Source organism: Lysinibacillus boronitolerans JCM 21713 = 10a = NBRC 103108 (genome assembly GCF_000772935.1).
In the GTDB taxonomy this organism is placed as follows: domain Bacteria; phylum Bacillota; class Bacilli; order Bacillales_A; family Planococcaceae; genus Lysinibacillus; species Lysinibacillus boronitolerans.
This window is the reverse complement of the sequence record NZ_JPVR01000063.1, coordinates 1-57,671: the sequence shown is the minus strand read 5'-3', so window position 1 is coordinate 57,671 and position 57,671 is coordinate 1. Positions and strand designations below refer to the sequence as shown.

The following is a 57,671-nucleotide window of genomic DNA, read 5'->3' as shown; positions in this document are numbered from 1 at the left end:
TGGCTACTTCGACTGGAATAATAATGATTTTGCAAAAGAAATTGCAACTTTACAGCCTGATCTTGTATTTGTGGCATTAGGTGTACCAAGACAGGAAAAATGGATAACGGAAAACCTTGAGAAATTTTCAAAGGGTGTATTTATCGGTGTAGGTGGCTCCTTCGATGTCATCGCTGGCACTGTAAAACGTGCTCCAGTACTTTGGCAAAAGTTAAATCTTGAATGGCTCTATCGACTGTTACGCCAGCCAAGTCGATTTGGCAGAATGCTTGTACTCCCACGCTTTGCTTTAAAGGTATTTGCATTAAAGCTTAAAGGTCAGGGCAAAACAAAATGAGTCAGTCAACATTTGTTAAAAGCACACTTATCCTAACGATAGCAACCTTACTTTCTAAAGTAATCGGTAGTATCTTCCGTATACCACTTCAAAATATTGCTGGTGATGAAGTACTCGGTATTTTTAGTCTTGTCTATCCTGTTTATATGGTAGCCCTTTATTTATCCGTTGCAGGTATCCCTATCGCTATTTCTAAGCTGATTGCGGAAGCCAAGACAAGTCAGGATACTGCCAAAATTAAGAAAATTTATGTGACTGCAAGAATCCTTGCATTATCCTTTGGCGTCATTAGTTTTACAATCATTTACGGCTTTTCAGAGCAGATAGCAAATGCACTTGGTGGGCCATCAACAGAGATCGCCTTAATTATTGTTGCCCTTACATTACTGGTAGCTCCTTATATGGCTGTCTATAGAGGATTTTTCCAAGGCTTTGGGGATATGCGACCTACTGCCATCTCGCAAGTGATTGAGCAGTTAGTACGTGTTGCGTTAATTTTAATCGTTGCTTATTTCCTAGTAGCAATGGATTATTCAAATGACATCGTAGCTGGTGGAATTATGGCAGGCTCTGTATTAGGAGCTCTAGGGTCACTTTTCTATTTACTCTTTAAATATTTCCGTTCTTCTGTAAAAGTGACGAGTAAGGAGAAATATTCTGGTAAGGATTTCTCTAAATACAGTAAAACCATTTTAAAAATTTCTATTCCAATTGCGATTGGTTCTGTCACAATGGCACTCTTTAACTTTGTTGATTCCTTTACGGTTACATATGGCTTAAGAAGTGCTGGTGCAGATGCGAGTGAAATTAGCTATCTTTATGGTATTTATGGTCGAGGACTAACATTAGTTCAAATTACGACTGTTTTTGCTTCTTCGATTATCTTGCCGCTTGTACCTTTGATTACAACGAAGCTAGCTGAGCGTAAATTGGATGAAACACGCACTATTATTGAGCAAACTCATCGTATGACACACCTTATTTCATGGCCAGCTGCGATTGGGCTACTAGCCTTAACCTTGCCTTTAAATCTAGCTCTTTTTAAAGACTTAGAGGGAAGCTTAATGTTAGCCATCATCAACCTTAGCTCTGTCTTTACATCTCTGACTTTGCTTGGAACAGGTATTCTTCAGGGTATGAATGCTGCCAAAACAGGAGCCCTCATTATTTTGGGTGGTGTTGTCCTTAAGGTGTTTTCTAACATCTTCCTTATTCAGGCATTCGGTTTAGATGGTGCTGCCTATGCAACTTTGCTAGTGTATTTTGTGTTATTTATTGTGAATTCTGTCTTTATTTATCGTACGATTCGCTTTACTGCCCTTGGAAAAGATACGGTGAAAATGATTGTGTCTTCAATTGTAATGGGAGCAGCAGTTGGATTACCAACACTTTGGCTTGACTTTACACATTGGTCAAGAATGTTAGCTATGGGCTATCTAACTGTCGCAATCGTAGTTGGAGGGGCACTTTACTTCCTTCTACTATGGCTAATGAAAGCTATTCATAAACAAGATTTAAAGAAAATCCCTGTTATCGGAAAAAGATTTTCATAAATAAGAGAGGTAGGACACTTATGTCAAAACAGAAATGGCTTTGGGGGATCATTGTTCTTTTACTCGTCGTTTCCTCTACAGGTATCATGATGAGGTGGAATGCGGAGCAATCGAATGATGCTTATGAGATTGTTATTCCCTATGATGAAATACAAACTGCAGAAAAAAATAGCGATCTAACAATGGATGAAATCCTTTCCTCCTTAAAGGATGCTGGGCTGAATACTGTGAGTCTAGAGCCCTTAACATTAAAGGAAATGGACAAACAAAACTTAATTACCGTTTATAAGGAAAGTGAGTTAGCAGCACAATTATTGTTTACACCCTATAAAGATGCTGTTGATATCTCTAATAGCGGCTACTATATTCGAGTGCCTGAAAATGAAAGCTACCAAAAGCTGATCATGGAGAGCGTTACACCAGAGGAAGTACAAATAGGTGAAGAAGCTTTTTATTTCCTTCCTGCTTCTAACCACAATTTTGATTTAAAAACACCGATTGGCTACGATCAGCCTGCGATTGACATGATTAGTAAGCATGGACTGGCTCATATCTTTAAGGTGGAAAATGCAGATAATGAAGTAGCTAATGAAAAGTTGGTTAATCAATTAGTCGCTTTAAAAGAGGCTTCAGCAGGCCGCTTACTTGGCCAAGGTGATGAAGCCATTGGATTTGGACAAGAAAACGGCAATCAATTAGTTGAAAAATTAAATGATGCTGGCTATTACTTCTACACAATTGAAAGTAACCCACTTAAAGGCGAAAGTAAAATCGCTCAAATGACGGATTACAATATGATTCGTTTGCATAGCATCAATGTCAACAGAGAAACTAAATTAAAGCTAAATGCAAGTATTGATCGTACAACACGAGCTGTTAAAGAGCGTAATATTCGCTCCATCTTCTATCATATTAAAACAACAGGCAATGCCAAAGAAAATGTTGAAGAAACGATTGATTACTTAAATGGTGTGCATGACACAATGCCAGATCATTTCAAAGCAGGTGAACCAAAGCTATTTGATAAAGTAGTAGTGCCAGCTTGGGTCACAGCATCCGTATTAGTAGCAGGTATTTTATTTACCTTTATCATTTCAGAATTAGTAAAATGGATGCCTCTTCGTATCGCGGCAGCTGGCTTTATGGCTGTACTAGCGATTGCGTACTTTATCCTGAAAAGTACTCTATTCTTACAAGCATTTGCACTCATTATTGCTGTCCTTGCACCAACCTATGCAGTCATCAAATCAGCGCAAGGTTCTACAAAGCTCTCTAACATAATTGTCCAATATTTAAAAGCAGTAGCAATTAGCGTTATTGGGATCATTATTGTCATTGGCTTATTGAATGGTAATGCTTTTATAACAGGCTTTGCTGTATTTAAAGGGGTTAAGCTAGTTTATCTTATTCCAATTATGGGTGTCTTATTATTTACAGTAATTGAGATGAACCGACTAGCTGATCAAAACATTAAGAACTCTTTATCCAATACGGTAACATTGTTAAATAAAGAATTAAAATATTGGCATGTGCTACTACTCATTGTATTGGCTGGTGTCGGATTATTTTACATTAGCCGAACAGGAAACTCTGGTTCTGTAAGTGATATGGAATTAGCCTTTAGACAATGGCTAGAAAATACATTGTATGTTCGACCAAGAACGAAGGAATTTTTAATTGGCTTCCCATTCTTCATTTTAGCGTTATATGTAATGGGTATTAATCGTAAATGGGGTAGTATTCTCCTTGTACCAGGTGTTATCGGTTTCCTATCCATCATGAATACATTTACTCACCTACACATCCCAGTAGCTGTTTCTGTGTTACGTACACTATACAGCGTATCTCTAGGTCTTGTAGTAGGACTAGTGTTTATCCTAATCTTCAAAATCGGTTATCGTTGGGTTTCTAAGGCAATCGCGAGGTGGTCATAATGCACGTTGTTTTATCTGGCTATTATGGATTTGATAATGTCGGAGATGATGCCATTCTACTGTCCATTATCCAATCATTAAAAAAGTGGCAAAGTGATATAGAGATCACGGTATTATCGAATAATCCAGCAGCTACTGAGCAAACATATGGTGTCAAAGCCGTTAATCGTTGGAAAATGAAAGAAATTCGCCAATTACTTAAAACAGCGGATGGACTGATTAGTGGTGGCGGTAGTCTTATGCAGGATCAAACAGGCATGAAAACTATTCCTTACTATGCGGGCGTTATTCAAATTGCAAAATGGTTGAAGAAGCCAGTATTTGTTTACGCCCAAGGTATGGGTCCGATTAATCACCCACTTAGTAAATTCATTGTTCGTACAGTCTTTAATAAGGTAGAGCAAATAACGGTTAGAGATAGAGCCTCTCTAGCTCTTTTAACAGAGATCGGTGTACGAAAAGAAACAAAGATCGTACCCGATCCTGTGATGGGATTGAACGGTAATGACTTTCATTGTGATTGGCTAGAAAATGTATCTTTGTCAGCCGATAGCTATATCTCTGTAAGCGTTCGAGATTGGCCTTCCGCTGTTGCCTACAAAGAGAAAATTGCACATAGCCTAGATGAATTAGTACGTCAGGGTGAGCAAATCGTCTTCCTCCCTATGCATGGTGAGCATGATTTTATCACTTCACAGGAAGTAGCAGCACTTATGAAGGAAAAGAGCTTAATTGCTCCTGCTGATTTATCCATTGAAGAAAAAATCGCAGTGATTGGTCAATCGCAACTATTAATAGGTATGCGACTACACTCCTTAATTTTCTCGGCAATCTATGCAACACCATTTATTGCGATTTCCTATGATCCGAAAATTGATGCGTTTGCTGATATCGTTGATCAGCCCGTCATCGGTCATGTTGAGGTTGATGATTGGAATGGTGTGACATTGTTTGAACAAGCTGTGGCAATCCTCGAATCCTATACAACGGTTCAAGAAAAAATGCGCCAGGCTGTCATCCCATTACAAGATGAAGCAACAGCAACAGCTAAATTAGCAATTGAAGCTTTTTCAAAATAACCATTAAAAAATGATGAATTTCAATTAACATTGAAATTCATCATTTTTTTCCTACTTCTAATAATTTTAAAATGGATTGTGCCTGTTGCATATGCATAGCTAACACATATTGACCTGCCTGCATCAAAATTTGAGCCTTCACCATATTCATCATCTCTTTTGCAATATCTGCATCTCGAATACGAGACTCTGCTGCTTGTAAATTCTCTGCGGTGTTCACATTGGCATTATAGGCATGTTCCAAGCGGTTCTGATAGGCACCAAGTCGTGAGCGTTCGTTGGAAACACGTTTTAAGGCTTCGTCCATTGAAGACATGGCTTTTTCCGCTTCCTCACGAGTTGCAATGGAAGCATCCTTCAATCCAAGTGCCTCGGACCCCATTCCATTGATAAATAATTCTATACTTTGCCCTGCATTTGCGCCTGCTTGAATCTTTATGCCATTTGTTTCATAATCCCCATTGAGTAATGTCTTCGTATTAAATTCTGTATCGGTCGATGTGCGCTGAATTTCCTTTTTTAATTCCTGAAATTCCAAATCTAATTTTTTACGATCATCATCCGTTAATGTATCATTGGCTGCTTCCACTGCTAACTCACGCATACGCTGAATCATGGCATGTGTTTCATTCAGTGCCCCCTCTGCCGTCTGCACAAGAGAAATACCATCCTGTATATTTTTAGCTGCCATATTCAAGCCACGAATTTGTGCACGCATTTTTTCAGAAATCGCCAGTCCAGCTGGATCGTCAGCCGCACTATTAATGCGATAACCCGAAGAAATTCGCAGCATAGCTTTACTCATCGCCCCATAATGATGATTCATATTATTCAGGATTGCCATCCCCGTTGCTGACCACTTACCAAGCATGATTTCACCACCTTCTTAACCTATATATCGGTCCATCATCTCATCTATTGACCTTTTTTGGAAATGGTTTCTAATTTTTTATGAGTTATTAACATATTATAGTTGATCAACCACATCATAAAAGCACCTGCTTGTCATTTATGAAAAGTAGGTGCTTACTGGACATGCCTTCTATTCAATTTTGAAACCCCCATGTTGATGGTTCTTTTGCTGTAGCAATTCGAAAAAGAGTGCTTTATCATTCTCTAGTAATGCTTGATCAATTAAATGATCCCAATTTCTGTCCTCTAGCTCTGCGATAAGCTGATCGATTTCGCCAACTGTCACAGTAGAAACCATCGGAATTTGTTGCTTTGGTGTAGCGCTTTCAAGTATTGGTGCTAAATGCTCATGTACATTGGTAATAAGCAATAGTTGATAAAGTGGTAATCGAATAAAGCGATTTCCTTTTTGGAAAACAAATACCTCAGATAAATTTTCAATCTGCTGTGTCTTCATGTTGATGATCATCTCTTTACCTTCTATGGGAATGAAATGGAAAATCTCATTCTCTTTTAAAATAGAGAAATATTGATAAGCAAATACGAGACGTAATTTATCTCCAGTAACTTTTGTGTAAAACGGCTTCATGTATTGAACTTGCATCATCCTTCATCCCTCCCTAGTTATCTGATTATTCAGATTTTAACACAAATCAAAAGCCTTGTTAACTATCTTTAACTCATTTTTTTCTTTCTGATCATTCAGCTTATCATTACTGCATTTTAATCGTATAATGGAAGGACAGTCTTTTTTTCCTTTTTTACAATTAACTATGTTAACTATAGCCATACATGATGAAAGGAGTGAGGTTATGGCATTGTCAATATCGCAATTAGCTAAGGAACATCAAGCATTTGTGCTGACTAAACTAAAAGAAGCTGAACAAGGGTTACATCCTTCCTCCACAGAAGATGAGGAACTAGTGCGCCGTGCTGTCTTTTCAGTAAGGAATAAATCCATTGTTTTTGAACGATTTAATGGAGCAAGTTCTATATTATATGCAAGTGTTCAAGATGTCAGACCCGCTTCTGTTGAAATTGATTTTTCCAAGGAAGAGCTACACTGTAGCTGTCCTCAAGCAAAATGGTGCCGACATCAAGTAGGTGCTTTACTCGCTCTCTACCAATATTTTGATTCTGTTCAAAATTGGTCGAGTGCTTGGCGTGCTCAAAAATCAGTTCAGTTAAAATCTTTAGCAGATGAACGCAGCCCGCAAAGCTGGTCGATGATGGTGGATGAGGTGATGAAACGATTATTACCGTCTGGGCGTATACTAGAGGGCTATGGGCTTTCCGCTGTAAGAACCGATGCTTTAGAGCGTCTTCGTCGGCATATGCCCTTTGAGCGTGAATGGCAACCCCTTTATAAGCTCTATATGGAACTAGCCATTTTAAATTCGATATGGCGGCATTTAAATGAAACACCTGGTCATTCTTTAGATTCATCTTATATGAAATATTTTATCGATCAAAGCACTCAATCTTTTGAGAGCATTCTCACAGAGCTTTCTAATCGGTCACGTCTGTTTGCGACTGACCCATTTTATGACGCCATCCAAGAGCTAGTAAGAGAATTTTTATTAGAACGACAAGGGCTTTTCGCCAACCGACTTCGTCTATACATGCTGCTATGGGCAGTGCTTTTTTATGAGAAGCCTCGACGTGAAAAGGAATTGGCATATATAAATAATCTTGATCACCCTTCAGCAGAAATTTCTCTACAATCGCTAAAATTATTATTTTATGTGCTATTACAGAAAGAGAATTTGCTGCTTGAAAGTTTGGCACAAATTGATTTACCACAAATGCAGGACTTGTTTGAACTGGCTACTTTTGCTCAACGTGCAGGAGAGTCCTATTCATTAGCAGTCATTTTACGAGCAATTTTACCTTTGACTGAAGTATTTCTACAGGAGGTCGTTCCGGTCGTTCAACGTGCCCAATACGTAAGGCAATTCCAACTTCTATTTGATGAGATCCAGCTTACGGAGGAAGAGGAAGCAATGCTATACAGTGCCTTTGGTGTGTATGGACTACAGCCGTTCTCAAGTTTTTTAATTAAAAAAGGTCGCTATCGGGAATGGGCAGCCCTACATCAATTAAACCCATCCTCTCTATCCTATTTAGAAATGTGTGGATTAAAGGATGTATTGCAGATTGAACCTGCAACTGTTTTACCTTTATATCATGTCTATGCAATGGCTGAAATTGCTCAAAAATCACGCTTAAATTATAAACAGGCTGTGCGTATTTGGAAAAGTATGCGGAGTGCTGCAAAGCGAGCTGGCAAAGCAGCTTATTTTGAAACATATATGCAAACCATTCGTGCAGAATATAAACGACTACGTGCGTTACAAGAAGAAATTGAGAAAGGAAACTTAGTATGATGACAATAAATGCTCCTTCCCCTTTTTCCAAAACACAACAGCTCCGTATTGAAGTAGCTCGGGAAGGATATTTTACGTTGCAGGGTTTTACTGCAAATGGTGCAACAATTGATGTTGATACACTAATTTCTTCGCTATTCTTTACTTATGAGGCAAATGTTTATGGATTATTAACAAATCGGACTGATTATACAATTGAGGTTTCTACAGCTGAGTTACTAGATATTTTTTCAACAAGCTTCCAGCACCCTTTCATCAATTGGATTGGTGCAAATGAAGAAAGTATGGAATGGCTGAAAAAGGTATTCGCATTACAGGAATACTGGCAAGAGCCGTCCCTTTGGTCACATGCTGTGATTGCAGAGGATTTTTTATCATTAAGTTTCCCTATTGATCATATAGATTCAGCATTATTGGAAACAGCTGTACAGCAGAAGCTTTCTCAGGTTGGTCTAATACTAGCTGATTTACCAAAGTTACTACCTTTTTTCCTACGAGGTGGCTGGCCATTAGATCAAGCGCGTCAGGCTGGAGCCGTTTCCGTTTCTTTACGGTTAAGTGAGCCCGAAGAAGAGACAGATGTATGGTTATTAGAAACGGTCCTAAGCACCGCTACAACCAAAAACTATTGGACACCTGCTATTCGTAAACAATCTTTACCTATAGAAGAGGCACTACCTACAAAATGGCGAATGTTTGCAACTGAAATTGCGCAGCAACAACAACAAATTGTAGAACTTCTATCCACTGATACGATCAATAGTGATATCTTTATTCGTGTGACACTGGAAGATTTAGAAGTTCGCTCATTCCTACGTGAGGATCTCGCTAGATTACAGGCTCTTGGTTTCGATGTTGTACTCCCAGCATGGCTAAAGGATTTAAAACAATCTAAAATTCGAGTACGCGTCACAACTAGCAATGTCTCTACAAGGAAGGTAGCAGGTTTAGATGATATTTTAACGTTTAAATGGCAATTTTCTATGAACGGACAAACGATTTCGGCTGAGCAATTTAAAAAGCTCGTGGATGAGAAACGTGAATTTATTCGTATTGGTACTGAATGGTTCCGAGTAGATGCCAATTGGATGCAAGAAATGCGTGAATTAATGCAGCAGGCAGAAGATGAAAGTTGGACTGTTCGAGAATTATTATTTAGAGAATTACCAGAAGACTTGTCTGCCCCTCTTGAGGAAGAGGATGCAGATGATGCACTGAGAGATGATCCAGTCTTTGCACTAGAAATACAACAATCATTAAAAGCATACATGGAGCAGCTTCTAGAGAAGAAAGGCTTGCCTGCCGTTTCAATTCCATTGTCCTTACAAACCGAATTACGCCCCTATCAATTAGAGGGCTATGAATGGTTAGTCTTTATGCGCCAACAAGGTTTCGGTGCATGTCTAGCTGATGATATGGGCCTTGGAAAAACGGTTCAATTGATTACCTATTTACTTCATATTTATGAGTCATCAACTGATTATACAAAGCCATCCATCATTATTTGTCCTACTTCAGTGCTTGGGAACTGGCAAAAAGAACTTGCTCGATTTGCCCCGTCTCTAATTGTGCATACACATTATCAAACAAATCGAGCAAAGGATGAAGAGTTTAAACAGCTAGTGACAGCAGAAAGACCACATGTCATTTTATCAACCTATGGTACTGTGTCACAGGATACTGAATTTTTACAGAATATCGATTGGGCAGCAGTTGTACTTGATGAGGCTCAAAATATAAAAAATATGCAAACATTACAATCAAAAGCCATTCGTAAATTGCTAGGTGACCATCACATTGCTCTCACTGGGACACCTGTAGAAAATCGTTTATCTGAGTTATGGGCTATTTTTGATTTTATTCATAAGGGCTATCTAGGTAGCTTTGGCCGCTTCAATGAAGAATTTATTTTGCCTATTGAACGGGACGAATCAGAGTCGCATAAACAGAAGCTTCGAGCAAAAATTCAGCCGTTCTTGTTACGTCGTACAAAGCGTGACCCACATTTACAGCTTAACTTACCAGATAAGCTAGAATCGAATGAATATTGTCCATTAACAACAGAGCAGGCTTCACTCTATGAGGGCTATATTTTAGAGACGCTTGATCAGCTAGAGCAGTTAACAGGCTTTCAAAAAAAGGGGCGCGTCTTAAAGATGCTCAGTAAATTAAAGCAACTATGTAATCATCCTGCCTTATATTTAAAGGAACCTTTCGAGGATGCCAAAACAATGCTTGCACGTTCAGCTAAGCTAGAGCGCATTGTACAAATGGCAGCAGAGATTGTGGACAATGGAGAGCAATGTCTCATCTTTACACAATATATTGGAATGGGACAATTACTACAGCATTGCTTTAGTGAATTATATAATGTAGATGCACCGTTTTTAACTGGTGCTATGCCTAAGCAGCAGCGAGACCGCTTAGTAGAGGCTTTCCAGGCAGGAGATTTCCCTATATTTATCCTTTCTTTGAAAGCTGGTGGAACAGGACTTAATCTAACAGCAGCCAATCATGTTTTACATGCAGATCGCTGGTGGAATCCTGCTGTTGAAAATCAAGCAACAGATCGTGCTTATCGCATCGGACAGACACAATTTGTGCAGGTCCATAAATTTGTGACAATTGGCACGATCGAGGAAAAAATTGATAAGATGCTGGTGCAGAAATCTGCATTATCCGAAGAGCTTATTCAGTCAAGCCAATGGTTGACCGAGTTAGAAGATCAAGAACTCCGCGATTTAATAACATTAGATATATAATAATGAAGATGCGCCAAGAGCAAATTCTTGGCGCTCTTTTAGTGGAACTTGCTACTTCTTTTCCCTACTTACTTCATCATTCATATTTAGTTGTGTTGAAAATCCCATTGCTGTGCGGTCTTCAGCAATGTTTATTATTAGGGGTACACATCACATTCCTTTCTGTCGTTACGGTGCAAGAATTATAAGGAGAATGGCGGATCAGACAATGAATATTCTCTTGCCCCGTATGTAAACTTTCTTGCTAAGGTAATACAAAATCCTTTAAGTGCTCTTGTTCATTCGGTGGCTGTGACGGTACAGTAACTGCTTCGTCACTATCTCTTTGTTTAAGTTGATAAAATCTAACATCCTCAACCACTACCTCTGTCATAAAAATCTTTGTGCTTTCTTCATTTACAAATGACCTTGTTTGAATACGGCCATTGGCACCGATTAACGAACCTTTACCGCAATATTTAACGATATTCTCTGCAAGCCTTCCCCAAGCTGTACAGAAAACAAAATCTGTATCTACTTCCCCTTGATTGTTTTTAAAATTACGATTAATGGCTAGTGAGAAATGAGTCTGCACACGATTTCCAGATAAGTAACGTAACACTGGGTCTTTTGTAAACCTTCCAACCAATCCGACTTGATTCATTCGTTCACCTCCTTTGTTTTTGATTGCTCTCATCTTACAAAATGATTCCAGCATTCGCAAAAATCAATATTGTTAATTTCCTTCAGTTATTGAGCATAAATTGGGTAAATTAGCAATTTTAATTTTCTATTTTTTATTAATTTTTTAACTGAATGCTTTAGGCTGTAATGGCAAATGCTATTTCATGAAATCTGCAATTTCGCAGTTTTTGAAAAATCGTCACAGGTGCGCATCACAAACAACTGCTACCTCATGTGTTATACTAAAAGAATGACAGACTTAGGAGGAATATACATATTGAAAACCTTTAAAATGCTTTCCTTTGACCTTGTCACAGAAGATGGCGTGCAACCATTCCCTTTAATCGATGGCATCATTATTAATCAGGAAAATAGCCATCAATCTTGGGTACTTGAATTGTTTATGGAAAAACAATATCGCTCAACCTTTGATGAGCTCTTAGCGAATGCTACAGTCTTCAATGTACGTGCAGTTATTTCATTTCCAGATAATGAACCTGCTCCTTTTCAGGTGATCGTACATACTGTTGAAGAAATCGGTGATCATGTTTCAGTACTATTAAAAGGTACTCTTAAAATTAAACGCTCAAAATATGCAGAACAATTACTTTCAGAGCTACTTGCTGAGGGCGTCTCTCTAGAGAATTTATTGGATCGCTTTACGCAAGATATGAAAAAGCGACCAAAATTAAAAAATGACTGACGATGCGAATTTTTGCATCGTTTTTTTATTGGACAAGCAGTAATTTTTTTGTACAATACAATTTAAAAAAGGAGGGTACTATTTGGTGATTACTATGAGGGAGAAGCCTTTACAATTATTATGGCTTGAGGCTTTGATGAGGCGCCTTTTAAAGGATGATGTAGAATTTCATTATTATCAAGAGCAGTATCGTCGACTAGCTGCAGGGTTTGCTGGCGAACAAAAAGTTGATCGCATATGGCATGAATTTATATACCCAAATACCTTTTTTGTCTTACATAATTTATGTCTTAAGAACACTGCTCAACATCTGCATCAGATTGATACGCTTTTTATTTGTCCTCAATTTATGTTGGTTGTAGAAATCAAAAACATACATGGTCGTCTTGAATTTGATCAACACACACATCAATGCATACGCACAAGGGTTGATGGTACTGTTGAGGGATTTCCAAATGCTCTTATTCAAACAGAGCGTCATATACGATTTCTTAAAAATCTTATTGCAAGTTATTCCCTTCCTGTTGAAGGGGCTGTTGTTATAGCAAATCCTTCAACAATCATTGTCAATCCAACTGGTACTCTCCCCATTTTTCATGCGTCCGGCCTTCATAAGTATCTTCAGTCGCTTTTTAAAAAGCACCCTAAAAAATTAATGACGGATAATCATTTAACCAAATTAGTGCACGTGCTACTTTCTAAACAGATGCTTCCTCAAATTCATACATCGATTGCCCCATCACGATTTCGACACGGTGTTCTTTGTCCAAAATGCGCCTATCAAAATAATATGTATTTCCATCGCGGCATTTGGAAATGTTCGTTTTGTCATTATAGGAGTATAGAAATTTTCGCAGAGGCTATGCTTGATTATCGGTTATTGATTAGTCATTCTATTACCAATAAACAGTTACGAACGTTTTTTAGAATTAGTTCTAACGATGCAGCTACTCGATTGCTACGGAAGTTTCAGTTTCCATATACCGGTACCTATAAGAATCGTGTTTACCATTTACCAGAAAATTTATTGGAACATATGAAAAATTATTTTTGATGGAGGTTTTGCTTAGCTTCGCAGGTATTCGCACTCCTCCCGCGGGTATTCTCTCTCCTTCCGCGGGTATTCTCTCTCCTCCCGCGGGTATTCGCTCTCCTTCCGCGGGTATTCACTCTCCTTCCGCGGGTATTCACTCTCCTTCCGCGGGTATTCACTCTCTTTCCGCGGGTATTCTCTCTCCTCCCGCGGGTATTCTCTCTCCTCCCGCGGGTATTCTCTCTCCTCCCGCGGGTATTCTCTCTGTTTCCGCGGGTATTCTCTCTCCTTCCGCGGGTATTCTCTCTCCTTCCGCAGGTATTCACTCTCCTTCCGCGGGTATTCGCTCTCCTTCCGCGGATATTCGCTTCGCTTCCCTCTAAATTGAAAAAGAGTGTTTTCCATAAAGGAAACACTCTTTTTTATGTTATCGGTTGTTCATACCATCACGGTACTTTTCAGTGTTGTTAACTTTATCGTCGACAACATTATTATTGTTATTGCTGTTTATGTTGTCATTACGTTCAACACCGTTTACACCGTTTGCATTTGGTGTGTTGTCATAGCCGTTTGTGCTGTTGATATCAGCATTAGAACCAGGTGTTGTTGCTTCAGGTAATGTTGTATTATCGTTTACAGTACCTCGATCAACACCATTCCCATTTACATTATTGCGATCGTATGCATTATCTCGTCTATTCGGATCTAATGCATCCTCGACGTTGTCAACACCACGACGTACGTCATTCTCGGCTTCTCGAACAGGGTGATCTTCTACTGCATTATTTCCCCAGTTACAACCTCCAAGGAATGCAGTGGCAAGAATAATGGTTAAAAATGACATTTTCCACATAGTAAAAAACCTCCTTTCTTGGGTACTATGTCATCAAATACATTTGCTGTATTTGTGATCCTACATAGATTGCCCGAGAAAGGAGGGAACTATCCGATTTTTGTACAAACTATTTTTGTTTTTCTTTTAATAACTGTTCAATATATGCTGCCTCTGCTTTACAGTCGTAGCTATAGTTTGTGCCTAGCTCTTTTTGCAATGCTTCGATTGTTTCGATTTGCTGCGCTGTTGGTTCTTCATTTAAAATTTTGGCAATAACCTCATCGATTTTTTGTGCCATTTCTTCATGAAACTGTGCGCTCATCAATGTATCGGCAGGGATTTTTTCGATCCATGCGGCATTCTCCTGAAAATAAGTCTGCCAGCTTGCAATGAAGTCTTCCATGGAAAAGCGCTCTTCATCCCAACCAATACTTGCTAAGTATGCTTCAAAAGATGTTGAAATCGAACGAGTAATGCTAATTTTAATACCTGAAGACAATTCCTTATACATCTTAATAATCCTCCTACGTTTGTAAAACCTAAAAATTACATCTATTTCAATTCACAATCGCTTATTTACCATCGCAATTTAAGAACCTACTAATCTATTTTTGACTTGACTTTATCTATTTTATATCTTTTGGTCTACAAATGCAAATTAAGCTTGTTTAGGCTGTTCAGGCCCAATTGCAAATAGAATATCGGCCTCACATACAAGTTCTCCATCTACAGTTGCTACACCATGACCTTTACCCATTGCGCCACGAAGTTTTACAAACTCCACTTCCAATTTAAGTTGGTCGCCTGGTACGACTTGACGCTTGAAACGACAATTATCAACACCCGTTAAAAATGCTAAACGGCCCTTAAATTCTTCTGCATTTAATAAAGCCACTCCACCTACTTGAGCTAAAGCTTCCACAATTAACACACCTGGCATAACTGGATAACCTGGGAAGTGCCCATTAAAAAAATCTTCGTTGATTGAAACGTTTTTTAATCCTACTGCACGTTTCCCTTCTTCTAATTCAATGATGCGATCTACGAATAGAAAAGGATAGCGGTGTGGTAAAATTGCTTGAATTTGTTCTGCTGTTAACATGTCATTTCCCCCTCAAAAATTAAGTATGTATACACAAAGTAAGGTAAAGAATAATGTTATTCTTTACCATTCATAATATCAAATATATGCTGCCATGTTTCTCTTTTAAAAATATCCATAGCATTGCCTTCTCCAATAACACTAAAGCCAAACATTGCGCCTAATGTTGCGGCAACAACGACTAAGATGAGAACAATTACAATGCGTAACCAAATCGGAATCAGTCGGATTTGCACCCATCGAACCTCGCGTTGCTCTCCAGTTGAGCGGCGTTCTTTCTTTTCTGGTTGCGGTTGCGTATCGGTTTCTTGTGTCGGCACAGAACGTCGACGTGAATCGTTTGTCATAGATTGTACTCCTCTTCATTCCTTACTATGCGTTTTTGGATGACTTCCTATCGAATGCCATTAATGAGTCCAAGCATTTGATCTGCTAATGTTACCGCTCTTGCGTTGAATTGATAAGAACGTTGTGTTTGAATAAGTTCTGTCATTTCCTTCGAGAGGTTAACATTTGACATTTCTAGTGTACCATTTTGCATGCCAATTTGCTGACGGTTCGCTCCAACAAGCTCTGTTAGAACTTCCGCCTGCGTATAGCCAAGTTCAGCTAAATTATTAGGTAATCCCATATAAGAACCAGCAACATGCTCCATTAATTGCGGCTTTTGGAATTCCGTTACAGCTAAATCCGTACGAATGACATTTCCATTTGGATAGGATGCTTCTAATACACCACCATCTCGAACGGCAAACTTTTGAACCGTGTCTGGTAATGTAATGGCTTGTCCTGCAGCGTTTGCTACAGGGTAGCCCTCTGCTGTTACAAGCATAACTGTTCCATTATTCAATGGAGATAAATAAAAGTCACCTTGTCGAGTATACACTGTTTCCGTCCCATTTTCACCATTTGGCATCAAAATATTGAAATATTGTTTCGCTTTTGTAAAAGCTAAGTCTAAATCACGATTAGTTGTTTGTAATGAACCTTGCTTTTCATTGGATTTAATTTGCCCAATCATTGCACCAGTTCCATAACGAATACCAACAGGTGTTTGACGTTCCACACGATCCTGCTTATCATTATTAAATTGCTGATACAGTAATTCATTAAAGGATGCTTCCTTTGTTTTATAGCCCGTAGTATTACTGTTAGCAATGTTGTTACTAATTGTATCAAGTTTATTTTGTAATTGACCCATTGTGTTTGTAGCTGTAATCATTGTACGTAGCATTGATAAAAGCCTCCTGTTCGCCCATTAAATTTTTCCGATTTCATTCACAGCCTTTTCCATGCTACGATCATAGGCTTGCAATACTTTTTGATTTGCTTCAAATGCACGGTAGGCTGTCATTAAATCTGTCATTGTACGACTAGAATCAACGTTTGAACCTTCTAAATAATTTTGACGTAGTGTAAAGGAAACACCATTCACGCCATAGGCTGTTGGTAAGTTCTCACCATTTTCTGTACGAATGAGGCCATTATCTTGTTTTTGTAGCATGTTCGGGTTTGCAGCAAATGATACCCCAACACGTGCTACTTGTTGATTATTTACAAAGATAGCGCCACTTTCATCTAAACGAAAATCATCATTTGGTAGCTGGATACGTTGTCCTGCATCATTTAGTACATATAATCCTTGACCGTTAACTAAATAGCCTTGACCATCTAACGTGAAATTACCATTACGTGTGTAAGCCTCACCACCAGCAGGATGCTCAAGTCGGAAGAAAATTGAACCTGTAACACCATCTTCATTTTGTGGTAAGTTTCCATCAATCAATGCCATATCTGTTGTAAAATCAGTGTTATAGATTTGGCCCTGTATGTAATTTGGTAATGTTTCTTGTAAATATGTCCCTGTATTTAAAGCTCCTACTTGACTCATATATTCAGCCCCGGCTTGTTGGTGAGCAGGAGCATTTGTTTTTCCAATGCTAGACATTAGCATGTCTGGGAATGAGCGAATAGTAGATTGGTCTGCCTTAAATCCTGGTGTATTCGCATTTGATAAATTATTGGTAAGTAATTCTGTTCTTCTTTGTTGCGTGATCATACCTGTTGCAACTGTATAAAATCCTTTAAACACAGAAATCACCTCATTTTAATTTTATAAGGATGCTGGCACACGATCAATATTCTCAAGCATGATACCTGTACCAATGGCTACACAATCCATCGGTCTCTCTGCAATAAAAACAGGTACCTTTAACTCTTCTATTAATAGCTGGTCCATTCCATGTAACAACGCACCGCCACCAGTTATAATTACTCCACGATCAATGATATCAGCTGATAATTCAGGTGGTGTTTTTTCTAAAACATTTTTAGCTGATTGAACAATCATCGCTACTGATTCATGTAGTGCACGTTCAATCTCCTCAGACTCAATTGTAATTGTACGTGGTAAACCTGTTACCATATCACGGCCACGAATATCCATTGTATCATTACGACTACCTTTGAAAACTGTACCAATTGTTATTTTGATTGCCTCTGCAGTACGTTCACCAATTAGCAATTTATATTCTTTTTTAATATATTGCAAAATATCGTTATCAAACACATCGCCTGCTACTTTAATGGATTCACTTGTTACGATATCACCCATCGATAGAACTGCGATATCTGTTGTTCCGCCCCCGATATCGACTACCATATTTCCACTTGGTTGGAAGATATCCATTCCAGCACCGATTGCTGCTACTTTTGGCTCTTCCTCTAAATATACTTTTTTACCACCCGATTTTTCAGCCGCTTCACGGATTGCCTTTTGTTCAACACTCGTAATATTCGTCGGACAGCAAATTAAAATGCGTGGCTTCGCCAAAAATCCTTTTACATTTAATTTATTGATGAAATGTCTTAACATTGCCTCTGTCACATCAAAATCTGCAATGACTCCGTCTCTTAATGGGCGAATAGCTGTGATATTACCTGGCGTTCTCCCTACCATTTGGCGGGCTTCTTCCCCTACCGCTAATACTTTATTTGTCTTTTTATCGATCGCCACAACAGATGGTTCATTGAGGACGATCCCCTTCCCTTTAACGTGGATTAATACGTTCGCAGTTCCTAAGTCAATGCCAATATCTTTCGAAAACATTCTATAATTTCTCCTTCCCGCCAGTTCCAACTACATAACGTTCATTTTATCTCTTTATCTAGAATATTTTATCATATACTATTGGTAATTTCACCTAAATTTAGTGAATAAGACTGTTTTCTTTTTAGGTAGTGAACGGCTATAATATAGAATTACTATTCCTTAGAAAATCACCACTTATACTTGTCCAACACAACAAAAAAGAACGAATCATTCTTGACTCGCTCTTTCTTTCCACTTGTTTTTCGTTGCTTCTCCTCCGCGAATATGACGTACGGCCTTATGGTAGGCGAGTATTTCTTTCACTTGGTCAGCTAATCCTTCATGAATTGTTGGTAATCGCTCTGTTAAATCCTTGTGCACCGTACTTTTTGAATAACCAGTCATTTTCGCGAGGACACGCACAGTCTCACGCGTCTCAATCAGTAATTCACCGAGGCGTATGCAGCGCTTCCGAATGTGCTCATGCACGTTCTTCGTCCTTTCCACACAATTTCACAAAATGCTTTGGCAATCAGATGCACATTTGCGCATTTCTTCACCTTATGTGAGGACAAAGCTATTCAGAACACGTTTTGCATTTTCTTGATAAATTGCTGACTTTTTATGCGTTACTAGCTTTTCTCATTAAAAAGCTAGTAATTTTTTCGGATTGATATATTTTCCGTTTTCAAGAATTTCGAAATGCATGTGGACGCCAGCCGCTTGATTCCACTCGTTGTCAGTCGCTTTTCCTAATGCTTGACCTTGTGTAACCTCATCGCCTTCTTTAACAGCGATATCCTTCACAGAGCTATAATGTGTCTGCATACCATTTGGATGCTCGATCACGATCTTATTGCCTGTAAATGCGTCTAGTTTTACCTCTAGTACTTTACCACTCATAGCAGCTAGTACTTCAAATTCTTCACCATTCATAGCAATAGAGATTCCAGAAGATGTAGTAAATGTTTGATTAAATACCATTAGTGCATTTTCACGAGACTCTTCATTTGCCTCTAACTCGTAAAATTCTTGTAAGACTTGTACTTTACTAAAATTCTCTTCTTTGAATGGATACTTCATGCTTTCAGTTCGTGCATTTGTTTCCACTACAGGACCTGGATCTACTTCAGCTAAATCTGGTAAAGGAGCCTCTTCTACTTTTGATACGAGACTATTGTAACCAAATAACAATCCTGCTAGAACAAGTGCACCACCTGTGTAAACTACTGGCCAAAACCACGGTTTCTTTTGTAATTGGCCATTTTCCTTTTGATTTGGATCTTGGTTTTGAGAAGCTTTGTTATTTTTATCCTCTCTCATTTTCATCACCTCTAGTTGCAGTGTGAACAACTAGAAGTTATTTTAAACATGCATCTATTTTTTTTATTTCAATATCTTGATAATAATAGTGTAAAATTTCGGCAGCTGTTTTCCCTTCATTTGCCATTGCCTCAGCTCCATACTGACTCATGCCCACTCCATGACCATAACCCTGAGTTTTCACTTGAACCTTTCTTTTATTGGCATTAAAGATGATAGTGAAATCAGTTGATGGAATACCAAGAAGCGTTCTTACCTCTCTCCCTGTCCAGACATTATTTCCTAATTGTAAACGCTCTACTCGCCCTGAGTCATTATAAAATAACTGGATACGATTAAAATCACTAGGTTGCCATTGGATAGGCCAGAGCTTATTCCATTGAGCTAAAGTCCACTCTTGCACAGCCTCAAACTTTGGTGATGCTTGATCTGATATACTTGCAACACTTTGCAAATATGGAATATCATTTCCACCATATCCATAAGCGCTTTCTGTTTTACCGTTACTTGTTGAATGAAACATGGCTGTAATCAATTCATTATTATAAAGAATAACTTGTCCTTGCGTTTCATTGATAGCTTCGACAATTTTCTTTTCATTTCCCAGGAAATTGCTAGCCCAATTCGCCTTTCTTTGCTCTTCATCATAGAAGACTTGCTTTGCCACAGTTGGAGCAATCGCAATTTTTCCGTAATTTGTCGTTTTCAACGCATATGTGCGTGCTGCAATGGCTTGTGCCTTCAGTGCCTCTTTTTTAAAAGAAACAGGCATTTCTGCAGCAACTACCCCTGTAATATACGTTTCCAAAGGGATTTTTTCTTCTTGCCCCTCCACTTCTATAAATATTTCACAAGCATTCTTATCACTAGCTTGAGGTTTGATAGCCTCTTGTCTTTCACTAAACCCTACTATAGGAAGCATATATAATGCCCCAATTAAGCAAATGACACCAATACTAATCATCCATTTTTTCATAAGGAATAATATGCTAGATTTCTTTTAGTTATGAGAAAACAAAAACCCTCTGCATAAAAGCAAAGGGTTTTGAAATCTATTTAATTTGTAGGCAATTCAACTGTTACATCTTCAATTGTCACTACTTCTTCTGTAATACGTTCAATATTCGCACCAAGTGATGCTAATTTGCCATGGAAATCAACATAACCACGATCTAAATGGTGAAGCTTTGTAACACGTGTCATGCCTTCAGACACAAGACCTGCTAAAATTAATGCAGCCGCAGCTCGTAAATCCGTTGCCATAACCTCAGCTCCCTGAAGATCCACAGGCCCCTCGATAAACACAGAACGTCCCTCTATTTTAGCGCCAGCATTCATGCGACGAAACTCCTCAACATGCATAAAGCGGTTTTCGAATACCGTTTCTGTAATAATACTCGTACCTTCTGCAGTAAGCATTAACGCCATCATTTGTGATTGCATATCTGTTGGGAAACCAGGATGTGGCATTGTTTTGATATCAACTGCTTTTAGGGTTTGAGGAACTCGTACACGGATTCCTTCATCCAACTCTGTAATTTCTACGCCCATCTCACGCATTTTAGCTATTAAAGCAGTCATATGCTCAGGAACTGCGTTTTCAATCACCACATCTCCTCTAGTAATGGCTGCTGCTACCATAAATGTACCAGCTTCAATACGGTCTGGAATAATATGATGCTCTACTCCATATAATGTATCGACTCCTTCGATACGAATCGTATTTGTCCCCGCACCGATTACACGGCCACCCATACTATTAATAAAGTTTGCAAGATCCACGATTTCAGGTTCCTTCGCAGCATTTTCAATTACAGTTGTCCCTTCAGCTAAAGATGCAGCTGTCATAATATTTTCAGTTGCCCCAACACTCGGGAAGTCCAAATACACATTAGCCCCTTTTAAGCGACCCTCTGTCTTCGCCTCTACATAGCCATGGCCAAATGAGATTTTTGCACCCATTGCTTCAAAGCCTTTTAAATGTAATTCAATCGGACGTGATCCAATTGCACAGCCTCCAGGAAGTGCCACACGAGCATAGCCATTACGGGCAAGTAGAGATCCCATTACTAAAATAGATGCACGCATTTTACTAACAAATTCAAATTGAGCTTCACTTGAAAGTTCTTTTGTTGCATCTATATATACGGCATTATCTTCAGGTATATATGTAACTGCTGCGTTTAAACTTTTAAGTACTTCATTTATTGTAAAGACGTCTGCTAAATTAGGGACTTCTTTAATTACATTTTCTCCTTTTGAAGCAAGTAAAGCTGCTGCAAGGATTGGTAACACTGCATTTTTTGCGCCCTCTACACGTACTTTTCCCTGTAGTTTTTGGCCGCCAGTCACTATTATTTTATCCACCCTATGTCCCTCCGAATTCAATCTATTAACCTATCGAATTTTTATTTTAATAAAGAAGTATAATGTCATAATCAGTAAACAAACAACTCTATAGTACAACTTTTCTAACGCTCGTTCAAGCGTCCAAATCACTATTTTAAGCCATTATTAGATATTTTGCTATTTATTTATTGTACGCTGCCAATTTTTTTTTGTGAATGACCAATAACCCGTTCGCTTCTAATACATACCCAAAGATATATGAATAAAAAACAACTTTTCACTTAATTTCTATAAAAAAAGTGGTGGGCACCTATTATCGTACATTTATCAATGGCTATCTTGGTAGCTAATAGCGTAAAGCTTATAATAATCTAATGTGTTGGCGTCATTAGATTGCGTATCCAGTGTTGATCAGTCTTTTTACATAGTTCAAAGGGCCACACAAAGGGTATTATAAAGTCCTTTGAAGCATGTAGACATATGAATTTATTTAAAAGAGAAACGAATTCTTTAAAATAAATAAGGAAGTTTGCCTGACCAGCTAGAGATTTGAAGAAAGAAATTAGATACTGCTGAGCCTATCGCAATACTAAGTAATATATAAATGAGCTGAATTTGAAAAACTCGATTCTTTTTAAATAGTTTTTCGATCATAAAAGCTTGTAATGCGTAAAAAGTAATAGCAATAAAAAATAGATGAGATAAAATTCCCAATAAAGCTTCTTGCCCTATCGCTTCATATATTTCCATGCGGCATCCTCCGTTTCTCCTACAATCACAATCTGTTTATTCACCTTAAAAAACGGGCAGATGCGATATCTGCCCGTTAAAAATGAATTAGATATTACCCTCATGAACGTTGATACGATTCAACGCACGTTTTAATGCTAGGTCAGCACGTTTGAAATCAATGTTGTCTTGTTTACTTTGAAGACGTCCTTCAGCACGTTTAACGGCTTCTTTAGCACGTTGAACATCGATGTTTTCAGCAATTTCAGCAGACGGCGCTAAAATTGAGATTTTTTCTGGACGAACTTCAATGAAACCACCGCTTACAGCAACAATATCAGTCGAACCGTTTTCTTTTTTAAGCTTCACTGCACCAATTGCAAGTGGAGCAACCATTGGAATATGGCCTGCAAGAACACCGATTTCTCCTGAAGTTGTTTTAGCGATTACCATTGATACTTCAGAATCGTATACTGGGCCGTCGGGAGTGACAATATTGACTAGAACTGTCTTCATATTTTTTCCTCCTCGTCCCTAGTATTAAACCTCTACGCCCATGCTTTTCGCTTTTTCAACTACTTCATCAATTGAACCAACTAGACGGAAAGCATCTTCTGGTAGGTGATCCCATTTGCCATCAAGGATTTCCTTGAATGAACGAACAGTTTCTTTTACAGGTACATAAGAACCTTTTTGACCAGTGAATTGTTCCGCAACGTGGAAGTTTTGTGATAAGAAGAATTGAATACGACGAGCACGTTCTACTGTTTGTTTATCTTCATCAGATAATTCATCCATACCTAAGATTGCAATGATATCTTGTAATTCACGGTAACGTTGGATTGTACGTTGCACACCAGTAGCAATTGCGTAGTGCTCAGCGCCTACGATTTCAGGTGATAATGCACGAGAAGTCGAAGCTAATGGGTCAACCGCTGGATAGATACCCATTTCAGATAATTTACGCTCAAGGTTAGTTGTTGCATCTAAGTGGGCGAAAGTTGTAGCTGGAGCCGGGTCAGTATAGTCATCGGCTGGTACATAAATCGCTTGAATAGAAGTTACAGATCCTTTGTTCGTAGATGTGATACGCTCTTGTAGTTTACCCATTTCAGTAGCAAGTGTTGGTTGGTAACCTACCGCAGAAGGCATACGACCTAATAGGGCAGAAACCTCAGAACCTGCTTGTGTGAAACGGAAGATATTGTCGATGAATAAAAGTACGTCTTGGCCTTGCTCATCACGGAAGTATTCCGCCATTGTAAGACCAGTTAAAGCTACACGCATACGTGCACCAGGTGGCTCGTTCATTTGACCGAATACCATCGCTGTTTGCTTGATAACGCCTGAATCGCTCATTTCGAAGAATAAGTCGTTCCCTTCACGAGTACGCTCACCTACACCAGCGAATACAGAGATACCAGAGTGCTCTTGTGCGATATTGTTGATTAATTCTTGGATTAATACAGTTTTACCTACACCGGCACCACCGAATAGACCGATTTTACCACCTTTGATATATGGTGCAAGTAAGTCTACTACTTTGATACCTGTTTCAAGAATTTCAACTGTAGTTGAAAGATTCTCGAAAGTTGGTGCTTCACGGTGAATTGAATCACGACGTGCGTCTGCTGGAATCTCTTCACCTAAGTCAATTACTTCTCCAAGTACGTTGAATACACGACCTAGTGTAACTTCACCAACTGGTACTGAGATAGCTTTTCCTAAGTCTGTTACTTCTGCTCCACGTTGTAAGCCATCAGTAGATGACATCGCAATTGTACGAACAGAATCATCACCTAAATGAAGCGCAACTTCTAATGCAAGAATTGTTGGTTCTTCATTAGGACGTTCAATCTTAACAGTTAAAGCGTTATAGATTGCTGGTAATTGGCCATTGTCGAATTTAACGTCAACAACTGGACCCATTACTTGAATAACATGTCCTTTATTCATTACTGTGTACCCTCCTATCGTATTCTTATACGACATTGGGAAGCTGCTTGCCTATTCTAAGGCTGCAGCTCCACCAACGATTTCTGTAATTTCTTGTGTAATCGCCGCTTGACGTGCACGGTTATATTGCAAAGAAAGGTCTGAAATAAGATCAGTTGCATTATCTGTTGCATTTTTCATAGCCGTCATACGAGAAGCATGTTCACTTGCTTTTCCATCTAATAATGCGCCATAAACTAAGCTTTCCGCATATTGTGGAAGTAAAACTTCTAGAATTGCTTCACCAGATGGCTCGAATTCATAAGAAGCAGTACCGCTTGCAGGGGCAATATCTGTTAATGGAAGAAGTTTTTTCTCTGTCACTTCGCTAGCAATAGCGCTGACAAAGTGATTATAGTACATATAAAGTTCGTCATACGTACCATCAATGAACATACCAACAGCATTACGAGCGATTTCTTTTATATCAGCAAATGTCGGTTGGTCAGGTAGACCGACAACATTACTGATGACATTATGATCACGTTTCACAAAGTAGTCACGAACAACACGACCTACTGCTAAAATAACGTATTCGTCTTTTGATTTATGACGCTCGTTAATTGTACGTTGTACTTGACGTAGGATACTTGAGTTGTAAGCACCTGCAAGACCACGGTCAGAACCAATGACTAAGTAAGCCGTTTTCTTAACAGGACGAGCAGTTAACATTGGATGTCCGCTGTCTTTTGTGCCTGAAGCGATCGCGCCTACTACGTCCTGAATTTTTTCCATGTAAGGAACGTAAGCTTTAGCATTTTGCTCTGCACGACGTAACTTAGAAGAAGAAACCATCTGCATTGCTTTTGTAATTTGCTTCGTACTCTTTGTTGAAGTAATACGACCTTTAATTTCGCGTAAGTTTACCACTGGTATTTCACCACCTTCTGTTTTTTAATCAAGTGACTAGCTAGAACTTATTCTGATTTAGCGAAAGTTTTTTTGAATGCATTGATTGCTGCTTCATAATCCGCATCAGGAGCAAGCTCTTTAGTAGTACGAACATGATCTAAAACGTTTGTGTGGTTTGAATCTAACCAGCTTAAGAATTCTGATTCGAAGCGAACGATATCTTGTACTGGAATATCATCTAAATGACCTTTAGTTAATGCGTAAAGGATCGCAACTTGCTTTTCAACTTTTAGTGGTTTGTTAAGGTCTTGTTTAAGAACTTCAACCGTACGTTTACCACGCTCAAGTTTAGCAAGTGTTACTTTATCTAAATCTGAACCAAATTGAGCAAATGATTCAAGCTCACGGAATGCAGCTAAGTCAAGACGTAGTGTACCCGCAACTTTTTTCATCGCTTTAATTTGAGCAGATCCACCTACACGTGATACAGAAAGACCGGCGTTAATCGCTGGACGTACACCTGAGTTGAATAAGTCAGATTGTAAGAAGATTTGTCCATCAGTGATTGAGATTACGTTAGTTGGGATGTATGCAGAGATATCCCCAGCTTGTGTCTCAACGAATGGAAGAGCTGTAATTGAACCATTTTGATATGTTTCATTTAACTTCGCAGCACGTTCAAGTAAGCGGCTGTGTAAGTAGAAAACGTCACCAGGATATGCTTCACGACCTGGAGGACGGCGAAGAAGAAGTGAAAGTTCACGGTAAGCTGATGCTTGTTTAGAAAGATCATCATACACGATTAATACGTGTTTACCTTGTAACATGAATTCTTCAGCCATAGATACACCAGCAAATGGTGCTAAGAATAATAATGGAGCTGGTTGAGAAGCAGAAGCTGTCACAACGATTGTGTAATCTAAAGCGCCATGTTTACGAAGAGTTTCTACAACACCACGTACAGTAGATTCTTTTTGACCGATTGCTACGTAGATACAAATCATGTTTTGGTCATTTTGGTTAAGAATTGTATCGATAGCTACAGATGTTTTACCTGTTTGACGGTCACCGATGATTAACTCACGTTGACCACGACCGATTGGTACTAATGCGTCAATCGCTTTAATACCAGTTTGTAGTGGTTCGTGTACTGATTTACGAGCCATTACACCGAAAGCAGGACTTTCGATTGGACGAGATTTTGTAGTGTTGATAGGACCTTGTCCATCCACTGGTTGTCCAAGTGGGTTTACAACACGACCAATTAGTTCTTCACCAACTGGTACTTCCATGATACGACCTGTACGACGAACTTCATCGCCTTCTTTGATGTCAGTGTATGGACCTAAGATTACGATACCAACGTTACCTTCTTCTAGGTTTTGAGCCATACCCATAACACCATTAGAGAACTCTAGTAGTTCTCCAGCCATGGCGTTGTCGAGGCCATGAGCAAGAGCAATACCGTCACCAATACGGATAACTGTACCAACTTCGCTTACTTTAAGTTCAGATTCATAATTCTCAATCTGTTGTTTAATCAGACTGCTGATTTCTTCAGCCTTGATGCCCATGTATGTCACCTCTCACATTTCTAAATTATTAACCGATTAATTCACGTTTTAGACGCTCTAGTTTGTTTGCTACTGAGCTATCATAAATATGGTTACCGATTTGAACACGAATACCACCAAGTAAAGATGGATCAACTTCGTTTGTAATATTTAATGATTGTTTTCCAACAAGTTTCGCGAACGCTGCTGAAATATTAGCGCTTTCTTCTGCAGAAAGTGCACGTGTTGAAAATACTGTTGCATCTGCAGTGCCTTGTGCTTGTGCAGCAAGTTCAGCATATGCCTTAGCAATTTGTGTCATCTCGTTTACACGTTTTTTCTCGACTAGAAGTTGAACTGTGTGTAAAACTTCTGGTGTTGCACCATTAAAGATGTCAGCTACCATTTGTTTTTTTCGTTCCACGGAGAACTTAGGTGCATTTAAAAGCGTTAAAAAATCAGGAGATTCTTTTACTACTTTTGTTAGTTCACTTAAGTCTGCTCCTACTTCAGTAAGAATATTTTTTTGTTGCGCCAATTCAAAAAGCGCTTGAGCGTAACGTTTTGCTACAGTTGAATTACTCATCGAGCTTCCCCTGCCTTCGCAATCGTCTCTTCAATTAGAGCACGGTTGTCTGCCTCAGAAATCTCTTTGCTAAGGACTTTAGATGCTGCAAGTACAGATAATGAAACGACTTCATCACGTACAGCTGCAATAGCTTTTTCTTTTTCAGACTCGATTTCACGTAAAGCCGATTCTTTTAAGCGGTTTGCTTCATTACGAGCTACAGTAAGAATTTCTTCTTTTTGTAATTCGCCTTGCTTCTTAGCGCCCTCAACAATCGATTGTGCTTCTGTACGAGCTTCCTTAAGAAGGCTCTTTTGTTCTTCTAAAAATTGGTGCGATTCTTTGCGCGCTTTTTCAGCTGCTTCGATTTCACTCGCTACTAATTCTTCACGTTGTTGCATAATGCCCATAAGTGGACCCCAAGCGAATTTCTTAAGTAGTAACATTAATACTATGAAAATAACTAATGTTGCGATGATATCTCCACTATTTAACGAAGCACCGCCTGCACCTAGTACAAGATTATCTAAAAACACGATTGTTTCACTCCCTTCAAGAGCTTTAACTTCAACATAATATAGTGACTAAAAAACTACCTATTTTAAAAAGCTATATTTACACATAGCTTTTATCCGTTCCAAAATGAAGGGCGAAGTTTCATCTGGAGAATCCTGCTTCGCCACTAGTAAAATTCAGTGTTCAACTGAATTATTTGTTCATTACGATGAATGCTACTACTACTGCGATGATCGGTAGGGCCTCAACTAATGCAACCCCGATGAACATTGTAGTTTGAAGAACGCCACGAGCTTCTGGTTGGCGAGCGATACCTTCTACTGTTTTTGATACGATAAGACCGTTACCAATACCTGCACCAAGTGCACCTAAACCGATTGCGATTGCTGCTGCTAATAAACCTAATGAACCTGTCATTTGAAAATTTCCTCCTTGGAATTGTTTGTTTTTGTTGTTCAAGCATAGGGTATATGCTTTATATTAATGGTCATCGCTCACTTTATGAGCCATGTAAACCATTGTTAACATTGTAAAGATAAAGGCTTGGATAAAGCCGATGAAAATTGAGAAACCTTGCCATGCCATCATAGGAACGATTGCCCCGATGAATCCCACAGCACCTGATGATGCTAAACCTGCAAGTAAGCCAAGTAAAATCTCACCCGCGTAAATGTTACCGTAAAGACGTAAACCTAATGTTAATGTGTTTGCAAATTCTTCTACTAATTTAAGTGGGAACATGAATGACATTGGTTTGAAGAATGTACCTACATAATGACCTGTACCCTTCATTTTTACACCATAGAAATGCGTTAAGACTAATATCATTGCTGCTAACGTCATCGTTACTGTAGGGTCAGCTGTTGGTGATTTCCACCATAGCTCATGCCCATAGACAATTGAGAAAGGAAGACCTAGTAAGTTAGATACTGCGATAAACATAATTAGTGTGATACCTAGAACGTGGAATCGACCACCAGTTTTCCAATCCATGTTACTTTTAATGATATTCTTAACGAAATCCATAATCCATTCCATAAAGTTTTGCATACCAGTAGGTTTTAACTTTAGGCTTCTAGTTGAAATAAAGGCAATTAAAAATACGATAATTGCTGCAACTAGTAACATCATAACTGTCGATAAGTTAAATGTTAAAAAACCGACTTCTAGTAACGGAGCTTCATGATTCATTGTTATTTTTCACCTCTCTTTCTAATTTAAAGCACATTAGCGGTTCCTTACATGTGACACAATTCTCTCGACAAAGAGAAAAACGTACGGAATCATTAGCCCTATAACCGTGCTAATTAAGTGAAAATAGTTTGGCAACGAAATGGCTATTGCGACTGCCGCAACACCTGATCCAAAGCGAAGCGCTGTACCAAGTGAGCCTATTTTCTTCCCTTCACTAATGGATCTGTCAAACTTCTCCATACGCCGAACTAGAATCCAAAAATTATACGTACCAAAGAATGCACCGACTGCGATGCCCGCAAAAACAGTTTGATAGGGGGTAAATCCCCAGCCTAATGCGCAGAGTGCAAGCAAAAAAAATAACGCCCTCTTCTGCACAGCAAAAATGTGATGCAAATCTAGCATTGGTTGTAATCTCCTGAATCGTTTTTTCGAGTAATGAAAACGTTTGCTGACCACTATGTGAAATCAGAAAAGAGCAGTGAAAAGCACTACTCACAGCGGAATAGTAATGGGAGAGTCATTTCAATTACAGGTGTAAATGCCCAAAAAAATAACTTACACCCCTTACCGACTCGGTAAAAACCGAAACGCACAAAACGTTGCAAATCGACAGTTTTATTTTGAACTGTCAATTTAGTAGAAAGTTGATATAACAAGTGTTTCAACGTCCTATTTATGAACAGAAACCCTTATCATTCTTACCCTTTGTAAGCATACAATAGGTGATATTTGAAGTCAATTGGTAAAGGAGAAAAACTTCACAGCCTCTATACTCTTGTCAAATTGTTGACAAATTTGTGTATGAAATTTCATAGTTTCAAAATTTCAAAACCTGCTCACGCATAAAAAAAGCTAATTTACGACAAGATTATGCTCGTAAATTAGCTTACCCATTTCAACAGGTACATTAGACTTATTTTTATTATAAAATATAGTATTTTATTTAGTTTTTTGTAAAAATCCTAGCAACGCTTCAACAATACGCTTAGATGCATGTCCATCACCATATGGATTTGATGCTTTAGCCATTGCTTCGTAGGCATTATTATCTGTTAGTAATTCCTTTGCTAGGGCATAAATTGTTTCCTCTTCTGTGCCTGCTAGCTTTAATGTTCCTGCTGCAATCCCTTCTGGACGTTCTGTTGTATCTCTAAGTACAAGTACCGGCTTCCCTAATGAAGGGGCCTCTTCTTGCACACCACCTGAATCCGTTAAGATCATATATGAATTTGCTGCAAAGTTATGGAAATCAAATACTTCAAGAGGCTCAATTAAATGCACTCGTTTATTATTCCCTAAAATTTCATTCGCAATTTCTCTTACAGCCGGATTCATATGAACTGGATAAACAACTTGAACATCTTCATGTTCTGCTAGTATTCTGGTAATCGCTTTAAACATATGGCGCATTGGCTCACCAAGATTTTCACGACGATGTGCCGTTAATAAAATCATACGATCTTCGCCTATTTTATCTAATACCGGATGTGTGTAGTGTTCACTGACCGTTGTTGCTAATGCGTCTATTGCTGTATTTCCTGTAACAAAAATTGTCTCTGGATTTTTATTCTCATCTAATAGATTCTTTTTAGATACTTCTGTTGGCGCAAAATGTAAATCAGCCATCACGCCTGTTAGTTGACGATTCATTTCCTCTGGATATGGTGAATATTTGTTCCATGTTCGAAGTCCCGCTTCTACATGCCCTATAGCAATTTGGTTATAGAACGCAGCAAGACTCGCAATGAAAGTCGTCGCTGTATCACCATGTACTAAAACGATATCTGGTTGTGCTTCTTTCATTACTTTATCTAAACCCTGTAAGGCGTTTGTCGTTACATCAATTAATGTTTGGCGATCCTTCATAATATTTAAGTCATAGTTTGGTGTAATACTAAATGTCTCTAATACTTGATCGAGCATTTGGCGATGCTGTGCTGTTACCGTTACAATAGATTCTATTTGCTTAGGATACTTTTGTAACTCCAAAACAAGAGGAGCCATTTTTATTGCTTCTGGTCTTGTACCAAAAATCGTCATTACTTTCCATTTCTTTGTCAAAACGATCTGCACCGTCCTTTTTGTTATTGTATGTAAGGTCAATCTACCCGATGATGAGGGGTTACTTACCTACACATACTATGAAACGCCCTTCAATTTGAAGGACGCTTTCACAAGTTATTAGTTTCCTAAATGAGGAAATATCATGTATTGATTTTTATTTTGTACCGAATAGGCGGTCTCCCGCATCACCTAAGCCAGGTACAATATAGCCATGGTCATTTAATTTTTCATCAAGTGCAGCAATGTAAATATCTACATCCGAATGTTCTTCTTGAATAGCTTTTACACCCTCTGGAGCAGCGATTAAGCACATGAATTTAATGTTTTTAGCTCCACGCTTTTTCAATGAATGAATTGCCTCCACTGCAGAACCACCAGTTGCAAGCATTGGATCTACAATGATGAAATCACGTTCTTCAACATCTGCAGGAAGTTTTGCATAATATTCAACTGGTTTTAATGTTTCTGGATCACGATAAAGACCAATATGACCAACTTTTGCAGCTGGGATAAGCTTTAATACGCCATCCACCATGCCGATACCTGCACGTAGAATCGGTACGATTGCAAGTTTTTTACCAGAAAGTACTTTTGTTTTTGCAATTGTTACAGGTGTTTCAATTTCAATTTCCTCTACTGGCATATCACGTGTAATTTCAAATGCCATTAGTGTTGCCACTTCGTCTACTAGCTCACGAAATTCTTTTGTTCCTGTATTCTTGTCGCGAATATAAGTTAATTTGTGTTGGATTAGTGGATGATCAAATACATAGACTTTGCTCAAAGGGATTCTCTCCTCACCGTTCGGATTCATTTTTATCTCAACTAGTATAACAGAAAAAAGGAGTCGCCTCAAAAATAAATTTAGGACAACTCCATTTATCATCTATTCTTTTATCAAAACTAAATTATTGATCAAGGATTATATCTAATTGTTCAATTGGCATTGGCTTAAAATAGAAATAACCTTGTCCTACAGTGCAACCTAGCGCACGTAGAATCTCAACCTGTTCCTCTGTCTCTATGCCCTCTGCCACTGAAATCATTCCTAAATTTAATGCTAACTGAATGATAGAGCGAACAATAGCAAGTGTTGCAGGATCTTCAATAGCATTAATAAAGCTACGATCAATCTTTAATTCAGCAAATGGCAGTTGTTGCAAATAGCTCAATGAAGAAAAGCCTGTTCCAAAATCATCTACGGATGTTTTAAAGCCATAGCTCTTTAGCTCTTGAATGATCTTATAGGCTGATTGAAAATCTACTAAACCAATATTTTCTGTCACTTCTAAGATAATGTAGCTAGGGTCAATTTTATATTTCTGTACAAGTTTCAGCGTGTCCTGAACAAAGTGTGTGTAGTAAAAATGATCAGGTGAAATATTGACAGCTATTTTCACTAATTTCTTTCCCAAGCGTTGTCGTTCTGAAAGCCATGAGAGTACCGTCTCTAAAATAAGCACATCAATTTCTCGAACCTTACCAGCACTCTCTGCTACTGGAATAAAGACTGCTGGTGAAACAAAACCCAATTTTGGAGAAATCCACCTTGCAAGTGCTTCAATACTTTGAATTTCTCCATTGCGTAAATCTACTTTAGGCTGTAAATGGACTGTAATTTCTTTATTTTTGATGGCTTCTGATAAATGATTCAAGACTGTCATCTTCTGTACAAGCACATCATTTTTCTCTGTTGTAAATATTTCTGTATGTGTGCCTGGTCGATCAATTGCAAAGGATAACGCATTATCTGCAAAACGGATCGCATCATTAATATTTATGTCATCATTATAGGAAGCAATTCCCGTTTTTAATGTAATATAGATTTGCTTTCCTCCTATAATAAAAGGCTGGCGAATCGTTTCTTTTATTCTCATCTCATAATCATGCAAATTTTCATGAAGTGACATTGTAGTCATAATCAAACTAGAGCTTGTAAATCTAGCAACATACTCATTATTTTCCGATTTGTCTTGCTCAAGACGTTTGGCAAGTTGTCTTAATAGTTCATCACCAATTTCACGGCCATACAGTTCAACTACTTGATGAAATTCACTAGGTTTTAATATTTTAATAAAGCCGCTTTGACCCTGTTGAACTTCTCTTTCAATCGTATTAACAAAGCTGTGACGATTAGGTAAACCTGTTGTAATGTCTGTATAGGCTAAATCCCAAATTTTTTTCTGCGTCCTTGCATACGAATAAGCCAATGCAACAAGAGCACCTATTTTTCGAAACATATTTTTAAACATTTGGTCACTTTGTGTTTTTTGGCTAAAGATCGAAAAAACACCTATTACTTGCCGCTGTTGATTGCGTATAGGTATAAACCATCCATGCGGCTTTTTCGCTAGCGAAGCATATTGCTTATGTTCTTCAGGAATATTCACTTCATCTAAGTTCTCTATGAAAGTAGATGTTTCTGATTGCATGACCTTATTAAAGAAATCATTGTTTGCACAGCATCTTGGTACGCTCTCTGTTTGATTATCTCCTATGAAAACTTGTAATTGGTTTACTTCTGTTTTTATAAGCACCATACTCGCAATATTTGGCATAAAAAATTCATCGAGACCGTGACAAATAATCTTCATCTTTTGTTCGAAAGTAAACTCCTTCTCAATTGCCCTGTACATATCATTTTCTAAACGCATTAAGAAGTCTTCCGTATGATAATATGTAACATCCTTCACAAATACTAAAACAAATTGCGTTATATTTGCATCATTGCAAAATGGTAATGCTTGTATTTCTGCCCAGAAGGGAGGTTTATTGATGCCGTTATGATATAGCTTCGCCTGCACCATTATTCCGTTATGTATTTTTTCTTTAATCATTTCAATGGTTGTCTTTTTTTCGTCCATAGATAGCCATGAAAAATAATCAGTATTGAGAACTTGTGAACGTGCAGCATTAGTAAGCATACAAAAAGAATCATTACACTCCAATATGCAATGATGCTTTGTCGCATCAAAAATAACGTAGCTTTCTTTAGAATTATTCCCTAATTTGCGAATGCTGTTTAATAATACATCATAATCTGTGTTTAACGATTTAGTGACCATCCAACCCCTCCTTTTCTATCACTTCATCTCATTTCCATTGTACATAAAATTTAATTAAATTTTCACTTTTATTAAAAAAAACTTCTTTTCTAGGACACTATCTGTCCTCTGCCTACTATAATATATCCCTTTATACCGTTTTTATGTAAATTTATTCAAAAATAAGAGGATTATTCTACTTTATTAGAAAAAAGATGTTTTTTACAGTTTAATCTTTCATTTCCAAAATAAAAAGCTGTATTTAAAGTAAATTTTGTACTTTAAACACAGCTATTATTCTATTGATTATACATATAATGGATGCTTATCAGTTAATGCCTTCACACGATCTTTTGCATCTGCTTTAACTGCCTCATCTTCAGGGTTTTTAAGAACAGCTGCTATAATTGCTCCTACTTCTTTCATATCTTCCTCTTTAAAGCCACGAGAAGTGACAGCTGGAGTACCAATACGAATTCCAGAAGTGACAAATGGAGATTCAGTATCGTAAGGGATTGTATTTTTATTTGTTGTAATACCCACTTCATCTAGTGCGTGCTCTGCTACTTTACCTGTTAAACCAAGAGATTTAACATTTAGCAATAATAAATGGTTATCTGTACCACCAGAAACAATTTCAACACCCTCAGCAATTAATACTTCTGCTAAAGCCTTTGCATTGGCTTTAATTTGTTTTGCATAGTCTTTAAATTCTGGTTGTAAAGCTTCTCCAAATGCTACAGCTTTTGCAGCGATAACATGCATTAATGGGCCACCTTGAATTCCTGGGAATACAGATTTATTTAATTTTTGCTCCCATTCTTTTGAAGCAAGAATTAATCCACCACGTGGTCCACGTAATGTTTTATGTGTAGTTGATGTAACAAAATCAGCATATGGCACTGGTGATTGATGTTCGCCAGCAGCAACAAGTCCAGCAATGTGTGCCATATCCACCATGAAATAGGCACCCACTTCATCTGCAATTTCACGGAATTTAGAGAAGTCAATTTCACGTGGATAAGCAGATGCACCTGCAACAATAAGTTTCGGTTTATGCTCTAAAGCCTTTTGTCGTACATCTTCATAATCAATCACTTGTGTATCTTGAGTTACTCCATACTCTACAAAATTATATAGAATTCCAGAGAAGTTTACTGGAGAACCATGTGTTAAGTGACCACCATGTGAAAGGTTCATACCAAGAACTGTGTCACCTGGTTCTAGAATCGTATGGTAAACAGCCATGTTTGCCTGTGCACCTGAGTGAGGTTGTACATTTGCATATTCTGCTCCGAAGAGTTCTTTTACACGATCACGTGCAATATCTTCTACTACGTCTACATGCTCACAGCCACCATAATAGCGTTTACCAGGATAACCTTCAGCGTATTTATTTGTCAGTACAGATCCTTGCGCTTCCATCACTGCTTCGGATACAAAGTTTTCTGATGCAATCAATTCAATATTTGCTTGCTGACGTGTTTTTTCTGCAAGAATTCCATCTAATACTGCTTTGTCTTGTACTGCTAATTTTTCATATGCCATGTTTGAAAAAGCCTCCTAAAGTATCGTTATTCATCTTTACCACTAAATAGGGTGGTAATTATTTATATACTGCACGTTCTCCGCCAATTAGCTTAGGACGTGTTGTTGCAATCGTCACAACAGCTTCTCCTACCATTTTTACTGATGTTCGAACAGGTACAGCTACTGCTTTCAAATGCATACCGATTAATGTTTGTCCAATATCAATACCTGCATGTGCCTGTATTGTTTCAACAATCACTGGGTTATCAAATTGCGTATAGGCATATGCTGACATTGAGCCGCCTGCCGTGCGTACTGGGACAACTGCTACTGGATCATAGCCAAATTTTTCAGCTGTTGATGCTTCCATAGTAATGGCGCGATTTATATGCTCACAACCTTGGAATGCTAAAAGCAATTGATGCTTTGCTGCAAATTCTTGTAACGGCTCAAAAATAGCTTCTGCTATCTCCAACGCTCCCGCTGTGCCAATTTTCTGACCAATCACTTCAGATGTAGAGCACCCTACTACAAAAATTGTGTGGGGTCGTAACGTTACCTGCTCTTCAAATTCACTGAGTAACTGAGTCAAATGTGTTCGTATTTGTTTTACAACCATTAAGCTCAGCTCCTTCATCTATATCCATTAAAATCATGCCATCTATGACATCCTATACGAATGCCATAGATGGAATAACAAAACTACTATTGCTCTAGTTCAGTAATTTTTTCAATTCGGCGCGCATGGCGGCCACCTTCAAAATCTGTTTCTAGCCATGCTTGTACAATTTCACGTGCAAGACCAGGGCCAATAACACGCTCACCCATTGCTAAAACATTCGAATCATTATGGCAACGCGTTGCCTTGGCACTAAATACATCGTGTACTAATGCACAGCGTATACCCTTGACCTTATTAGCGGCAATGGACATACCAATTCCTGTGCCACAAATTAAAATGCCTTTATCAAATTCTCCGTTCGCAACACCTTCAGATACAGGTTTTGCATAGTCTGGATAGTCTACTGAATCCGCAGATTGTGGACCAAAATCTTCGTAGCTAATTTGAAGTTCATCTAATAGCTGCATAATCTCGCGACGTAAGTTATTGCCTCCGTGATCAGAAGAAATTGCTATTCTCACTGGGTTCCCTCTTTTCGAATTATAGTCAACCTTAGTGTACCACTTCTTTCTGAAGAATAACACGATTTTTCTTGTATTTTTACGCTGATTTTTCCCGAAAGACGAACATTAATTGTATATTAACATAAAAATATTCACTTTTAAACCTATATTTTTGTGGATAATGTGAATATCATGTTAATAAGTTCGGATAATGGTCTTTTGTTGTAATATTCCATCTTCTGAAGTTTTTTTAGCTTTTTACTTACAGTGGACATAAATTGTCCTCTAATAAAAAAGGTTATACATAAATCCGATTTTTCATGGATTTATGTATAACCTTTAGGACTATGCTTGTCTATCAAATTGTTGAATCATTTTATGCAATGCTTCCGATTGCTTTTTCAAACTTTGAGCCAGATGCTCGACTTGCTCAATTGCATAGGCTTGCTCTTCAGCCGCACTACGAACTTCCTGTGCACCCGCTGACGTTTGTTCTGCAATGGCAGCAACTTCCTGGGATTGTCGAGCTGTCGTTTCAATATTATGCATTTGCTGTTCGATTAAAGAAGAAATCTCAACAATGGATGATGCCATTTCATGTACATTAGAAGCCATATTTTCTACTGCTGTCGTTGTTTCAGAAACTCGATCAGCTTCCTTTGTAGCAAAGGCTACTTGTTCATTCATTTGTTTCACAACTACTTCTACGTTTTGCTGCATGGTTTGAATTAAAGCTGTAATCCCTTGTACTGCTTTTGCACTTTCATCAGCCAAACCACGGACTTCCTCAGCCACTACCGCAAAGCCCTTTCCATGCTCTCCAGCACGGGCAGCTTCTATAGAGGCGTTTAGTGCCAACAGATTGGTTTGTGCTGCAATGTCACCAACTAAGCTAATTATACGTTCTACCTGTCCCGCGTTCTCTTCTAGCGCATGAATGCTTTTTAATGCCTCATTATTGCCTGTCGCAATTTGTTGAATACTATTCACTAATGTTTCGATGGCTTTTGTTGTTGTCGATAAATTATGTAGAATCTCTTTAGTTTGTGATGCCGATGCCTCTGCCCTACTATTTACCTCTGTTGCAAGCGTTCTTACATCTTCAATTGCTTCAGCAGTATCTTGTACAGCTGTTGCAGATGCTTCTGCTCCTGTAGAAATATGCTTTACGGTAGACGCAATGCCTTCTGCCTTCCTTGTCGCCACTCCTGCTTCATCGGATAGCTGAATGATCGATTGATTTGTTTGTTGGAAGTTTTGATCAATACTTTCCACCATTTGACGCAAGTTTAAGACCATTTGTTGGAACGCCTCTGCAACGGATCGAATCTCATCATTGGTATTAGGCATTTGTACATCCTGCCCTATTTTCCCTTCAGCCACAAGTGTTGCTGAATGCTCAAGCTGCTGTAAGGGCTTGATGAGGATTACACTTAAAAAGGCAGCTAATATCCCTGACCAAGTGATGCCTAACGCATACGTAATCACTTCAAAAACTTTTCTATTTGTGTCAGGGAAGAAAGTAGGTTGTAAAAACTCAATGAATATAAAACTGACACTGTAGGTGATTAGTGCAAGAATACTAACAAATAACACCAATTTTAGCCGTAAACCAAATTGTTTTTTCATAGGACCCCTCAATTCTTTTCTAGTTTTTGTATTAATTGATCGACCAGTTCTTTTAATTCTGCAAATGTTGCTTCATAAATTGCTCTATTACCACCATAAGGATCCCCTACATTTTCCAAACTGCCCTCATTTGTATATTCTTTCAATGTAAATACTTTATGCTCAGCTTCTGGATAATTGGAAATGACGGTATCTTTGTGAGCATTCGTCATCGTTAAAACTAAATCTGCCCATACCATTTCAGCTTGTGATAATTGGGTCGCAAAATGTTGATGGGACATTTGGGCTTCATTTAACACTTGTTGTGCATGTGCTGACATTTGTGCATTAGGCATCGCATAAATACCTGCTGAGCGCACTTCTACATTGTTTATTTGTTTATGTTTTAAAATAGCTTCTGCCATCGGACTGCGACAAGTATTGCCTGTACAAACAAATAATATCTTCACACTTATCACTCTCCAATTTGATCTATTGTTGAATAGCTAGAATACTCATGATAATAAATATAATGCCAGCAACTACTTGAATTTTACTGCCAAAAAAGACTTGGCTTCTACGCGCAATGACTAATGACCCATAAGCACAAATTAATGCACTTAAGCCTGCACTCATAATAAAAATTGTTTTTTCTAAGTTAAGCATACCAAAAGAAACACTAACTGAAAAGGTATCTAGGCTTGCAGTCACTGCTAAAAGTACAGGTGAAATCGTTACTTTTTCATCTCTGTGAGAAAATAAGAGTAAATGCATACCGATACAAAATAATAAAATACTTGAAATCCATTGTCCCCATTCTAATAGAAATCGAATTAAATAGTTTCCTAATTCAAATCCTAATAAAGGGAAAAGCATATGTAATGCAGCCGTCCATAATGATAAAAATAATCGATATCTAACATTTGGCAGCAAAACATATAGACCAATCACATCAACAGACGTTAATATACCTGCAAGAATACCCTGCAAGAATGCACTCCTTTGCTCCCTAATATTTTATCATTTTATGCTCGAAAATACATTATTATCATAACTGTTTACTATTGTTTTTCATTTTAATAGGACAAAAAAAGACAAAAAACATGTGGTTGTTCAATGCCTTTTGTCTATAATGATTCTATTATTATTTACAGTGAATACCATTTACCTCCAGAGGCTTTTTCAAGTCTATTCATAATAGCTGCTCCTACTCCTTCTTTTGAAGTAGTTGTGGCTAATATTACGGTAGCGGTAGTTTTATCACATGCTCTAAGTGCATTATATAAGGCCGCACCCATTTCTTCTTTACTTCCTGCTTCACCAATGGAGAAGTAAAAATCAACTTTGATTTCCTCAAAGTTTACAGGTGCAAGTAGTGCTACGCGATGTCCTTGTCTCTGTAAATGTAAAACCGCTTCGTTGACTTTCTCAACATCACAGTCTATTAAATACACTGGAGCATTTGGTGCATAATGCGTATATTTCATTCCTGGTGCCTTAGGCGTTGTGTCTAGCTTCTGCTCTATTGTAGTTGGTTGAATAACAGGGCCAATCTTAGCCTCAAGCATTTCCTTCGTAATACCACCTGGACGTAAAATTACTGGAGGTTCATGTGTTACATCTAGTACAGTGGATTCAAGCCCTATGCCTGTAGAACCTCCATCTAAAATATAAGGTATGTACCCTTCTAAATCATCTAAAACATGAACAGCTTCTGTAGGGCTTGGCTTTCCACTACGATTAGCGCTCGGTGCAGCAAGCGGTTTTTGGAGCTGTTGTAGTAAAGCAAGCGCTACTGGATGATCAGGCATTCGAATGCCAACTGTTGATAATCCAGCAGTGACACTTTTCGCTAATACATTTGGCTTCGCTGGCATCACCAGTGTTAATGGTCCTGGCCAAAATAAATCCATGCATTGTTTAGCTATGTCAGAAATATGGTCGATATAGATTGCTACTTCCTCTTTTGTACCAACGTGGACAATTAAAGGATTATCTGAAGGTCGACCTTTTGCTTTAAATATCTTTTTAACTGCCAGATCATTTGTGGCAATTGCTCCTAAGCCATAAACCGTTTCTGTCGGAAATGCGACTACCTCTCCTGCATTTAAGATATCCACAGCTTGTGTATAATTAATCTGACTATTCACATTACTGTCCACAACCTTACAAACGGTTTCCATGATTAATACCTACCTTCATTATTCGTTTTAACGTAATTATCCACATATTGTTTATAACTTATTAAAAAATGTGTATAAGTTGTCTGAATTTGTGCACAATTTATTCAAAAAGTCCTTTAATCCATTCCCATATAAAAAATGTAACTTGTTCTTTTTCTTCTTCTACTTCTTCTTTTACCTCTTCTTTATCAGGCTCACAGATAGATGGGAAGATACTGCACCACCAGTTATCTCCACGTGCATCACCGATCTTTACAACAATTGATTGATAGACATTTTGTGGATAAAGTACAGCACCTTGTCTTTTTGGCGGGAATAAGTTATCCCCAACAACAACCTGTGTATCCAATTGTGGATAATTTTCGCTCAGTTCAGCTTCAATTTGTTGTTTTAACGAAAGAATTTGCTCATTCCCTGCAAATCCAGCGGTACTCACTTGTAGAAAGTACGGCTTTAAATCTTGGACAAGCTGCTGTTTCTCTAGCTGATCCTGTGCAGTATTACTGTTTGCAATAACACGTATACGAAAATCTTTTTCTTGCACATCATCGGAAGATTCCTTCGCCAAACCTACTAATGATGGAATATATAAAACACATAACTGTAAAACAATCGCAATTAATACTAGTCTAGCAAAAGCTAGAAAGATATTTTGTTTAGGTAATCTAATAATCTTGTATTCGTTTAACATAAAAATCCCTCCTTGCTCAACATTGTTGGCAAGATCCAGAAACTTTATACATGTATTTCACAAAAAATCATTCGAGGTTTACCATTAATATCTTTTTCTACTGAAACTGTCGCCTGTGGAAAACTATCTTGAAAGAATTTGGCTACTTTCTCCCCTTGTGTATAACCGATTTCTAATCCAATTAACCCTGGTCTATTCATATAAGCTGGTAATTGTTCAGCTAATTTTCTATATAAAATAAGACCATCTTCCTCTGCAAAGAGGGCACTATGCGGCTCATGCTCTAGCACAACGCTTGACATTTCTTGTGCCTCATCCAATGCGATATATGGTGGGTTCGATAAAACAATATCAAATTTCTCTCCTGCAAGTGGAGCGGCTAAATCTCCCAATCTAAAATCAATATCTGCCTCTAATTGCTTTGCATTTTTTTGGGCAGTCACTAATGCTGCTTCTGATAAATCGGTAGCTATGACTGTTAATGGCGGACATTCCAGCTTCATTGAAATAGCAATGGCCCCACTACCTGTACCGATATCAGCCAGCCTCAATGTTTGCGTTGTGAATAGTTTCGGTAATCGATTAATTGTTCCAAGTACCAATTCCTCTGTTTCAGGTCGCGGTATTAAGACAGATTCATCGACTAAAAATGAACGGCCATAAAACTCCTCACACCCAACACAATATTGGACAGGGCGTCCACTGGCATGTTCTTTTATAAGCTCATTAAATTGCCTTTGCTGTGCTGGTGTTAATTCCTCCTGCAAATGCAACATGACCTCTCCATAACTAGTACCAAGCACATGTTGCATAACAATCCGCGCTGCTGTTTGTTCACGACCATTATCCACTAAAAAAGAAGAAGCCCACTCAAGGGCCTCCATCACATTTTTATAAATCATCATTTAATCGCTCTAACTTCGATGCTTGTTCTTCTAAAATAAGAGCATCGATAATCTCATCTAGTCTGCCTTCTACGATTTGATCTAGCTTTTGAATCGTTAAGCCGATACGATGGTCAGTTACACGGTTTTGTGGATAATTGTATGTGCGAATTCGCTCTGATCGGTCACCAGATCCCACAGCTGATTTACGTGTAGCATCAATCTCTTTTTGCGCTTCCTGCATATACATATCTGCTACACGAGCACGAAGAATTTTCATTGCTTTTTCACGGTTTTTAATTTGTGAACGTTCATCCTGCATCGAAACCACAACACCTGTTGGTAAATGGGTCATACGAACAGCAGACATCGTTGTATTTACAGATTGACCACCTGCACCAGAAGACGCAAATGTATCTACACGGATATCCTTTTCATGGATTTCAACATCTACTTCCTCAACCTCAGGTAAGCAAGCAACTGTTGCTGTTGATGTATGAATTCGGCCTTGTGATTCTGTAGCAGGGACACGTTGAACACGGTGTGCGCCATTTTCAAATTTGAATTTTGAATAAGCCCCTTGTCCATTAATCATAAAGATTACCTCTTTATAGCCGCCCATTGGGTTTGGTGTAGCTTCCATAATATCAATTTTCCAGCCTTGTGTTTCTGCATAGCGAGAATACATACGGAACAAGTCACCCGCAAAAATATTAGCCTCGTCACCGCCAGCTGCGCCACGGATTTCCATAATAACGTTCTTATTATCATTCGGATCTTTCGGAATCAATAAAATACGTAAACGCTCTTCTAGCTCTTCCTGTTGTGCTTTTAATAGGTTAAATTCTTCCTTTACCATTTCGTGCATATCAGGATCTTTTTCGCTATCTAACATTTCACGCGTATCTACTAGCTGCTCTTTAACACTTTTATATTCACGATAAGTATCTACGGTCTCTTGGATATCTGATTGTTCCTTAGAATATTCGCGTAATTTCTTATTATCATTAACAATATCCGGATCGCTCAAAAGCTCAGTAAGCCTTTCATAACGATCTTCCACTGCCTGTAATCGATCAAACATGGATTTCACCTCTATTTAGTTTTTTAAGATGCTCCTTTTTACAGAGAAGCCGCTTCCATCAAAATTACGCTTAGGCGTAATGGCTTTTTCATTTCTTATTTCCACTACTTAGTATAAGGAAATTTTCACATGTATGCTACTTTTTCTTAGCACTGTGTCATGCTATTTAGCGTTAAAGTGGTGGATGTGCATGACATTTTCGGCAAACCGGGTAATACGAATCATTGCCACCGATTTGAATTTGATCACCTGTGTAAACTGGCTTTCCACTTTCATCTACTCGCAAATTCATTGTTGCTTTTTTATGACAGAACCAGCAAATTGTTTTCATTTCTTCAATTTTATCTGCATATGTAAGCATGTACTGGCTGCCTTCAAATAGCTCATTTTGAAAATCATTTTTTAAGCCAAAGCCCATAACAGGAATGTCCAATTGATCCACAATGTTAGCTAGCTGTAAAACATGTGCCTTTTTTAAAAATTGAACTTCATCCACAAGCACACAGTACGGTTTGACAGCATTATTTTTCACTAATTCATAAATATTTGTATCTTCATAAACAGGAATGGCTTGTTGTCTTAAACCTACTCGACTGGAAACAAAGCCCACCTCATCACGCGTATCTAGACCTGAAGTAAACATCATTACAGGCTTCTGTTGTTCTTCATAATTATGGGCAACTTTTAGAATTTCTATTGATTTCCCACTATTCATTGCACCATGTTTAAAATATAGCTGTGCCATTTTGTCTTCTCCCTTTCTTTGTGTCTATCTGGATTTTGAAAAGACTTGCATCAACGTGTATTATTTACTGAAAAAAATACCTGCCAAGCGCATGCTTGGCAGGTATTAAACTAACATTAGTTTTTAAGACCGTATTTTTTGTTGAAACGATCCACGCGACCATCAGCAGACGCGAATTTTTGACGGCCAGTGTAGAATGGGTGACATTCGTTGCAGAACTCGACAACGATGTTTTCTTTTACTGAACCAGTTTTGAAAGTGTTCCCACAAGAGCAAGTTACTGTTGCTTCTTTGTAGTCTGGATGAATTCCTTGTTTCATATTCGTTTTCTCCTCTCGCCCTGAACCATCTGGAACAGAGTATTATCGAACTGTACCTTACATAGCCCGAATATGTCGACTACAAAATATGTGTCGAAGTGGAACGTCAGCTACATATGTACACGTTGCATACTTTTGAAGTATAGCATAGACATTTTATCATTTTCAAGTAAAAAATATTACTAACCCCATTTACTCAGTTCGTTCTTTGATGCGAATATTATGTGTTGATACATAGGCTACTTTCGATGCATCTTGCTCCAAGTATAGTTTTGCACTATTTAACGCTAGTATCCATCGGTAAATGCGCCAGCTATTAATCTAACTGCCCTGCTGGACCACCAACAACAATCGTTACATCATATAGTTCTTCTGATATTTCCTTTCTAATCTGATGTATTAATAACCGTCTATTCTTTCCCCTGATGGCAATACTATTCATACACAAAGGAAAAAGCGTCATTTATTCTTTTAATCGTGCTAGTAAATATAAGAAATAAGGTGCTCCTAAAACTGCTACAACAATCCCTGCTGGAATTTCTGAAGGTTCTAAAATGGAACGACCGATTGTATCAGCCATTAACACTAAAAAACCTCCTAATAATGCTGCAGTTGGCAATAAAAACTGGTGTTTGGCCCCAACAAGCTGTCGCGCTAAGTGTGGCGCAACAAGTCCTACGAAACCAATACCACCACTTACAGAAACACTAGCTCCAGCCAAACCAACAGCAGCAGCCAACAGCCAGCGTCGCTCTTTTTCGATCGAAGCACCTAGTCCTACCGCTGTTAATTCACCTAAATTCAATACGTTTAATACACGTGATTTTGAATAAACGAATGGCAATAAAATCACTAACCATGGTAATAATGACAGAACAAATCTCCAATTTGAGCCCCAAATGCTACCTGCAAGCCATATTGCTACAAATTGATAATTCTCTGGTGATAGACGTAGCGTTAGCACAATCATAGCCGAGCTAATCCCTGCTGCTACAGCTACCCCTGTTAAAATTAAACGCATGGGTGTAATACCCTCATGACGTCGGTAAGAAAGTGAATAAATCAGTACAGCTGTCAAACCTGCCCCCACAAAAGCCAGTATCGGCAGTAAATAAACAGGTGCTGCTTTCGTAGTTGGGAAAAACGACACATAGAGCATGACAGCAAGACCTGCTCCAGCATTAATCCCTAAGATTCCTGGGTCTGCTAAAGCATTTTTGGAAATGCCCTGTAAAATAGCGCCTGAAATAGCTAACCCCATACCTACTAATACAGCAATCACTATTCTTGGAAGTCTGAATTCATATAAGATAAGCTGCTGTTGTGCGTCACCTTGACCAAAAAGAGTCCGAAGAACTTCCATTGGTGTCAGTTTAATAACCCCTGTATTCATACTTATAACAAAGGTAATGACGATTAACACAATGAGCGTCGCAAGGATGGAGAAATTTTTCCTTTTCGCCTTCAGTTGACTTGGTGTTAAATAGCTGTTATTCATAGTTCTTTTCCTCCTTTACGAGCTAAATAAAGGAAGAATGGGACACCGATAAAGGCTATGAGCGCACCAATTGGTGTTTCATAAGGTGGATTGATAACACGTGCTACTAAATCTGCTAACACAACAAGCAATGCTCCATATACCAAGGAACAAGCGATGATCCAGCGATAATCATGACCAACTATGTATCTCGTTAAATGAGGGATAATTAACCCTACAAAACCAACTGCACCGACAACAGATACTGCTGCACCTGCTAAAACTAAAACAATGATCATTCCCCAAATTTTTACTACAGCCGTACGTTGCCCAAGACCGACTGCAATTTCTTCACCTAAGCTCAGCACCGTGATGGAACGCGATAGGACAAGCGCTCCTATCATCGCAACAAGTATCCATGGAGATAAAATTTGTAGATGACTCCATTTTGTGCCCGAAACTCCGCCCGCATACCAAAATGCGAGGTCTTGTCCAATACGAAAATAAAGAGCAACCCCTTCTCCTAGCGCTCCAAGTAATGCACTAACAGCAGCACCAGCTAAAACTAGTCGCATAGGTGTTAAGCCACCTTTAGAAAGTGAGCCAATACCATACACGATGGCAACACCAAGACCTGCACCTACAAAGGACCATAAAATTAAATACATATAAGGTAGACCAGGGAAAAAGGCAAAACACACAGCCAACATAAAGGCAGCTCCTGAGTTCAACCCTAATAATCCGGAGTCAGCTAAAGGGTTACGTGTCATCCCCTGCATGATTGCACCCGCTACCGCAAAGCTTGCACCGACTAATGCTGCTCCTAGTACCCGTGGTAAGCGAATATCATGAATAATTTGATGTGTTGTTAATTCTGGCGAAAAATGGGTAACTGCTGTCCAAACAGTACCCAATGAAATATCTGCAGCACCAAAAGAAATTGATAAACCAATGGCAATTATTAATCCAATTACTCCTACGATTAAAGTCACTACTCCACGTATCGGATGAGATCGCTTCTGTAGCTCTTCTAAATCGTTGAGCTCTCCTACTCCTGTCGACGTAGTCATTTTATTTCCTCCCCATAGCTTCCAACAAGCTTTTATTTTTTCATATCGTACAACTGATAAGATAGGCAAATTGGATTTTCACTATAGGGACATACAGCCATTTCTGCATCGATATTAAATACCTTTTGTAAATTTTCTTTTGTCATCACTTCTTTTGGACTGCCATTCACCATTAAATTGCCGTCTCTCATGGCCATTATAAAATGAGAGAAGCGTGATGCATGATTTAAATCATGTAAAACCATGATAATTGTTCGTCCTTCTTCCTTATTTAGCTTTTGTAGCAATAATAAAATATCGAGCTGATGTGCTAAATCTAAATAAGTTGTTGGCTCATCCAGTACTAAAATATCCGTGCCTTGCGCCAACGCCATGGCAATCCATACTCTCTGACGCTGACCACCTGATAATGCTTCGATTGGTCGATCACTAAGTTCTCTTAGCCCCGTAACATCAATAGCCCAATGAATATATTCATAGTCTTCCTTTTGCAATGTACCAAACCCTACTTGATGAGGAAAACGACCATAGGATACTAGTTCAAAAACCGTTAATCCTCCTGGTGCTGTTGCTGTCTGAGGTAAAATAGCCATTTTTTTGGCCACTTCTTTTGTTTTTAATTGATGTATAGCTTTGCCATCTAAATAGACAGCTCCATTTTGCGTGCGTAATACACGTGCAACAGCCTTTAATAAAGTAGATTTGCCACAACCATTTGGACCAATAATCGTGGAGATCTGGCCTTTCGGAATCTCCACACTTAAATCATTGACGATGAGCGCTGAGGAATAACCAATCGCAACATGATCTATTTCAAGTACTGACATCTTTAACTTCCTTTCACTTTTGAGAATGCTATTACTTTTAAATTTGTAAACCAAATTGGGCTGTATACAAGCCATAGTAAGCATTTTGGCGTTCCATTAATTGCTCATGTGTACCTTCTTCAATAATGCCCTTTTTCGATACCACAACAATTCTGTCTGCATCCTTAATCGTTGCTAAACGGTGGGCAATCACTAATGTAGTACGACCGATAGAAAGCTCGTTTAAGGCTTGCTGGATCGCTTGTTCTGTTTCTGTATCCAATGCAGATGTTGCTTCATCTAGTATTAAGATTTTTGGATTTTTCAAGAAAATACGTGCAATTGATAATCTTTGTTTTTGTCCACCTGATAATTTGACACCACGTTCACCAATGAGTGTATCCATGCCCTCTGGTAAAGCATTGATGACATCCGTCAGTTGTGCTCGTTGTGCGGCATACCAAATATCTTCTTCACTGGCATTTAAATCACCATAGGCTATGTTTTCACGAATGGTACCATCGAATAAAAAGACATCTTGCTGGACAATCCCGATATGCGAACGTAAAGATTGCAGTTTAAAATCTCGTATATCAACGCCATCAATTTTAATGGAGCCTTCATTCACTTCATAAAAACGGGGCAATAGGCTACAGATCGTAGATTTCCCTGCACCAGAAGGTCCTACTAAGGCAACCGTTTCACCAGGACGTACCTTTAAATTAATTTGATGTAAGGCACGATTATTGGCAGCGTAGCCAAACGATACATTAGAAAAAGTAATTTCACCATCAATTTCATCAATTATTTTCGCTTCTGGACGGTCCGCAATTTCGGGCTCCGTTTCGAGGAATTCGATATAGCGTCTAAATCCTGCCATGCCCTTTGGATAGCTTTCTATAAACATATTGATTTTGTTAATTGGGCCTAAGAGAATACCTGAAAGTAAAATAAATGCGATAAAATCGCCATTTGTTAAATGCCCATTTAATACAAAGTAAGCCCCCACAAATAAAGTAAAGAGTGATAACACCTTCGTGAGTATGCCTGAAATAGCTTCATTCCAAGCCATTACTTTATAGGAAAACAGCTTTGTCATACGGAATCTTTCATTATTTACTTTAAAGCGTTTAATCTCATGATCTTCATTTGTAAAAGCCTGTACAACACGAATACCACTTACATTGTTTTCAACACGTGCATTGAAATCTGCAATATCTCCAAATATTTGACGGAATGCCTTGGACATTAATTTTCCGAAAATAATGGTTAAGATTAAGATAATCGGTACAAGTAAGAAAATAAGAATCGTAAAGGTTGGATCAATATAGTACATAACTCCAAATGTTCCAACAATCGTCATTGCTGCTATAAAGATATCCTCTGGACCATGGTGAGCAAGTTCGCCAATATCCATTAAATCATTCGTTAAACGAGACACAAGATGCCCTGTTTTGTTGTTATCAAAATATCTAAAGGATAGCTTTTGTACATGGCTGAAGGATTCTTTTCTCATATCCGTCTCAATATTAATGCCCAGCATATGTCCCCAATACGAAACGATAAAATGAAGAATGGAGTTAAAAATATATAATGCAAACAGCAATAAACTTGCCATAATGATCCACTTTAATTCCCCATCTGGCAAAATATCATCAATTACCTTATTTAAAACAATTGGAAACGCTAGCTCAATTAGCGCCACTAATATGGCACAGCTAAAATCTAAAATAAATAAACCTTTATAGGGCCTATAATATGAAAAAAAGCGCTGTAATAACATGGTGTAGCCTCCTATTGTGATCTCGTTTTACGTATCTATAAATGAGCTATCTACAATAGCTCTCCTGTTATCTCAGTTATTGTTGTTGAGCCTTTGTAAATTCAACTATTTTGTCAGCTAGTTCTTCAGCTTGGTGTAAGCCAGAGAGCGGATCAGAAGCAAAATAATATTCAGAAGGAAGCTCTAATACTTGATTATTTTTAACGACATCTAAATTTGTCCATGTTGCTGGCAACTGGCCTTCTTTGTTAAAGAAATTAATCATGAAGTTATAGTCACCTACATAATCACCGACTACCTCATAGGAAACCTCATACCGTCCATTACTTGCTTCCTTTGTATCAAATAGCTCCTGCACTTTTCCCTGTGGCTTCATGCCCAAAATTTGATAAAGTGCTCTACCACCCGATACACTTGACTTCCCTACAATCGTTGCATTTTTTTCAAACATTTCATAAGTAGTAAATGTGGAATGTTTCGGAATTATATTCATGATCTTTTCCTTAGCTTTTGCTATCCGATTTTCAAATTCCTTTGTAAAGGCTTCAGCCTCTGCTTGTCTACCTAAGTAATTCCCCATTGCCTTAATCTCCTCAGTCACTGATTGATGGGCATCTTCAGCAAAGACAATTGTTGGGGCAATTTTTTCATACTTTGCTACATCTTCCACATTCCAAGTAATAATCAAGTCTGGCTTTAACTCTAAAACTTTTTCTAATGACACCTTACCATCCGTACCAATATTCGTAATTTCTCCATCCTTATAGTGTTGCTTTAAGAAAGCAGCATAATCAAGGTTAGCCGTTACGCCTCCAACAGGTACAACATCTAACGCTAAAATTTGCCCCAGATACCAATCAGTTACGACTCTCTCTGCTTTCATTGGGATTTCTACTTCGCGTCCACTATCATCTGTTACGGTTCTAGTCTCTGCCTTATCGGGCGAAATTGGTTCATCAATCTTAGAGTGGCTTGTCTCTTCATTACACGCTGCCAGTAAAACGAAAAGGCTTAATAAAAAAGGTAGCTTTATATGGTGAATCATCTTCTGCATTATGATTTCATTTTCTCCATTCTCAAATCGTTTTGCTTGCGCGAGCTGATTATTATTGTATTGAAAATCATTCTCATTTGTAATGGCATTTTCGGACATATTAGATGCATATTTCAGCCTAAAGCTACTTGGAGCCAGATTTGTTGCTTTTTTAAAAGCACGACTAAAATAATATTCATCTTCAAATCCAAGAGATATGGCAATTTCTTTTATGCCATATTGATTGGTTAATAAATACTGCTTAGCCTGCTCTATTCTCAATTGTTGTAAATATATTTGTGGACCTATTTCATAGCGAGCTTTAAAGATGCGTAATAAATGCCTTGTACTAATCTGAAGCATATCTGCTAATGTCTGGATAGATAATGGTTGATGAATGTGTTGCTTTATAAATAATCGTGCGGCTTCTGCCTTATCAATTTCATGTGGTTTCCCCTGTCCTTCTGCTAATTCTCGAAAGACATGATAGATAAGCTCATAGAAGGATGCCCTTACAGATAAATGCTCCTGTATAGAGCCAGATTGCCATTTGCTATACATATCTTGAAGGATGTTGTGAATGACTATCGGATTTGCGGGTACACAAGAGAAATGTGTTTGGAATGGTTGATAGTGCATGTACAAATGCTGCATAAAGGCATCCTTGTACATGACATCTCCCTTATAGCTAATGAGAAAATAGCTAACACTCTGCTGCGCCCTAATGTGAAGACATTGAGATTTACCTAGATGAAAAATACTGAAGCGCTGCACATGATGAGATTGATCATCAATGACAATCTGTGCACCACCTTCTGTAACAATAAGAAACGAGCTATATGTTAAAACCTTTGACACATGAACATCTGATTTATTTATGTAATCGATTTGCTTCAACTGGATAAATGCATTTTGCCAAAGAAGCATATAGGCATCATAATTCATCTTCGTCTCCTTCAGAACACATATTTACTCACCATTATATTGATAATGATTCTCAATTTCAATATACATTTATAATATAAAACATATACAAAAAAAATCACCATTGACAATTTCCTTGTCAATGGTGATGCCATTTATAAAAGTCCTTTTCCCTTTGTTGCCTTTTTCATATCTTCGTTTAGCTTTTCAAAAAATTCTTCATTTGATTTTGTTGTACGGATTTTTTTCAGGAAGCGCTCTGCAAAATCAGGTGCATCAGAAAACGTTTTACGAATTGCCCATAGCTTTTCAAGTTGTTCTGGCTCCAGAAGAAGCTCTTCTTTACGTGTACCCGAACGACGAATATCAAGTGCAGGGAATATACGGCGTTCTGCTAACTGACGATCAAGATGAAGCTCTAAGTTCCCTGTTCCCTTAAATTCTTCATAGATAACTTCATCCATACGAGAACCTGTATCTACTAATGCCGTCGCTAAAATTGTTAAACTACCGCCTTCTTCAATATTACGAGCCGAACCAAAGAAACGTTTCGGTCTATGGAATGCTGCAGGATCAATACCACCAGAAAGTGTACGTCCACTTGGCGGAATTACTAAGTTATAAGCACGAGCTAAACGTGTAATGGAGTCCATTAGAATAATTACATCGCGCTTATGTTCCACTAAACGTCGTGCACGTTCTAATACTATTTCAGCCACTTTTACGTGATTCTCAGGTACTTCATCAAATGTTGAGCTGACAACATCTGCATTGACAGAACGTTCAATATCTGTCACTTCCTCAGGTCGTTCATCAATCAGTAGGACAATTAACTCCGCTTGTGGATGATTGGTTGTAATAGCGTTTGCAATCTCTTTTAATAAAGACGTTTTCCCTGCCTTTGGTGGGGCTACAATTAATCCGCGTTGTCCAAAGCCTACTGGTGCCACTAAATCCATTATACGAGTGGATAAATTGCGTTGTGTTGTTTCTAGCTTAATTTGTCGATTTGGATATAAAGGTGTTAGTGCTGGGAAATGAACTCGTTCTTTCGCTACTTCAGGATCCTCGCCATTGACAGCATCTACTTGTAATAGGCCATAATAGCGTTCATTTTCCTTCGGTGGACGCACCTTTCCTGACACCTTGTCCCCATTACGCAAATCAAAGCGACGGATTTGGGATGCAGAAATATAAATATCTTCTTTACTTGGTGAGTAGTTGATTGGTCGAAGGAAGCCGAAGCCCTCTTGCGAAACAATTTCTAATACGCCTTCCATAAAGAAATAGCCTTCTTGCTCTGAACGCGTTTTCAAAATAGCAAATATCAATTCTTTTTTCGTTAGCTTGCTATAATAAGAAATTTTATATTGACGTGCAAGGGCGTAAAGCTCTTTTAACGTCATGTTTTCTAATTGAGCGATTGTCAATGCAGACATATGCACAACTCCAGTCTTTTTCAAAATATAATTCAATTTAATGGGGTTATCATTGAAGTTTACGATTGGCTCTGCTAACGCTTATATGGTTGCCTTAAATATTATCTATTGTTCCACCATATAACTAAACATTGCCTTAAAAATATGGGATGGTTATTTAAAGAAGAAGGTACCTAGCACAATAGATGTACTAGGTATATTTTAGAAGAAAATAACATTAATATCTAGGTTTTTTCTCAAGAGCGTGACGGCCTTCAACAAAGCGAACCGTACCAGATTTAGCACGCATAACTACTGAATGAGTTAAGGCATAAGCACCTTTATATTGAACACCCTTTAAAAGCTCGCAATCTGTTACAGCTGTCGCTGCAAAAATAGCATCGTCACCTTTTACTAGGTCATCTAAATAAAGAACTTTTTCAACATCCACACCCATTTTCGTGCAGCGTTCTAATTGCTCTTCATCTTCTGGTACTAGTTTTGCTTGGAAATCTCCACCAAGGCATTTTAAAGCTACTGCCGCAATAACACCCTCAGGTGCGCCGCCTGTTCCAAACATTATATCAATACCTGTTTCGTCAAAGGCTGTATTGATTGCAGCGCCTACATCACCATCTTGGATAAATTTAATACGTGCACCAGCCTCACGAATTTCATCAACAATCGCTTGGTGACGTGGTCGATCTAAAAGAGTAGCTACAACATCAGAAATATCTTTATTTTTAGCTTTTGCAACTTGTAATAAGTTATAAGTAACGGAAGCATTGATATCCACTTTGCCCGCCGCTTCTGGTCCTACAGCAATTTTCTCCATGTACATATCTGGTGCATTTAGCAGATTCCCTTTATCTGCAATAGCGAGAACTGTCATCGCACCATTTGTACCTTTTGCTACAATATTTGTACCTTCTAAAGGATCCACAGCGATATCTACTTTAGGACCACCATTTCGTAAACCAAGTTCTTCACCAATATAAAGCATCGGTGCTTCATCCATTTCACCTTCACCAATTACTACTGTAGCATGCATTGGAATTGTATCGAACATTTTGCGCATCGCTGTTGTTGCTGCATCATCTGCCTCAATTTTCAAACCGCGCCCCATCCATTTCCCGGATGCGATTGCTGCTGCTTCTGTTACTCGTACTACTTCCATCGATAAACTACGTTCCATTGTTGCTTTGCCTCCCGTTATCGGCATCTTTTCGTGCCAAAACATTCAAATTACCTCTATTGTAACATAATTGGTTGAAAACTTTTAGCTCTCATTATTCCTTTGTCTCAGCTACACGTGCCACAATTGTTTCACGTCGAATATCAGCGCCTAAATCACGTAATTTCTCAATAAGTGAGCTATAGCCACGTTCGATATGATAGATATCCTGAATCTCAGTTTCTCCTTCTGCTAAGAGTCCAGCTAACACTAAAGCTGCTCCAGCACGAAGATCTGTAGCTGTTACAGTGGAGCCATGTAATCTACTCGGCCCTTTAATAATTGCTGTGTTTCCTTCTACACGAGCATCTGCATTCATACGACGAAGCTCATCAATATGCTTAAAACGAGCTGTGTAAATAGTATCTGTTACTTTTGAGGAACCGAATGCTTGTGACATTAGCACGGCAAGCGGTTGCTGAATATCCGTTGGGAATCCAGGGTATACCAATGTTTTGACATCCACTGCCTGTAATGTTGAGAGGTCTGTTTTTGGTACATAAATGCTTTCTTCACCAATCTCAATTTTTACACCCATTTCACGAAGCTTGGCAATAATTGCTTCTAAATGCAGTGGAATAACGTTATCGATCGTTATTCCATCACCGACTGCTGCAGCCATAATCAAAAATGTGGAGGCCTCAATGCGATCAGGTATAATTGTATGCTCAGTACCATGTAACTCTTCTACGCCTTCGATACGAATAACACTTGTACCTGCACCTTTAATATTGGCACCCATATTTGTTAGAAGTGTCGCAACATCAATTATTTCAGGTTCTTTTGCAGCATTTTCAATGACAGTACGTCCCTTAGCAAGGACAGCAGCCAGCATGATATTAATAGTAGCCCCGACACTTGCCACATCTAAATAAATCTTTGCCCCTATTAACTCATCTGCTCGTAAATAAATGGCTCCATGTTCATTAGTAATTTTAGCTCCTAAAGCCTCAAAGCCCTTTATATGTTGATCAATAGGTCGAGGTCCTAAAAAACAGCCTCCAGGTAAACCAATGACTGCTTTTTTAAAACGTCCAAGCATAGCGCCCATTAAATAATAAGAAGCGCGTAATTTTTTAACGTTGCCATTTGGTAAAGGCAATGCAATCATCTCTGTCGGATCGATTGTCATTTTCCCATCCTCAAATGAAACTTCTCCACCAATCTCCTCTAATAGAGCCTTTAACGTCCAAGCATCTGAAATTTCGGGTATCCCTCCAATAGTCACTGGAGAGTTCGCCAAAATTGATGCAGGAATTAAGGCGACTGCACTATTTTTTGCACCACTAACTTTAATTGTACCTTGTAGACGATTTTCGCCAGTAATTTTATAAACATCCATTTTGCGTTCTCCCTCATGATTGGAAAGTAGTATTTTTGCAATTTGCACACTTTATAATCTTATTATTCGCCTTTTCTCTTATTCCAATCCGCTAAAAATCCTTCAATTCCTTTTTCAGTTAATGGATGGTGGAAAAGCTGCTTTAATACTTTAAACGGAGTAGTTGAAATATGTGCACCTGCTAAAGCTGCTGCTGTAACGTGTTGTGGGTGACGGACAGAGGCAGCGATAATTTGTGTATCGATATTATGAATTGTAAAAATATCTGCAATTGTTTCAATTAACTCAACACCATTTTGACCAATGTCATCTAAACGGCCGATAAATGGTGATACGTATGTAGCACCTGCACGCGCAGCCATTAATGCTTGGTTAGCACTAAAGATTAATGTCACATTTGTTTTAATGCCTTTGTTTGCAAAGAAACGACATGCCTCTAATCCAGCAGGAGTCATTGGAAGCTTTACAGTAATGTTTGGCGCAATCGCAGCTAATTCTAAACCTTCTTTAATCATACCTTCTGCATCAAGTGCAATAACTTCCCCACTTACAGAGCCATCAACAAGCTCTGCGATTTCACGAAGACGATCATGGAAAGAAACATTTTCTTCTTTAGCCACTAACGATGGGTTTGTTGTCACTCCTGATAAAATACCCCATGCATGTGCCTCTTTAATCTCTTCAAAGTTTGCTGTATCAATGAAAAATTTCATATTATTTCCTCCTGATCATTTTTCTTATATTATTAAATATTTTCCAAAATTTCTTTATTTCAAAAACAAGAGAAGGTCGATTGAAAGCATCAACACTTCTCTTATTATGTGTATTTATCTATGCTTTTGTAACATATTAAATGCAAAAATTATGCTTTTTGTGCACTTCCAAATTCACGAATTTTACCAATAACCGTAGCTTTGATGGCTTCACGTGCTGGACCAAGGAATTTACGAGGGTCGTAAACAACTTTGTCGTTGTCAAGAATTTCACGAATTACTTTTGTTGCTTCAATTTGATTTTCAGTATTGACGTTGATTTTAGCCGTACCTAATGAAATAGAACGTTGGATATCTTTTGTTGGGATACCTGTACCACCATGTAAAACAAGTGGAAGATCTGCCAATTTAGAGATTTCCTCCATTTCTTTAAAGCCTAAGTTTGGCTCTCCTTTGTAAGGACCATGTACAGAACCAAGTGCTGGCGCTAAGCAATCGATGTCTGTTAGTTCAACCATTTTGCGGCATTCTTCGGGATCAGCGTAAATAATACCACCGATTACGCCATCTTCATCTCCACCAACTGTCCCTAATTCTGCTTCCACAGAAACGCCTTTAGCATGTGCGTATTCTACTACTTCTGAAGTAATTTTCACATTTTCCTCAAATGGGTGATGTGATGCATCAATCATCACGGAAGTAAAGCCTGCATCAATTGCTTCTTTACATTTTGCAAAGCTAGAACCATGGTCAAGGTGAATCGCTACAGGAACTGTAGTACCGTAAGATTCCATTAAACCTTTTACCATATGAACAACAGAAATAAATCCGCCCATATATTTACCTGCGCCTTCAGAAACACCAAGAATCACTGGAGATTTTTCTTCTTCAGCTGCTTGTAAAATTGCTTGAGTCCATTCAAGGTTATTAATGTTGAATTGACCAACAGCATAACCTTCTGCTTTTGCTTTAATTAACATCTCTTTCATAGATACTAATGCCATACTAAAAATCCTCCTCATAGGACTATTCTTTCTACATAAACATGCTCCTCAATCATAGCAAAAATAATAGCCCCTGAAAAGCAGGGGCTATTATTTTCTACCCGAAAGCGAAGTGG

General features: G+C 38.3%; 59 protein-coding genes and 1 pseudogene (1 of these 60 running past the window's edge). 9 read left to right on the top strand and 51 right to left on the bottom strand.

What is annotated here, in order from left to right:
• The 4 genes in view from CD31_RS04885 to csaB are tightly spaced (at most 20 nt apart) and all read left to right on the top strand, a layout consistent with a single transcriptional unit that may run on beyond the window.
• On the top strand, positions 1–337 hold the end of the coding sequence (locus CD31_RS04885) for a WecB/TagA/CpsF family glycosyltransferase (RefSeq protein ID WP_036076117.1). 404 nt of this gene lie to the left of the window's left edge; only the last 337 of its 741 coding nucleotides appear in the window; its start codon lies off the left edge, out of view; its stop codon occupies positions 335–337.
• Positions 334–1,890: a putative polysaccharide biosynthesis protein gene (locus CD31_RS04880; protein WP_036076116.1), complete on the top strand. Its 1,557-nt coding sequence runs from the start codon at positions 334–336 to the stop codon at positions 1,888–1,890. The genes CD31_RS04885 and CD31_RS04880 overlap by 4 nt, the downstream gene beginning before the upstream one ends.
• Before the next feature lie 20 nt (positions 1,891–1,910).
• Positions 1,911–3,824: a DUF5693 family protein gene (locus CD31_RS04875; protein WP_036076114.1), complete on the top strand. Its 1,914-nt coding sequence runs from the start codon at positions 1,911–1,913 to the stop codon at positions 3,822–3,824.
• On the top strand, positions 3,824–4,903 hold the full coding sequence (gene csaB, locus CD31_RS04870; protein WP_036076113.1) for a polysaccharide pyruvyl transferase CsaB: 1,080 nt from the start codon (positions 3,824–3,826) through the stop codon (positions 4,901–4,903). Before CD31_RS04875 ends, csaB begins: the two co-directional genes overlap by 1 nt.
• A gap of 40 nt (positions 4,904–4,943) precedes the next feature.
• Here the strand turns inward: csaB and CD31_RS04865 are convergent, their stop codons facing one another.
• Together CD31_RS04865 and CD31_RS04860 are read right to left on the bottom strand one after the other, a co-directional pair.
• Positions 4,944–5,774, bottom strand: coding sequence for a flagellin N-terminal helical domain-containing protein (locus CD31_RS04865; protein WP_036076112.1), 831 nt, complete (start codon positions 5,772–5,774; stop codon positions 4,944–4,946).
• 171 nt (positions 5,775–5,945) lie between these two features.
• Positions 5,946–6,422 carry a hypothetical protein gene (locus tag CD31_RS04860; RefSeq protein WP_036076109.1) on the bottom strand — a complete coding sequence of 159 codons (477 nt, stop codon included), beginning with the start codon at positions 6,420–6,422 and terminating at the stop codon, positions 5,946–5,948.
• Positions 6,423–6,627: 205 nt separating this feature from the next.
• Between CD31_RS04860 and CD31_RS04855 the strand changes: the two genes are divergently transcribed.
• The 3 genes from CD31_RS04855 to CD31_RS23240 are packed head-to-tail and all read left to right on the top strand — an operon-like array spanning position 6,628 to position 11,152.
• Entirely contained in the window at positions 6,628–8,202 is a 1,575-nt protein-coding gene (locus CD31_RS04855) for a hypothetical protein (protein ID WP_036076107.1), read from the top strand.
• Complete coding sequence (locus tag CD31_RS04850) at positions 8,199–10,964, top strand: DEAD/DEAH box helicase (RefSeq protein ID WP_081977453.1); 2,766 nt, start codon at positions 8,199–8,201, stop codon at positions 10,962–10,964. Before CD31_RS04855 ends, CD31_RS04850 begins: the two co-directional genes overlap by 4 nt.
• A 2-nt stretch (positions 10,965–10,966) precedes the next feature.
• A complete protein-coding gene (locus tag CD31_RS23240; protein WP_128568197.1) occupies positions 10,967–11,152 on the top strand; it encodes a hypothetical protein in 186 nt (61 codons plus the stop codon).
• 56 nt (positions 11,153–11,208) lie between these two features.
• On the opposite strand, the gene CD31_RS04845 is transcribed toward CD31_RS23240, so the two are convergent.
• The gene (locus CD31_RS04845) at positions 11,209–11,607 is read right to left on the bottom strand and encodes a single-stranded DNA-binding protein (RefSeq protein WP_016991811.1); all 399 of its coding nucleotides are present in this window, start codon (positions 11,605–11,607) and stop codon (positions 11,209–11,211) included.
• 297 nt (positions 11,608–11,904) lie between these two features.
• Between CD31_RS04845 and CD31_RS04840 the strand changes: the two genes are divergently transcribed.
• Positions 11,905–12,330, top strand: coding sequence for a YwpF family protein (locus CD31_RS04840; protein WP_036076105.1), 426 nt, complete (start codon positions 11,905–11,907; stop codon positions 12,328–12,330).
• 85 nt (positions 12,331–12,415) lie between these two features.
• Positions 12,416–13,384, top strand: coding sequence for a nuclease-related domain-containing protein (locus tag CD31_RS23775; RefSeq protein WP_244905090.1), 969 nt, complete (start codon positions 12,416–12,418; stop codon positions 13,382–13,384).
• 12 nt (positions 13,385–13,396) lie between these two features.
• Here CD31_RS23775 and CD31_RS04830 read toward each other — a convergent pair whose 3' ends face one another.
• The 48 genes and pseudogenes from CD31_RS04830 to CD31_RS04600 form a co-directional block, all read right to left on the bottom strand.
• Positions 13,397–13,768, bottom strand: a complete 372-nt coding sequence (locus CD31_RS04830) for a hypothetical protein (protein WP_036076103.1) — start codon at positions 13,766–13,768, stop codon at positions 13,397–13,399.
• A gap of 22 nt (positions 13,769–13,790) precedes the next feature.
• Positions 13,791–14,216: a hypothetical protein gene (locus CD31_RS04825; protein WP_036076101.1), complete on the bottom strand. Its 426-nt coding sequence runs from the start codon at positions 14,214–14,216 to the stop codon at positions 13,791–13,793.
• A gap of 109 nt (positions 14,217–14,325) precedes the next feature.
• A complete protein-coding gene (locus CD31_RS04820) occupies positions 14,326–14,709 on the bottom strand; it encodes a hypothetical protein (RefSeq protein ID WP_016991807.1) in 384 nt (127 codons plus the stop codon).
• A 147-nt stretch (positions 14,710–14,856) separates the two neighbouring features.
• A complete protein-coding gene (gene fabZ / locus CD31_RS04815) occupies positions 14,857–15,300 on the bottom strand; it encodes a 3-hydroxyacyl-ACP dehydratase FabZ (protein WP_016991806.1) in 444 nt (147 codons plus the stop codon).
• Between the two features lie 56 nt (positions 15,301–15,356).
• Positions 15,357–15,647, bottom strand: a complete 291-nt coding sequence (locus CD31_RS04810; RefSeq protein ID WP_036076100.1) for a DNA-directed RNA polymerase subunit beta — start codon at positions 15,645–15,647, stop codon at positions 15,357–15,359.
• 47 nt (positions 15,648–15,694) lie between these two features.
• Complete coding sequence (locus CD31_RS04805) at positions 15,695–16,534, bottom strand: flagellar hook-basal body protein (RefSeq protein WP_036076098.1); 840 nt, start codon at positions 16,532–16,534, stop codon at positions 15,695–15,697.
• A 24-nt stretch (positions 16,535–16,558) separates the two neighbouring features.
• Complete coding sequence (locus CD31_RS04800; protein WP_036076096.1) at positions 16,559–17,392, bottom strand: flagellar hook-basal body protein; 834 nt, start codon at positions 17,390–17,392, stop codon at positions 16,559–16,561.
• Positions 17,393–17,413: 21 nt separating this feature from the next.
• On the bottom strand, positions 17,414–18,409 hold the full coding sequence (mreB, locus tag CD31_RS04795) for a rod shape-determining protein (protein WP_036076094.1): 996 nt from the start codon (positions 18,407–18,409) through the stop codon (positions 17,414–17,416).
• Between the two features lie 210 nt (positions 18,410–18,619).
• Positions 18,620–18,880 (bottom strand): sporulation transcriptional regulator SpoIIID, encoded by a 261-nt coding sequence (locus CD31_RS04790; RefSeq protein ID WP_004269485.1) that lies wholly within the window; start codon positions 18,878–18,880, stop codon positions 18,620–18,622.
• Between the two features lie 156 nt (positions 18,881–19,036).
• Positions 19,037–19,714 carry a M23 family metallopeptidase gene (locus tag CD31_RS04785; protein WP_016991803.1) on the bottom strand — a complete coding sequence of 226 codons (678 nt, stop codon included), beginning with the start codon at positions 19,712–19,714 and terminating at the stop codon, positions 19,037–19,039.
• 37 nt (positions 19,715–19,751) lie between these two features.
• The gene (gene spoIID / locus CD31_RS04780; protein ID WP_036076092.1) at positions 19,752–20,690 is read right to left on the bottom strand and encodes a stage II sporulation protein D; all 939 of its coding nucleotides are present in this window, start codon (positions 20,688–20,690) and stop codon (positions 19,752–19,754) included.
• Positions 20,691–20,770: 80 nt separating this feature from the next.
• Positions 20,771–22,081, bottom strand: coding sequence for a UDP-N-acetylglucosamine 1-carboxyvinyltransferase (gene murA, locus CD31_RS04775; RefSeq protein ID WP_036076091.1), 1,311 nt, complete (start codon positions 22,079–22,081; stop codon positions 20,771–20,773).
• 492 nt (positions 22,082–22,573) lie between these two features.
• Positions 22,574–22,813: a DUF1146 family protein gene (locus CD31_RS04770; RefSeq protein WP_004269481.1), complete on the bottom strand. Its 240-nt coding sequence runs from the start codon at positions 22,811–22,813 to the stop codon at positions 22,574–22,576.
• 87 nt (positions 22,814–22,900) lie between these two features.
• Complete coding sequence (locus tag CD31_RS04765) at positions 22,901–23,308, bottom strand: F0F1 ATP synthase subunit epsilon (RefSeq protein WP_016992762.1); 408 nt, start codon at positions 23,306–23,308, stop codon at positions 22,901–22,903.
• Between the two features lie 24 nt (positions 23,309–23,332).
• Positions 23,333–24,748 (bottom strand): F0F1 ATP synthase subunit beta, encoded by a 1,416-nt coding sequence (atpD, locus tag CD31_RS04760; protein WP_004269479.1) that lies wholly within the window; start codon positions 24,746–24,748, stop codon positions 23,333–23,335.
• Between the two features lie 51 nt (positions 24,749–24,799).
• A complete protein-coding gene (gene atpG, locus CD31_RS04755; protein ID WP_004269478.1) occupies positions 24,800–25,657 on the bottom strand; it encodes an ATP synthase F1 subunit gamma in 858 nt (285 codons plus the stop codon).
• A 47-nt stretch (positions 25,658–25,704) separates the two neighbouring features.
• Entirely contained in the window at positions 25,705–27,213 is a 1,509-nt protein-coding gene (gene atpA / locus CD31_RS04750) for a F0F1 ATP synthase subunit alpha (protein ID WP_004269477.1), read from the bottom strand.
• A 28-nt stretch (positions 27,214–27,241) separates the two neighbouring features.
• Positions 27,242–27,778 (bottom strand): F0F1 ATP synthase subunit delta, encoded by a 537-nt coding sequence (locus CD31_RS04745; RefSeq protein ID WP_036076089.1) that lies wholly within the window; start codon positions 27,776–27,778, stop codon positions 27,242–27,244.
• Entirely contained in the window at positions 27,775–28,296 is a 522-nt protein-coding gene (gene atpF / locus CD31_RS04740; RefSeq protein ID WP_016992759.1) for a F0F1 ATP synthase subunit B, read from the bottom strand. The genes CD31_RS04745 and atpF overlap by 4 nt, the downstream gene beginning before the upstream one ends.
• A gap of 172 nt (positions 28,297–28,468) precedes the next feature.
• A complete protein-coding gene (gene atpE / locus CD31_RS04735; protein ID WP_004269474.1) occupies positions 28,469–28,693 on the bottom strand; it encodes a F0F1 ATP synthase subunit C in 225 nt (74 codons plus the stop codon).
• 63 nt (positions 28,694–28,756) lie between these two features.
• On the bottom strand, positions 28,757–29,467 hold the full coding sequence (gene atpB, locus CD31_RS04730; protein WP_016992758.1) for a F0F1 ATP synthase subunit A: 711 nt from the start codon (positions 29,465–29,467) through the stop codon (positions 28,757–28,759).
• A 36-nt stretch (positions 29,468–29,503) separates the two neighbouring features.
• Positions 29,504–29,875 carry an ATP synthase subunit I gene (locus CD31_RS04725; protein ID WP_004269472.1) on the bottom strand — a complete coding sequence of 124 codons (372 nt, stop codon included), beginning with the start codon at positions 29,873–29,875 and terminating at the stop codon, positions 29,504–29,506.
• A gap of 537 nt (positions 29,876–30,412) precedes the next feature.
• The gene (wecB, locus tag CD31_RS04720) at positions 30,413–31,534 is read right to left on the bottom strand and encodes a non-hydrolyzing UDP-N-acetylglucosamine 2-epimerase (protein ID WP_036076087.1); all 1,122 of its coding nucleotides are present in this window, start codon (positions 31,532–31,534) and stop codon (positions 30,413–30,415) included.
• A gap of 157 nt (positions 31,535–31,691) precedes the next feature.
• On the bottom strand, positions 31,692–32,321 hold the full coding sequence (gene upp, locus CD31_RS04715; RefSeq protein WP_004269470.1) for a uracil phosphoribosyltransferase: 630 nt from the start codon (positions 32,319–32,321) through the stop codon (positions 31,692–31,694).
• A 124-nt stretch (positions 32,322–32,445) separates the two neighbouring features.
• Entirely contained in the window at positions 32,446–34,602 is a 2,157-nt protein-coding gene (locus CD31_RS04710; protein ID WP_036076086.1) for an EAL domain-containing protein, read from the bottom strand.
• Between the two features lie 285 nt (positions 34,603–34,887).
• A complete protein-coding gene (gene glyA, locus CD31_RS04705) occupies positions 34,888–36,129 on the bottom strand; it encodes a serine hydroxymethyltransferase (RefSeq protein ID WP_036076085.1) in 1,242 nt (413 codons plus the stop codon).
• A gap of 58 nt (positions 36,130–36,187) precedes the next feature.
• Complete coding sequence (locus CD31_RS04700; RefSeq protein WP_016992753.1) at positions 36,188–36,730, bottom strand: TIGR01440 family protein; 543 nt, start codon at positions 36,728–36,730, stop codon at positions 36,188–36,190.
• Positions 36,731–36,816: 86 nt separating this feature from the next.
• Positions 36,817–37,254: a ribose 5-phosphate isomerase B gene (gene rpiB, locus CD31_RS04695; RefSeq protein WP_036076084.1), complete on the bottom strand. Its 438-nt coding sequence runs from the start codon at positions 37,252–37,254 to the stop codon at positions 36,817–36,819.
• Positions 37,255–37,581: 327 nt separating this feature from the next.
• Positions 37,582–38,865, bottom strand: a complete 1,284-nt coding sequence (locus CD31_RS04690) for a methyl-accepting chemotaxis protein (RefSeq protein WP_016992751.1) — start codon at positions 38,863–38,865, stop codon at positions 37,582–37,584.
• Positions 38,866–38,873: 8 nt separating this feature from the next.
• Positions 38,874–39,314, bottom strand: coding sequence for a low molecular weight protein arginine phosphatase (locus CD31_RS04685; protein WP_016992750.1), 441 nt, complete (start codon positions 39,312–39,314; stop codon positions 38,874–38,876).
• Between the two features lie 22 nt (positions 39,315–39,336).
• Complete coding sequence (locus CD31_RS04680; RefSeq protein ID WP_016992749.1) at positions 39,337–39,834, bottom strand: manganese efflux pump MntP; 498 nt, start codon at positions 39,832–39,834, stop codon at positions 39,337–39,339.
• A 158-nt stretch (positions 39,835–39,992) separates the two neighbouring features.
• Complete coding sequence (locus CD31_RS04675; protein WP_036076083.1) at positions 39,993–41,027, bottom strand: L-threonylcarbamoyladenylate synthase; 1,035 nt, start codon at positions 41,025–41,027, stop codon at positions 39,993–39,995.
• A gap of 100 nt (positions 41,028–41,127) precedes the next feature.
• Complete coding sequence (locus CD31_RS04670; RefSeq protein WP_016992747.1) at positions 41,128–41,718, bottom strand: stage II sporulation protein R; 591 nt, start codon at positions 41,716–41,718, stop codon at positions 41,128–41,130.
• Between the two features lie 44 nt (positions 41,719–41,762).
• Positions 41,763–42,623, bottom strand: a complete 861-nt coding sequence (gene prmC / locus CD31_RS04665) for a peptide chain release factor N(5)-glutamine methyltransferase (RefSeq protein ID WP_036076082.1) — start codon at positions 42,621–42,623, stop codon at positions 41,763–41,765.
• Complete coding sequence (gene prfA / locus CD31_RS04660; RefSeq protein WP_016992745.1) at positions 42,610–43,686, bottom strand: peptide chain release factor 1; 1,077 nt, start codon at positions 43,684–43,686, stop codon at positions 42,610–42,612. The genes prmC and prfA overlap by 14 nt, the downstream gene beginning before the upstream one ends.
• Before the next feature lie 172 nt (positions 43,687–43,858).
• Complete coding sequence (locus CD31_RS04655) at positions 43,859–44,431, bottom strand: thymidine kinase (protein ID WP_036076081.1); 573 nt, start codon at positions 44,429–44,431, stop codon at positions 43,859–43,861.
• Positions 44,432–44,547: 116 nt separating this feature from the next.
• The gene (gene rpmE, locus CD31_RS04650) at positions 44,548–44,751 is read right to left on the bottom strand and encodes a 50S ribosomal protein L31 (RefSeq protein ID WP_004269457.1); all 204 of its coding nucleotides are present in this window, start codon (positions 44,749–44,751) and stop codon (positions 44,548–44,550) included.
• Between the two features lie 192 nt (positions 44,752–44,943).
• Positions 44,944–45,077, bottom strand: a pseudogene (locus tag CD31_RS23770) (thioredoxin reductase); the annotation flags it as partial.
• A 137-nt stretch (positions 45,078–45,214) separates the two neighbouring features.
• The gene (locus CD31_RS04645) at positions 45,215–46,249 is read right to left on the bottom strand and encodes a FecCD family ABC transporter permease (RefSeq protein ID WP_036076080.1); all 1,035 of its coding nucleotides are present in this window, start codon (positions 46,247–46,249) and stop codon (positions 45,215–45,217) included.
• Entirely contained in the window at positions 46,246–47,298 is a 1,053-nt protein-coding gene (locus CD31_RS04640) for a FecCD family ABC transporter permease (protein ID WP_036076079.1), read from the bottom strand. Before CD31_RS04640 ends, CD31_RS04645 begins: the two co-directional genes overlap by 4 nt.
• A gap of 32 nt (positions 47,299–47,330) precedes the next feature.
• Positions 47,331–48,125, bottom strand: a complete 795-nt coding sequence (locus CD31_RS04635) for an ABC transporter ATP-binding protein (protein WP_036076077.1) — start codon at positions 48,123–48,125, stop codon at positions 47,331–47,333.
• 37 nt (positions 48,126–48,162) lie between these two features.
• Entirely contained in the window at positions 48,163–49,887 is a 1,725-nt protein-coding gene (locus tag CD31_RS04630) for an ABC transporter ATP-binding protein (protein ID WP_036076076.1), read from the bottom strand.
• A 76-nt stretch (positions 49,888–49,963) separates the two neighbouring features.
• Entirely contained in the window at positions 49,964–51,865 is a 1,902-nt protein-coding gene (locus CD31_RS04625; protein WP_036076075.1) for an AraC family transcriptional regulator, read from the bottom strand.
• Between the two features lie 134 nt (positions 51,866–51,999).
• Positions 52,000–53,283, bottom strand: coding sequence for a transcription termination factor Rho (gene rho, locus CD31_RS04620; RefSeq protein ID WP_016992739.1), 1,284 nt, complete (start codon positions 53,281–53,283; stop codon positions 52,000–52,002).
• 217 nt (positions 53,284–53,500) lie between these two features.
• Positions 53,501–54,457 carry a class II fructose-bisphosphatase gene (gene glpX, locus CD31_RS04615; protein ID WP_004269449.1) on the bottom strand — a complete coding sequence of 319 codons (957 nt, stop codon included), beginning with the start codon at positions 54,455–54,457 and terminating at the stop codon, positions 53,501–53,503.
• Positions 54,458–54,551: 94 nt separating this feature from the next.
• Positions 54,552–55,838, bottom strand: a complete 1,287-nt coding sequence (locus CD31_RS04610; RefSeq protein WP_016992737.1) for a UDP-N-acetylglucosamine 1-carboxyvinyltransferase — start codon at positions 55,836–55,838, stop codon at positions 54,552–54,554.
• 62 nt (positions 55,839–55,900) lie between these two features.
• The gene (fsa, locus tag CD31_RS04605) at positions 55,901–56,551 is read right to left on the bottom strand and encodes a fructose-6-phosphate aldolase (protein WP_004269447.1); all 651 of its coding nucleotides are present in this window, start codon (positions 56,549–56,551) and stop codon (positions 55,901–55,903) included.
• Between the two features lie 149 nt (positions 56,552–56,700).
• Positions 56,701–57,555, bottom strand: coding sequence for a class II fructose-bisphosphate aldolase (locus CD31_RS04600; protein WP_004269446.1), 855 nt, complete (start codon positions 57,553–57,555; stop codon positions 56,701–56,703).
• Between the last annotated feature and the right edge of the window lie 116 nt (positions 57,556–57,671).

Excerpts from the sequence above, each read along its gene's own strand:
- CD31_RS04880 (WP_036076116.1), top strand. The coding sequence starts at position 334 with ATGAGTCAGTCAACATTTGTTAAAAGCACACTTATCCTAACGATAGCA.
- CD31_RS04875 (WP_036076114.1), top strand. The coding sequence starts at position 1,911 with ATGTCAAAACAGAAATGGCTTTGGGGGATCATTGTTCTTTTACTCGTC.
- csaB (WP_036076113.1), top strand. The coding sequence starts at position 3,824 with ATGCACGTTGTTTTATCTGGCTATTATGGATTTGATAATGTCGGAGAT.
- CD31_RS04865 (WP_036076112.1), bottom strand. The coding sequence starts at position 5,774 with ATGCTTGGTAAGTGGTCAGCAACGGGGATGGCAATCCTGAATAATATG.
- CD31_RS04860 (WP_036076109.1), bottom strand. The coding sequence starts at position 6,422 with ATGATGCAAGTTCAATACATGAAGCCGTTTTACACAAAAGTTACTGGA.
- CD31_RS04855 (WP_036076107.1), top strand. The coding sequence starts at position 6,628 with ATGGCATTGTCAATATCGCAATTAGCTAAGGAACATCAAGCATTTGTG.
- CD31_RS04850 (WP_081977453.1), top strand. The coding sequence starts at position 8,199 with ATGATGACAATAAATGCTCCTTCCCCTTTTTCCAAAACACAACAGCTC.
- CD31_RS23240 (WP_128568197.1), top strand. The coding sequence starts at position 10,967 with ATGAAGATGCGCCAAGAGCAAATTCTTGGCGCTCTTTTAGTGGAACTT.
- CD31_RS04845 (WP_016991811.1), bottom strand. The coding sequence starts at position 11,607 with ATGAATCAAGTCGGATTGGTTGGAAGGTTTACAAAAGACCCAGTGTTA.
- CD31_RS04830 (WP_036076103.1), bottom strand. The coding sequence starts at position 13,768 with ATGGAAAACACTCTTTTTCAATTTAGAGGGAAGCGAAGCGAATATCCG.
- CD31_RS04825 (WP_036076101.1), bottom strand. The coding sequence starts at position 14,216 with ATGTGGAAAATGTCATTTTTAACCATTATTCTTGCCACTGCATTCCTT.
- CD31_RS04820 (WP_016991807.1), bottom strand. The coding sequence starts at position 14,709 with ATGTATAAGGAATTGTCTTCAGGTATTAAAATTAGCATTACTCGTTCG.
- fabZ (WP_016991806.1), bottom strand. The coding sequence starts at position 15,300 with ATGTTAACAGCAGAACAAATTCAAGCAATTTTACCACACCGCTATCCT.
- CD31_RS04810 (WP_036076100.1), bottom strand. The coding sequence starts at position 15,647 with ATGACAAACGATTCACGTCGACGTTCTGTGCCGACACAAGAAACCGAT.
- CD31_RS04805 (WP_036076098.1), bottom strand. The coding sequence starts at position 16,534 with ATGCTACGTACAATGATTACAGCTACAAACACAATGGGTCAATTACAA.
- mreB (WP_036076094.1), bottom strand. The coding sequence starts at position 18,409 with ATGTTTTCGAAAGATATTGGCATTGACTTAGGAACTGCGAACGTATTA.
- CD31_RS04785 (WP_016991803.1), bottom strand. The coding sequence starts at position 19,714 with ATGAGAGAGGATAAAAATAACAAAGCTTCTCAAAACCAAGATCCAAAT.
- spoIID (WP_036076092.1), bottom strand. The coding sequence starts at position 20,690 with ATGAAAAAATGGATGATTAGTATTGGTGTCATTTGCTTAATTGGGGCA.
- CD31_RS04770 (WP_004269481.1), bottom strand. The coding sequence starts at position 22,813 with ATGGAAATATATGAAGCGATAGGGCAAGAAGCTTTATTGGGAATTTTA.
- CD31_RS04765 (WP_016992762.1), bottom strand. The coding sequence starts at position 23,308 with ATGAAGACAGTTCTAGTCAATATTGTCACTCCCGACGGCCCAGTATAC.
- atpD (WP_004269479.1), bottom strand. The coding sequence starts at position 24,748 with ATGAATAAAGGACATGTTATTCAAGTAATGGGTCCAGTTGTTGACGTT.
- atpA (WP_004269477.1), bottom strand. The coding sequence starts at position 27,213 with ATGGGCATCAAGGCTGAAGAAATCAGCAGTCTGATTAAACAACAGATT.
- CD31_RS04745 (WP_036076089.1), bottom strand. The coding sequence starts at position 27,778 with ATGAGTAATTCAACTGTAGCAAAACGTTACGCTCAAGCGCTTTTTGAA.
- atpE (WP_004269474.1), bottom strand. The coding sequence starts at position 28,693 with ATGACAGGTTCATTAGGTTTATTAGCAGCAGCAATCGCAATCGGTTTA.
- atpB (WP_016992758.1), bottom strand. The coding sequence starts at position 29,467 with ATGAATCATGAAGCTCCGTTACTAGAAGTCGGTTTTTTAACATTTAAC.
- CD31_RS04725 (WP_004269472.1), bottom strand. The coding sequence starts at position 29,875 with ATGCTAGATTTGCATCACATTTTTGCTGTGCAGAAGAGGGCGTTATTT.
- CD31_RS04710 (WP_036076086.1), bottom strand. The coding sequence starts at position 34,602 with ATGGTCACTAAATCGTTAAACACAGATTATGATGTATTATTAAACAGC.
- glyA (WP_036076085.1), bottom strand. The coding sequence starts at position 36,129 with ATGGCATATGAAAAATTAGCAGTACAAGACAAAGCAGTATTAGATGGA.
- CD31_RS04700 (WP_016992753.1), bottom strand. The coding sequence starts at position 36,730 with ATGGTTGTAAAACAAATACGAACACATTTGACTCAGTTACTCAGTGAA.
- CD31_RS04690 (WP_016992751.1), bottom strand. The coding sequence starts at position 38,865 with ATGAAAAAACAATTTGGTTTACGGCTAAAATTGGTGTTATTTGTTAGT.
- CD31_RS04675 (WP_036076083.1), bottom strand. The coding sequence starts at position 41,027 with ATGGAAACCGTTTGTAAGGTTGTGGACAGTAATGTGAATAGTCAGATT.
- CD31_RS04670 (WP_016992747.1), bottom strand. The coding sequence starts at position 41,718 with ATGTTAAACGAATACAAGATTATTAGATTACCTAAACAAAATATCTTT.
- prmC (WP_036076082.1), bottom strand. The coding sequence starts at position 42,623 with ATGATGATTTATAAAAATGTGATGGAGGCCCTTGAGTGGGCTTCTTCT.
- prfA (WP_016992745.1), bottom strand. The coding sequence starts at position 43,686 with ATGTTTGATCGATTACAGGCAGTGGAAGATCGTTATGAAAGGCTTACT.
- CD31_RS04655 (WP_036076081.1), bottom strand. The coding sequence starts at position 44,431 with ATGGCACAGCTATATTTTAAACATGGTGCAATGAATAGTGGGAAATCA.
- rpmE (WP_004269457.1), bottom strand. The coding sequence starts at position 44,751 with ATGAAACAAGGAATTCATCCAGACTACAAAGAAGCAACAGTAACTTGC.
- CD31_RS04645 (WP_036076080.1), bottom strand. The coding sequence starts at position 46,249 with ATGAATAACAGCTATTTAACACCAAGTCAACTGAAGGCGAAAAGGAAA.
- CD31_RS04640 (WP_036076079.1), bottom strand. The coding sequence starts at position 47,298 with ATGACTACGTCGACAGGAGTAGGAGAGCTCAACGATTTAGAAGAGCTA.
- CD31_RS04635 (WP_036076077.1), bottom strand. The coding sequence starts at position 48,125 with ATGTCAGTACTTGAAATAGATCATGTTGCGATTGGTTATTCCTCAGCG.
- CD31_RS04630 (WP_036076076.1), bottom strand. The coding sequence starts at position 49,887 with ATGTTATTACAGCGCTTTTTTTCATATTATAGGCCCTATAAAGGTTTA.
- CD31_RS04625 (WP_036076075.1), bottom strand. The coding sequence starts at position 51,865 with ATGAATTATGATGCCTATATGCTTCTTTGGCAAAATGCATTTATCCAG.
- rho (WP_016992739.1), bottom strand. The coding sequence starts at position 53,283 with ATGTCTGCATTGACAATCGCTCAATTAGAAAACATGACGTTAAAAGAG.
- glpX (WP_004269449.1), bottom strand. The coding sequence starts at position 54,457 with ATGGAACGTAGTTTATCGATGGAAGTAGTACGAGTAACAGAAGCAGCA.
- CD31_RS04610 (WP_016992737.1), bottom strand. The coding sequence starts at position 55,838 with ATGGATGTTTATAAAATTACTGGCGAAAATCGTCTACAAGGTACAATT.
- fsa (WP_004269447.1), bottom strand. The coding sequence starts at position 56,551 with ATGAAATTTTTCATTGATACAGCAAACTTTGAAGAGATTAAAGAGGCA.
- CD31_RS04600 (WP_004269446.1), bottom strand. The coding sequence starts at position 57,555 with ATGGCATTAGTATCTATGAAAGAGATGTTAATTAAAGCAAAAGCAGAA.